This window comes from Legionella brunensis, assembly GCF_001467025.1.
Lineage (GTDB): Bacteria > Pseudomonadota > Gammaproteobacteria > Legionellales > Legionellaceae > Tatlockia > Tatlockia brunensis.
Genome location: NZ_LNXV01000003.1, coordinates 1 through 57,671 on the forward strand (window position 1 = coordinate 1; position 57,671 = coordinate 57,671).

A 57,671-nucleotide genomic window follows, 5' to 3' on the forward strand; every position below is an offset into this window, starting at 1 on the left:
TCTTTTTATTCTTACTCATGGGCACCTCTTTTAAGTGTTGAAATTATAACAAGTTAAAAGAGATGACACAGTTATTTAAACACTACCTACTGGTTGCATACTTTTTCTTAACCTGCCCATGGTTTACGACAGTATTGACCTATATTACCCAAAACAATGGGTTCAAATTAACCAGCATGAAACTTGCCTAATTGTAATAAAGCAGAGAAAAAAGTTCTACCTCATTCCAAACATCTGTCACAGAATAATAGGTTTTTTATCTTTGAAACAACTAACAAATGGAACCCTTATCGCTTAAACTTGTTTTAGCCATTGATTTAAAGAACAATGATTGATAGTACACCCTGGTAAAAGTACAGGCTTATTGTTCAAAGTTACCTTGATTAAAAGCTCATCTGAATCTGATTGATAAACAGAAAAATTTAAATCAGAGGCGTAGGGCGGTGCGGAATCTAAAGGTACATGCAAGGCACTCATTACTCCAAGCAGGGTTACATCATGAGCAGACAACAAGACAAATTTTGTCTTAGCATTTTGATCCGCTACGCGTTGTAAATGCTCTTTAATTTCATTTAATGCCCCTTTACCCGCAATATCACCAACTTGTTGCGGCTTAAATAAGGTCGCTAAAATCCAGTTGCCCGCGGCAATAATGGTCTTTGCCTCTTCTCTGCTTAAGCCGTCAGGTAATGCAATATCATGAGCAAGATACGTATTTAAGGTATCACCAACACTAATAACATCAACCATATTGTCAATAGTAGCGCCGGTTAATTGGCTCCAGCGAGCATATTGTGGTGACCATTCTGCTGATTTTCGCTGCCAATCAGCACGTGTAAATACGTGGTTAGTGAGCAACTCAGAAAATTCATTGGTACGAAGATCAATTAACAATGCGTTATCTTGGGCTGCGGGTATCACATGAATGGGGATGGGTTGTATCTGGGCGGGTAAAGCTGGTGTCGCATCCGCTAATACAGGGCCAGTTCCCGGGGAATACAAACCTATAAGTAAGGATTGAGCGCTCATCATGGTACGATCTACTTCTGTTGAGCGTACATAAATTGTATTTGCTTGATAATTTGCAGGTAATAAATGATTATCAATTATGTAGCGTTGATGTAATTTTATCCCTAGCTGATACTCCTGTTGCATGCCTAAAGCTGTTAGTTGCCCGTCACCTTCACTCCAAGTATGGGGTGCATTAGGCAAAGTAACAAAAGGAGTTCGATCACCATGACGAATTAAATCTAAGGCAAAAACCAAGCGCTCATTTGCAGCGATTGCCCATACGGGAATACTTGCAGTCAAAAAAACAGCAATTAAAGAACGAATGAAAGCATGCATTGTAAAAACCTCTTTAAAAATTCAACTGCAAGTTTAATGAGATTCTCACTCAAGTAAAAGAAATTTATATTTAGTAAAGTTCAATTTAAGTGTACAGGCACTTTCAATAGCGACTAAAACTTAGCTATTCAAATACCAACGCTGTGTTTGGTTGTCAGGTCGGTCGATAGGAGGGGACTACTCCCCCCTCAACTCAATTACAGGGCGAAAAAGCATTCTCTTTTTGTGCAACGCTTGCCAGTAAAAGTTCAAATTTAATGCTATCTAAAGGTTCTCCTGAGGAGTCTTTTAAATATCCTGTCTCAGACATCAATAATTCCCCCCTTTCCAAGGCTTTCAATCCAATATCACTAAACAATTTTGGATAGAAAGAGGGATGGAGATTAACCAATTGACTCATGGATTTAATGTAGTTATGTTCAAATAGCTTTAAACCATTGGTCGATATGACGTGTTCCAGCGAGCTCTTATTGAAATAGATGATTGCAAACCAGCCTGAAATGTAGTTTTTCCTCATCATTTTTAAGCCAAGCGGTGACAAGAGTAGGTCGACTAGTGGTGCAAGTTTTGTATTGTCAGATAGTTTTGCGTCAATTTCTACGGCATTGGATGAATCTAGTTTTCCATTATTGACCAGCTCAATTAGTCTGGGGTTTTTTAGTCGGGAGCGAGCATACTCCGCACTAAAAAACAAATTACTCCCAATGGGTTTAAATTGACATAATTCTAATTTTTTGGCGGCTATCATCTCAGGAGGTAAATACATGATGCCATGCATGTAACATTGTAATGAATCAACTTCCGTTAATTTTTCACCGGAAATTTTAGCTTTGGCAATTCTCTCGGCAAAGTCATCATTCCATGCACTATAACTACCGTACTCCAACACTTCTTCAAAAGACAGTGATGTTAAACCTTTTTTCCGGCCCACTGCCTCCGCATCCTTTTTTAAGGTCTGATAAAAACAATCTTCCTCAATTTCACGTTTTATAAAGGGTGATTTCGCAACCTGATAGTCGGATATTTTTTTGTACAACCAGATGGCCCCGATCCCTTTTTTCCTTAATCCCATATGAAAATAGGCGGCTGGCGAATTAGCAATAGCGTCTAGCTCTAGCCGACCCTCTTTACCAGCTTGGATGCTTTTGTGAAAGGCATATTCAAATAATAGAGTACCCACATGTTTAAATGGAGCATCAGAATGAATCGAATAATTATCCATACGGTGAATATAAAGACAATTTTCCTGGATAGAATACTTCATATAACCAACCTGTTTATCATTTACAAAAACCTTCACCTCCGTGCGTGGGCCAAGTAAAGTTTCTCCTGAGTATTTATGAATCTTGTGATTAACTGGCTGGTTAGTCGCGGTTAGAATTTTAGTCGTTAAGCGCATTTTCATCCTCTCACTGTAATGGATGATTGAAATTGGGCGATATAATAACGGATTAAAACTAAATCACAATGCCTAAGGGTTAGGCTTAAGACGATGTAAAGAGAAGTAGTGATCAATGCTTGAATGTATGCGCGGTGAACATCCATAAAAATTTAGCCATCCTTAAAAAAGATGGCTAAGAGTTGGTAATCATTAACGACAAAAACGCTCTAGTCTATCCATGGCGTCACGTAAGATTTCCATGCTGGTAGCAAAGGAAAGACGGATGCAACCCTCACTACCAAAGGCTGAGCCAGGAACAAGGGCTAATCCCTCTTCTTGCAATAATTTATCGGCAAACTCAAGATCGTTTGCGAAACCACGTTTTTCAATAATTGCCTGAACGCTTGGAAAGCTATAAAACGTTCCATCGGCAGGGATGACATCAATGCCGGGAATATCATGTAGACGTTGCACGATGTAATCATGACGTTGCCGAAATGCCGCGACCATTTCTTTAACAGTTTCGTATCCGCCATTTAATGCAGCCACGGATGCTTTTTGCGCAATTGAGCAAGGATTAGAGGTGGATTGTGATTGAATGGTGGTCATCGCCGCCATTAGCGGAGCTGGACCTCCGGCATAACCTATTCGCCAGCCAGTCATGGAGTAGGCTTTGGATACGCCATTTAAAACAATAGTGCGTGGGTATAATGCGGGGCAAGCATTGAGGATGTTGGCAAAAGGTTGCGTCCAGAGGATATGTTCATACATGTCATCAGTGGCAATAAATATATGGGGGTGTTTAATTAAGACATCAGCTAATGCTTTGAGTTCTTCCAAGGAATAAGCAACACCCGACGGATTGGATGGACTATTTAAAATAAGCAATTTTGTTTTGGCAGTAATGGCTTTTTCCAACTGAGCCGCATTTATCTTGAAGCGCTCAGCTGGTGTTGTTGGGATAATGACAGGTTTACCGCCGGCTAATAAAACGATATCAGGATAAGATACCCAATAAGGCGCAGGAATAATCACCTCATCACCTTCATTGATTAACGCTTGGCATAGGTTATAGACGCTTTGTTTACCGCCCACGGATACCAGGATTTGATTGGGCTGATAGTCCAAACCATTATCACGTTTGAATTTATTGATGATGGCTTGCTTTAACTCAGGAATGCCATCAACCGCAGTGTATTTTGTAAAACCAGCTTCAATGGCTGCCACAGCAGCATTTTTAATGTACTGTGGGGTGTCAAAGTCGGGCTCGCCTGTGCCTAAACTAATGATATTCAGGCCTTCGGCTCGCATTTTTGCCGCCTTGGCTGCAACTGCAAGGGTGGGGGATGGTTTTACTGATTGCACGCGTTCTGCCAATGCGATATCCATCGTTAAACTCCTATGGTATATTTCTGACCAAACGATTTGCAACCCTCACAAATTCGGATTGATCGGTTATAGTTTATATTATGAAAAATGTATTCAAAATTTACGCAAATTACCAGCCTGCTGGTGATCAACCAACAGCAATTGCTTCACTAATCGATGGCGTCGAGTCCGGATTAGCGCGGCAAATTCTTTTAGGTGTCACAGGCTCTGGGAAAACCTATACGATTGCTCATGTTATTCAGGCAATGAAGCGGCCCACACTTATCATGGCGCCGAATAAAACATTAGCAGCGCAACTTTATGGTGAGTTCAAAACGTTCTTTCCTGATAATGCTGTGGAATATTTCGTGTCTTACTATGATTATTACCAGCCTGAAGCCTATGTACCTGCCTCAGATACCTTCATAGAAAAAGACGCTTCAATTAATGAACACATTGAGCAAATGCGTCTATCAGCTACCAAAGCATTAATTGAGCGTAAGGACGCCATTATTGTTGCGACGGTTTCAGCCATTTACGGGTTAGGTGATCCCGACTCCTATTTGCGTATGTTATTACATCTTTCTAGAGGAGAACAATGCGATCAGCGGAAAATTTTAAAGCGACTTGCGGAAATGCAGTACATTCGCAGCCAACAGTCATTAGAAAGAGGTCAATTTCGCGTTCATGGCGATGTGATTGATATCTTTCCTGCTGATTCTGAAAAGGAAGCTATTCGCATTGAACTTTTTGACGACGAGGTAGAAAACATCGCCCGTTTTGACCCTTTGACAGGTGAAATTTTGCAACGTTTACCGCGAGTCACTATTTTCCCTAAAACACACTATGTAACACCACGCGAACGCATCCTACAAACCATTGATTGGGTAAAAGAAGAGTTGCAAGAGCGTTTAGAGGAATTTAACAAGCAAAATAAGTTACTGGAAGCGCAGCGTTTGCAACAACGAACTTGCTTCGATATCGAAATGATGTTGGAGCTGGGGTATTGTTCGGGCATTGAAAATTATTCGCGCTATTTATCGGGTCGCAATGCCGGTGAGCCACCGCCGACTTTATTTGATTATTTACCTCCAGACGCCTTATTGGTTATCGATGAGTCTCACGTGACAGTCCCACAAATTGGTGGCATGTATCGTGGGGATAGGGCGCGTAAAGAAACTTTGGTCGAGTATGGCTTTCGGCTACCCTCAGCACTTGATAATCGTCCTCTGCGTTTTGAAGAGTTTGAAGGTCGTGCTCCGCAAACTATTTATGTATCGGCAACCCCTGGCCCTTATGAGCGCGAGCATACTGATAATATTGCTGAACAAGTTGTGCGCCCTACAGGTTTGGTTGATCCCCAAGTTCTTGTACGTCCAGTAAAAAATCAGATCGACGATTTGCTATCGGAAATCCATCAAGTGGTGGCGCAAAGAGAACGGGTCTTGGTGACAACATTAACAAAACGGATGGCAGAAGATTTAACTGATTACTTGCATGAACATGGTATTCGAGTTCGTTATCTTCATGCGGATATTGACACGGTTGAGCGTGTGGAAATTATTCGTGACTTGCGTTTGGGTGAGTTTGATGTGTTGGTTGGTATAAACCTTTTACGCGAAGGATTGGATATGCCTGAGGTGGCTTTGGTTGCCATTCTTGATGCAGATAAGGAGGGCTTTTTGCGTTCTGATCGCTCGTTAATTCAGACAATTGGTCGTGCTGCGCGTAATGTGAATGGACGAGCCATCCTCTATGCCGATCGTGTAACTGGTTCTATGCAGCGTGCTCTTGATGAGACAGAGCGTCGTCGCAACAAACAAATGGAATTTAATCAAAAACACGGAATTACTCCTCAGGGCATTCGTAAATCCGTAGAAGATATTATGGAAGGTGCTTACAGCACAAAACGCAAAACACAGGTGCAAGAGCGCAAAGCCTTTTATCTTCCCCTTTCACCCGAGGATTTGGCGAAGGAAATTAAGGCCTTGGAAAAACAAATGCATGTGCATGCTAAAAATATGGAGTTTGAACAAGCAGCAAAAGTTCGCGATCATTTATTGGCTTTGAAAGAGCAGTTAAAAACTGCTTAGTCAAGTTTAATATAAAAAATATTTTGCACTCACGGAAATTACTGCTAAGTTAGAGTGTCTTGATTTATTCTAAAACTTTTATATCAAAAGTTGATCGATAAGTAGAGAAATTTTCAGGGAGTATGAAATGAAAGTTAAAGAATTAACAGAAGCAATTAATGAACTAGATGATGCTATTGAGACCAATGATAGTCTCTGTGTTCAAGACCTACGCAACTTAGTCAAAGAGCTTGATCCTGAATCTGTGGTTGTTATGCACACGCTGCAGGGAGTTGCTCGTATCTTAAACGAATTTTGGGCGACCGTTTATCAATCTATGGAGGATACATTCTTAACGACACCTTGGATTAATTTTCAAAACAACTTAAAGAAGTTGGGATTTGAAAATGTAGATCATCCACAGCAATATCAGCTATTAGCAGCAGAGTTTGCTACCAGCAATAATGGTGTTGAGTTAGTGAAGTTGATGCCATTGTTGACTCGTATCGCTCGTCTTTTAGGTTATGCAGAACAAAAAAGTCTTAATGAGTACCCCTTTGGTAAATTAAGCAAGGAAATTGTTGATAGGAAGAGTATCGCTCATGAACAAAAAAAATATAGAACACTCGTAACCATGCTTGGTACTCTTTTTATTGTGCTGCACTCTCACTGCACTGCCGAGCAACTTAAATTACTACCCAGGTTATGTGACGTTCGCTTTATGACAACCGATGAGGAACGACGTTCAGAAAAAGCTATTTTGGGTTGTTTAATCGAATGGGTTTTATTGTCTAGGAGTTTTTTTGATGGCCATGAGGAATATATCGATGCTCGAGAACTGAAGCTTACTCAAGAAATTAAGGACTTAGAGCCTTTATTACCTAATAAGAGAAATCTTTTTGTTCAAAATTTACTCGCCACTCCTTGGGAAAAGATTTTAGTTAAACAAATGGAGAATGACACCCAAGAGGTAATGGCGCAAAGGCTTCTTGATGATTTCAGCGCTTTGGCCGATCATTCTCATGAGGCGGCTGCTATTCTTTCTTCAGCTATTAAAAGACAGATAGCTACTCTACCGAAAGAGCAAGTAACTTATATCCACACTGTGTTATATAATTTTTCTTTAAATGCTTATAGCAACGATCGCGATAAAAAATTGTATCCTTCCGGCTTCTTTACATTTTCAAAGGATACCAAGTGTAGTGCTGCAACAAAAAAAGCAAAGTCTTTGATGGGCCAAGAGAGTAGTTTAGGTTTATTTGAATTTTTTGCATTAAAACAAGGTCGCCTAGGAAGACTAGTTGAGACTTTTGAAGAAGAAAACAGTGTCTTGATGAATTAAAAGAAAGAGCCCGACAGTCTAAGATTTTGAACCCTGGGGTTCAAGTGGGGGGCAGATGAGGCGGTTCAGGCTTCCCACTCAGGGTGGGCTTGCTCAACACCGGCTACAGGACGCTCCCCTGGATGCGAGTATTGGTTCATAAATCACTCGCTGTCGGGTTAATTGCATTATAACATCAAGCGTTAGAAGAACACTAGTTACCTGTAGGATTTACAGTTTTTTTTCATTCTTGGAAGATTGAAGCAATAATTAACAATGTTATTGGTTGATTTGTAATCACCCAATAACATTAATTTTTAAACTGGAAGAATACTTATTTAGCTTTATTATTGCCGTAATCTTTCATTATTGTTTGCGCGTGTTTAGTTGCTTGGTCACTTTTTTCTTTGACTTCTTTTGAAATAGACAATAAGTGCTCTTCGAAGATAGCAAAGGTTTGTTGCATGTAATCCAATGCTTTATGGCCATTTTCCACAAAAATTTTCATCTGTTTGTCTAATAAGTCTTCTGGTTTTCGTATCTGTGATAATTCTTCTGGCTTTAAATAGCTGATATTTTGCAGAGCACGCGTATTAAGCTCCATCATTTCTTGGATTGGCTTTTGCATGCGACCCATGATGGAAGACCAGTTGGATAAGTAATTTGGTTGCATAATAAATCTCCCTTTTATGTTGCGCCGCACAATAACAATAAGCTCCTCTTTCAATCTTGTCAAGGTACAACGTAGAACCAACCTGGTTCTAGATTTAAGTATAGTAAAATAAAAAATTGGGGGTAAGAAAATATTGCTTCACAAGCTCTTCATCCTTGCTTAGTCCTTTCTACAGTTCCTGATGAGTGCGTCTATATGTTTTGCTGAATTAATGATACAAAGCAATACCAATAAAAGTCATAAGCTTGTAATACTAATACAGGCCTGGAAATTCCAAAGGAATTTGTATGCAACGGAAATACAGGACCTATCAGCGCCCAGAAAGACGTTTATATAGAGAGCACAAATATGTCACTTCTGTGATGAATGAATTGGATAATAAAATTGCAAAAACGGACTTTCGCGATATCAACCAGATAAAGGAAATCGCTAATGGGTTAAGTAATGTAATCAATCTGCTGACTTTTCACGCAAAACATGAAGATGAAAAAATTCATACATTATTAAAAAAGCATAATAGCTATGTTGTTGAGGAAATTGAATCGGGGCACCAAAAGCATGAAGCTATTTTTGATCACCTTAAAGAGAAACTTGCATTAATTAGTAAAGCAGAATCGGAGAGGGAAAAAGTTGATGAAGGATATCTTTTCTACTTGAGTTATAGGAGGTTTATTGCTGAGAATTTAGAGCATATATATAAAGAAGAAACGTTATTAATGCCAGAGCTGGCTCGCTTATGCACAAAAGAGGAGCTTGAGTCGATTGATTATCCTGTTTATCAATCGATGACCTCTGAACAAATGGTTGGTATGTTAAAAACATTATTTACTGTATTAAATTTCGATGATAAAAAATATTTTATTACCGATTTAGTGGATGCGGTACCTGATAAGGTTGTAGAAAGTTGGAGCAGCATAGCGGCGCTTTTAACTGCTTCTGAAATTGCTGATATGGCAAATAGAATTGTACTCATCAAGCAGTTGGCAGAAAAGCAATTAGGCTATTGTCATGGGAGTTAGACACGGACGCGGTGATTATAAGTTTAGCTATTTATCTATTTTAGGCTACCATTTTAATGGTAGACGCCATTTTTACGACAAAGGGAGTTTGAACATGAAAAACATGAATAAAGTGGTTAGTGCTGCGATCCGAGGGGCATTGGCAATTGCTGCGGTGAGCGCTACTGCTATCCCTGCTACCGCTGTTGCTGCTCCAGACTTGGAAAAATGCTATGGAGTCGCTGCTGCCGGTAAGAACGATTGCCAAACTTCAACCCATTCTTGTGCGGGTACTGCAACAAAAGATAGACAGAAAGATGCATTTATTCTAGTGCCTAAGGGGGTTTGCTCTAAAATAGCGGGTGGCAGTACAACCATGGGACAATCGTAAAGAATATTGCCGTGTCCCTCTTTTCACACCAAGGAAGTCCAATCCCGGCAGAGGCCGGGATTGGACTTCGTGCCGAACATTATCAAGAAATTATAACCACACAACCGCCTATTGGTTGGTTGGAGGTACATAGCGAAAATTATTTCGGCGAAGGAGGATTGCCCGGATACTATTTAAAGCGGATTCGCGACAATTATTCTTTAAGCCTCCATGGCGTCGGACTTTCCTTAGGCTCAACCGATAATTTAAATGTAGAGCATTTGGGAAAGTTAAAAAAATTAATTACTGAGTTTGAACCAGGCCTTGTATCAGAACATCTCTGTTGGTCCTCTATAGGCGGCCATTACCTGAATGATCTATTGCCAATTCCCTACACTGAGGAAGCATTGCGGCTCATGATAGAACATATAAATCAAGCACAAGAGTTCCTAAATCATCAACTTTTGATTGAAAATATTTCCACCTATATACAATTTACTCATTCCACCATTCCCGAATACGAATTTATGGGCGAATTGGTGAAGCATACTGGCTGTGGGATTCTGCTTGATATCAACAATCTCTATGTGAATAGTGTCAATCATGGCTGGGATGCCGGCGATTATTTGGCAAAGATTGCTCCTCAATCCGTATTGGAAATTCACCTTGCAGGATTTGTACAGAATGAATTTGAAGGGGGGACTATATTAATAGATAGTCATAATCAGCGAGTGGCAGTGGCTGTCTGGAAGCTTTATCAGCAGGCTGTGGAGTGCATCGGGCAGAGGCCAACATTAATTGAGTGGGATAAAGATATTCCCGCGCTAGCTATACTTTTAGATGAAGCACAGAAAGCGAATGAAATTTTGGGGGTCAGGGATGTTATTCTCACTCAATAAATTGCAGTCCTGTTTTAAAGATGCAATCTTGGATGAGGATACAAGTGACATTTATGCTCTCATCGATGAAAATCGCTTAAGTGCTCAGTGTCGATTACAAATTTATCAGAACAATTTTAATGAACTTGTTAAAGAAACGCTTAAAGGCATCTACCCTACTGTACATTCTTTAGTAGGGGCAGACTTTTTTGGTAGTGTTACTCAACATTACAGCAAAAATTACCCTTCTCACTCAGGGGATTTAGCCCAATTCGGAAAGCAATTTCCAAACTTTTTAGCAGATTTTATACCAACGAAAGGGTTAATTTATTTACCAGAGGTTGCCCGTTTGGATTGGGCGTATCATGAAGTATTTCATGCAGCTGAACCCCCTGTGTTTGCGATAGAAAAATTACAAGCAATCCCGGAAGAACAATACGGCAGAATTAAATTTGCTTTGCACCCAGCGAGTCGTATATTGATGTGTCAATTCCCAATCTTAAAAATCTGGGAAATTTGTCAGAATGAAAATAATGAGGAATCCGTTAATTTGGATATTGGCGGTGACGATATCCTAGTAATAAGAAGACAATTAAAAATTGAATTTGAAAAATTAAGCAAAGGCGAAGCAACGCTATTAACAGCTTTAGGCAAAGGTCTTACTTTTACGCAAGCATGTGTCTTAGCCTTGGAAGTTGAGCCAGAATATAACATTAATAGTCACTTACAGCATTGTCTATTTAGCGGGATCATCGTAAATTTTACCTTATAAAGGGAGTTATTAATGAAAAAATTAATTCATTTTTTTGAAAAGAGCATAGAGGCGGTGAATTTTTTATCCCCTCTTGTTGATTTCGGTATTCGTTTATACGTTGGAATGGTATTTTGGCGTTCGGGCATGGTAAAAATTGCCAATATGGATTCCACAATTTGGCTTTTTGCCAATGAATATCATGTACCTATTTTATCGCCTGAGTTTGCAGCTTATTTGAGCACATGGACAGAATTAATTTTTTCAGCCCTATTAATCGTTGGATTTTTTGGAAGATTTAGTGCCTTGGTCTTATTTGTCGTAAACTTAATTGCCATGTTTTCTTATCCTGACTTGCGGGACGCTGGTGTCGAATGGCATGTTGTTTGGGGGCTATTGCTTTTGGTTACGGTGCTTCATGGGCCAGGAAAAATATCGATTGATCACTTTGTGTGGAAACAAATTAAGAAAAGATTCCCATAATAGGCCGTCAGATTAGAGGCTTGTGAGCAAAGAAATACATCCCCGCCAATGCGGGGATGACGTAAATTCTTTAGTCGGTTTGTGGGTCTTGATTAAGATTACCGTGTACCACCTGATGAATTTTATTTTCCAAAGAGCTAATAAATTGCGTAACCTGAAGACGCTGTTGCTCTTGTTGTCTCTGGCAAGCGATGAGTTCATGGCTTACATTCAGTGCTGCAAGTAATAACGTTTGGAATTCATCGAGCTGCTTGAATTTCTTTTTATTGTGTAATAATTGCTCATTTAACTTTTCAGCTGCCTGCTGGAGATTTTCCATCTCACTGTCAGGACATTTAATCTCATAAGTTTTATTCATTAATTTAATTGAGCACGATTTTGAAATAGTCATTTTTCCTAGCCTATGCTGTGTGACAGTGCTTCTTGAATGGTAACAATTTTGGCTTGCTCGGGCAAATCAGTTATCATTAATTATTTGTTACAATGAGTTGATTATGCCTATCGAAACTACTGCTTTACATCTTCCAGCGTATCAAACGTTTATGGATACGATTGCCGTTCTAGCTTTGCCAATTTCTGGAAGTGAATTGCATGGAGTGATGTGTGGCTATCTTTGCGCCGGTGTGCCTACGGAGGGAGAAGCTTATTTACGAGCTTTAATGGTAAAAAATAAAAAAGATGATGTAACCCGTGCCGCAGCATTGGCGATGTTTGATGTTTTCTCAATTAGTCAGCAACAGCTGGCGAATTTTGATTTTGAATTCCAACTTCTGTTACCTGATGAACAAGAATCGTTAGTCGTTCGGGCGCAGGCTTTCAGCGAGTGGTGCGAGGGTTTTACGCAGGGCATGACCATGGCTGGAGTAAGCTATGAACAATTACAGGAAGAGGAAGCGCAAGAAGCACTGCAACACATTCTTGAATTTGCCCAATTGGATTATGAAACCTTAGAAGTTGATGAAGAGGACGAAAAAGCACTAGTTGAAGTAAGTGAATATGCGCGAATGGCTGTTCTTAGGATCTATGGCGATTTATTGGACGATACTAAGCGCGGTAACTCTTCGCAAACAGCACATTAACAGGCGCTGCATCCAGAGAAGAGGGGCAATCAGCTATAACTGGGAAGGATATGAAATGATTACAAAGCAAGAGTATCAATCTAGACGGCGGCAGTTGGCATCTAAATTACCTCAAGGAGCCATCGCTGTTATTCCAGCTGCCCAGGAAGTGCTACGTAATGGTGATGCTCATTATCGGTTTCGTCAGGATAGTGATTTTTACTACCTAACTGGTTTTAATGAACCTGATGCATTGTTAGTTATTGTGGCGGGTGACAAGGATGAAAGCTATTTATTCAACCGTCCTCGCAATCCTTCTCAAGAACAGTGGACCGGGAAACGTTTAGGCCAAGAGCAGGCTTGCAATGTTTTAGGTGTCAGTGGCGCCTATTCCATTGAGGAGTTAGATGCGCAGTTGCCTGAAATGTTAAAAGGTAAGACACTAATTTATTATGCAATTGGACGTTATCCTTTTTATGAGAAGCGAATTTTGCAAGCATTGCAAACCATTAAAGGGCAAATAAGGCGTGGAATCAAAGCTCCAGAAGGCTTGTATGATCTGGAATCTATTCTTAGTGAGCAGCGTTTATTTAAAAGTGAAGCAGAGATTGCTTTAATGCGTAAAGCGGCAGAGATTTCTGTCGCTGCACATGAACGAGCCATGAAATTTTGCCGCCAAGCTGAAAACGAATATGAGTTAGAGGCCGAGCTTCTTCACCAGTTTGTACAAGGGGGCTGTCGTAGCGTTGCCTATGAATCTATTGTTGGCAGTGGTGTCAACACTTGTATTTTACATTATACAGACAACAATCAAGCCTTACGCGATGGTGATCTAATTTTAATCGATGCGGGTGGGGAATATCAGAATTATGCTGCGGATATTACGAGAACTTTTCCTGTGAATGGATATTTTTCACAGGAGCAAAGGGCTATTTATGAGTTGGTTCTCAAAGCACAAAAAGCAGGAATTGCGACGATTAAGCCAGGGGTAGCTTGGAATGAAATTCAGCAAGTGATCGTTCGTATATTGACCGAGGGGTTATGTGAACTTGGTTTGTTAGTAGGTGATGTTAATACGCTTATTGAAAAAGAAGCCTACAAGCCTTTTTATATGCATAATTCTGGGCATTGGCTTGGTCTTGATGTCCATGATGCTGGGCGCTACAAGATTAATGGCGAATGGCGCTTACTTGAGCCGGGAATGGTTCTAACTGTGGAGCCTGGCTTATATATTACTCCAGAAATAGGAGGAGTGGATAAGCGTTGGTGGAATATAGGGGTTCGCATAGAGGATGATATTTTAGTCACCAAAGAAGGGCATGAAAATCTCACCGGTGCGTTACCCGTAGAAATAGCAGAAATTGAGGCGTTGATGCGTGGCTGATAAACAGGTAGATATACTTATTGTGGGAGGCGGTCTTACTGGTGCAGCATTAATGCTTGCTCTAGCAGACAAAGGTTATACGTCCTTGCTAATTGATGCTAACAAGCTCAGTGATAAAAGTCATGCTGATTTTGATGCACGCAGCTTGGCCTTATCGCCTGCAAGTGTGCGGATTTTAGAAATGCTTAATCTGTGGCCCTTACTACAGTGTGATGCTACTGCGATTAATACTATTCATGTTTCGGATCAACATCGTTTCGGTACTACCCGTTTATCAGGACAATCTGATAAACCATTAGGGTATGTGGTTGAAATGCAATACATTAATCAAGCGCTTCAACACCTATTGCCTTCTCATAATGTTTTAGCACCAGCCCAATTACAATTGTTGGATCCACAAAAAGGGTTGGCAAAGGTTAGCACCTCAAGCGGCGAACTTAACATCCAGGCCCGTTTAATTGTGGCGGCAGATGGCACTGACTCTGCGGTACGTCGTTTACTAAATCTTTCTGCCATACAAAAGGATTATGGGCAACAAGCGATTGTTGCTAATATTGGTTTGGCTCGCTCACATCGTCATTGTGCCTATGAGCGTTTTACCGCTTCAGGTCCATTGGCGCTGTTACCGATGACGGATAATCGTGCCTCTTTAGTCTGGGCCCTCAAACCTGAAGAAGCCAAACATTTGTTTAATGTGAGTGAAAAAGAATTTTTAAATGCCTTGCAACGAGCGTTTGGCTATCGTTTGGGGCGTCTGGTGCGTGTAGGAAAACGTGCTATTTTTCCGTTACGCCAAGTAGTTATGACTACGCAGACGGCATGGCCTGTTGTTTTTGTAGGCAACGCTGCTCACACATTGCATCCGGTTGCAGGCCAAGGTTTCAATTTAGGATTACGGGATGTTGCTACTTTGGCGCAGTGCATCGTTCAAAAAGGACTTAATCAAACCATGTTACAGCAATATGAAGAAATGCGCAGACATGATCAACGCAGTATGGTCAGTTTAACTGATGGCCTGGTTAAAATTTTCACTAGTCGATTACCAGGTTTCTCTTTGGTGCGCAATGTAGGGCTTGTTGCAGTGGATAATTTGCCTTTACTAAAAAACAGTTTGGCTTATTATGCTCGGGGCTTTGCAGGGGTTACACCTGATTTGGTGTGTGGCATTGCGCTAGATTCCAAGGAAGTAACATGAAAAAGACATTTGATATTTTAATTGTGGGTGGTGGGGTTGTTGGTTTGACAGCAGCCTTAGCCATGGCTCAACGCGACTTTAGGGTGGCTGTTATTGATGCAACTTCCTTGACGGTGGGGACAACAGAATTTGATCCTCGAGTCTATGCCATCAATCTTGCCTCCCAGGATTTACTTACGCAACTGGGAATGTGGCAAGCGCTGGATAAAAGGCGCCTATCTCCTTATAAACAAATGCATGTTTGGGATGCTGCAAACAAAGCGGTCATCGATTTTGACGCCCGATTGGTTATCGCAAAAGAGCTTGGTCATATTGTAGAAGAGTCAATTCTCAAAGATGCACTGTTAAAAAAAATCAGAGAACAATCTGCAATAACCCTTTTCCCTTTGAACAAGATAACAATCATTGAGCAAGAAAAAGAAACCATTACGATAGCCAATGAAACAAAGAAATGGAAAGGAAGATTGCTTATGATTGCCGATGGGGCTAACTCCCCCTGTCGGCAATTACTGCATGTATCTCTTGCCAGCTGGTCTTATCATCAGGAGGCCATTGTTGCTCTAGTAAACACAGAAAAATCGCATGAACAAACAGCCTATCAAGTGTTTAATAAAGATGGCCCATTGGCTTTTTTACCCCTTATCGAAGAGCGACTTTGTTCCATCGTTTGGTCAACGACACCCGCCCGTGCAAAGCGATTAATGGCACTTTCAGAGGAAGATTTCAATCAAGAGTTAACAACAGCCTTTGCAGAAAAATTAGGTAAGGTTAGGTTAAGTGGTAAGCGCTATTGCTTTCCTTTAACCATGCGCCATGTTAAGCAATATACAGGCAAAAACTGGCTATTACTGGGCGATGCTGCGCACACTATTCATCCTTTAGCAGGTTTAGGCCTTAATGTGGGGTTAGCCGATATAAACAGTTGGTTAGATTGTCTGGACAAGACAGACAATCATTTAAATAAAAGGGCTTTCGATGCCTATCAACGACAGAGAAAAGCTGCGGTATGGCAAATTATTGCCTTAATGGAGGGATTAAAGACTTTATTTGCTAATCCTTTAATGCCGATAGTAACTCTTCGCGGATTTGGTATACAACTTTGCAATCGGTTTGTACCCTTAAAGAAATTATTTATAAGGCATGCTGCGGGCAAAACGATAGAGACTTAATCGCAGAAAGCGAATAGATAAATTTTGTTAAAAAAGATATAACCATTTGTTGTCAAGATTTTCGTGTTAATTTAACCAGGATGTAACAATGAGCAAAATGAAATTGCAAATAGCTGCCCTGTGCTTTTTTTCGTCGTCTGTTTTAGCAGGTACTATGGGTTTGGAAGAGAACACGATATGGCCCTTGGTGTTTACCTTAAGTGGGGGCCCCGCTTGGATTACCGGTCAAAATGATCAAACAATCACAGTGGAACCTGATGTTGTCAAGACTTACACTGCAGATAGTGATGATGAAACTGTAGGGATCGCAGAATTATTTATTGGCTGGAATACGGCTTCCAGTTCTAGCATTCAGGGACAATTGGGTTTGGCTGTCGTTGGCACCTCACAAGCAACCTTAAATGGTAGTATTTGGGAAGATGCGGACCCTAATTTTGATAATTATTATTACAGTTATAAAGTGCGACATTTTCATGTTGCGGCCAAAGCAAAGTTGCTAGGCAATTTGGGTTATAGTTTCATGCCTTATCTTAGTGGCAGTTTGGGTTATGGTTATAATCGCGCTACAAATTTCTCCATTACGCCTAAAATCTTTCAAGAAGTACCTGCGCCTGCATTTACTGATGCCAATACTTCCTCCTTTACCTACACTGCAGGTGCCGGAATAGAGTGGGCATTTTCTTCCAATTGGCGAGTGGGAATAGGCTATGAATTTGCTGATTGGGGAAAAGTTGAATTCGGGTTAGCCCCAGGTCAAATTCCTGGCTCCAGTTACGGGCTTAATCATCTTTACAGCCAGCAATTTCAGTTAAGTTTAAGTTATTTTTCTTAGGATAAATTTTATGCAAAGGATTCTCACTCATTTGATATTAACTGTCGCCTTGCTGTTTTTGACAGTTGCAGGGCAAGCGGGCTCACAGCCAAAGTTTCTTGTTGAAGTAAAGGATAGGGCCCCAGAGGAGTTAGTCAACAATGGAATTGGATTCGCGCGATACAAAATAACCAACAGCACAGGAACACAGAGGCGGCTAACAATGGTGCCTATCTCTGGCGTTCAGGTAATGTCGAGTGGGTGTTCGTCAGTGTTTACTTTGGACCCTGGACATTCTTGCTATTTATATCTGCGGCTAATTGGCAGGGCTATGGGGGCTGGCGTGCATACGGGGCCTGTTATCTGTAAGACAAAAGGCGACACGAATGTGCCCGATCGATTTTTATGCTCACAGGCACCCGAAGGCGAGTTACTCAATGTAACGATTATTCCAACCCCCCGAGCCATCATTTCAGTAAGCCCAACCACAGTCACGTTTACTAAAAATGGAACGGCTTCGATAACAATAACAAACAGTGCATCATCAGCCAGGTCAGCCGAGAATGTTATGGCTCATATTCCCTCTAACAGCCCTGTTCGAGTGCGAAGTACCACCTGTCGTGCAAGTTTAGCGCCCGGAGCCCGTTGTCAAATTACTTTTACCTCTGCAGCGGCTACTAGTACTACCGTTATAATTCAGGGTACCAATACCAACGCTGTTAACGTAGCAGTATTGGTTATGGAATCGTTCATTAGTCTCTCATCAACCTCACTTACGTTTATGGTTAACGACTCAGGTACTGTTAGGGTGACTAATACCTCAAATGCGGCAGCGGAAAGAGTGGCTGCCCGTATTCCTGCCACAAGCTCTCTATCGGTAGTCAGTTCAACTTGTCCTGCCAGGTTGGCGCCAAGAGCAACTTGCACCATTGAGTTTACAGGGACTGCGCCAGAAACTACGCAAGTAACGATTCGAGGAACAAATACTAATACCGCAGTACTTTCCATTACCGTTGCTCCCCAACCAGTATTGACAGTTTCTCCGTTAAGAGCTGTGATTACTGCCGATGGGTCAAGTACTCAAACTTTGGTGACGGTCACTAATACCTCAACACGATTTACTGCAAGACAAGTTTCAGCAGACTTACCTCCTGACTGGGGGGCTTTCGTGGTTCAGGACAGTTCTGATTGTGTGACAATCGCCCCGGGTGCTTCCTGTACCCTAGCTTTTAGCTCGGCATTTCGGGTCTTTAACGCAGAAATAGGTATCCCTGTGAGTGGTGATAATACTGCCACCACTACCTTCGGTATCGCATTCTTTACCGATGGAGGATTGGTTTATGATGTGGATAGCGATGGTAATATCTGGATTGTGACTGCAAATGATATTTCTTTTAATGTTTGGGCAAATAGTACTGTTGCTACGGGCGCTACCGACTCTGCGGACGGCGATGGTAATACGAGTCTAATTGTTGCTACGCCGGGGATAACCGCAGGTGCTGCAGTAGACTGCGATGGCTTAGTCTTAAACGGCTTTAGTGATTGGTATTTACCTGCTATTGATCAATTAACCGCTATCTATACTAATTTGCATCTACTAGATTTTGGCAGCTTTTCGGCGACTGGTTACTGGAGCTCTACGGAAAATAGTGGTGTTACTAGCACGGCTGCTGCTTTAAATTTTGCAAATGGAGTACAAAACCCCTCTACCCCCAAAGGAACTTCTCTGGAAGTTCGCTGCGCACGTCTAACCGGAACATCTTAATATTTTTTCAGGTAGCATCATTTAGCAATGGGATGCTACCTAATGTTTACCTAGGTTTATTTCTGATAAACTCAGCAAAGCTCTTCTGTCTTGAGTGAATATGTGGTTTAATTTTAAACATGAACGTTTACAAGGTTTAGGGTTTGCTGTCACCTCGAATGAATTGGCGAGTTAAACTGCTGCTCGCTGCTCTTTTAAGCACGCCATGGGTGTTTGCTGCAACTTCTGAGCCTAGCAAGACAGAATCGGCAACTTCCCCCTATGCTTTAGTAGGTAATCCGAGTGACGAAGCTTCAAAAGTGGCTGAGGCGCAAGTGCGTTTGCAACAAGCAATTACAAACCCTGAATATATGCTTGATCATTGGGTGGATTTGCCTAATGCCCCTGATTCGCGGCATAAAAAACCACAACATTTGACGCTGCGCGAAGCCATTCTCTTAGCCCTACGCTATAACCCTAATATTCAAAATGCAGAGCTAGATCGTATTATTCAACGATATCAATTACGTCTTGCACATAATGAATTTGAATTACAGTATGCTCTGGCAGGTTCTGCAGTAGCAGAGAGAACCCGCTTTAGTAACATAGGCAGTACGAACAATAATAGTGCTTTAGCAACCCCGGAATTTAATTTAAAAACAAAATTAGGGGGCCAAGTCTCATTAAATTTAGACAATAATGTGTCCAATTATAATAGCTACACGCCAGTGCTTAATTTTTCATTCACACAACCTTTGCTACGTGGTTTCGGTAAAGATGCCAATGAATCAGGTCTTTTAAATGCTATTGATAATGAGTGGCTCAATAAACTTAATTTGCAGCAGTCAGTCAGTGACCAGGTGACTCAAGTCATCATGGCTTATCGCGCATTAATCCTAAGCGGCAATAATCTGGAAAATCAGCGGTTGCAATTAAAGGAAGCGCGTAAAACTTATGAGATGAATGAAAAGAAAATTGAAGCAGGCCAATTAGAGCCGACAGGAAATATTCAACAATCTTATCAAATTGAATCGTTAAGTTTAATGGTAGAGCAAGCTGAAAATGATTTTAATACGGCGGCCCAAGACTTGTTACAAACGATTGGCCTTGATCCCAGAATGCGGTTGTCAGTTCCTAGCGATGTCGCATTAGATGAGATCATTATTCCTGATTTAAAGGAGTCTATTGATATCGCATTGAATCATAATATACAGTTTTTAGCGCAAAAAATGCTGTTAAGAGCCGATGAGAGAGCTTATAAAGTGGCAAAAAATCAACAACTCTGGCAGCTTGATGTGGGGGCGAATGTTCAAACTGGTCGTGTGAGTGATGTGGATGGTAACAATGGTATACGAAATATTTATAATGGTCAGAATGTAACGGAGTCAGCACGGGTAACGCTAACTATCCCCATCAATGACATCAGTCGACGCAGCCAGTTGATCAATGCCAAAGTAGCGCTAGAAAAAGATAGACTAAATTTAATTGCGGCAAAACGGGCTTTAGAAACCAATATTACCAATATTATTAACAACATTAAAAGCTTGGCTAAACGTTATCAATTAGCACAAAAGCAAGTTAAATTGGCAGCACAATCCTATGCTTTGGAAAAGAAAAAATTAGCCGCAGGTATTGCGACGGCTTTAGATGTGAATAATACGCAAAACCAATTGATCCAAGCACAAGCAGGTTTAATCAGCGCAAAAATAGCTTATTTGAATCAGCTATCGGCTCTTCAGCGTCTTTTAGGTACAACTCTTGATCATTGGCAAATTCAACTTAGGTATGGCAAATGAAAAATAAATTTACTTTTCTATGCAGTCTGGCATTAGCAAGTCTTCTTGTTGCTTGTGGTCATGAAGAAGTACAGAAAAAAGAAAAACAAACTTATGTAGTGAAACCGGAACCTGTACATAAAACGCTATTTTTTACGGGTACGATTTCGCCTTTACATGAAAGTGCCATTACCAGTCCCATGGATGCCGTGGTTGAAACCATGCATTACCACTACGGCCAATTGGTAAAGAAAGGCGATATTGTGATGACTTTGAATTCGAATGAATTACAAAGGCAATACAACGAGACGCTTACCGATTATTTAAAGTCAAAGGATAATTACACCATTGCCAAAGCTAAATTTACAGGAACTCAAGAGCTTTGGGACGCAGGTTTATTATCCAAAAATAATTATCTTAGCGAAAAATCCAGTTTAGCAACGGCACAAATGACATTGATGCAAGCGACCCGTAAGCTTACGGAAATGCTAGAAAAAATGGATGATGGTTCAACGCAAAATTTATCTTCATTAAGCATTGCTGAATTTGATAAAGTCAGGCAAGCATTGACGACGAATCATCACCTAATTCGTCTTAAAGCACCTGCCACGGGAGTGTTGCTCTACCCACCCAAATCAAGTGATGACAAATCTGGCAAACTCAATGTTGGTGCTGCTGTGAAATCAAATCAAGTCATTGCTCTTGTTGGCGATTTGACTGGAGTTAGTGTAGAAATTGATATCCCGGAGGTAGATATAGATAAAGTTCATACGGGAATGCGAGCCGTGGTTACTGGTGTTGCCCTTGGCAAGCAAGAGCTTCAAGGTGAAGTAGTGGCCGTTAATGCACAGGCTTCTAATGCAGGTGGCGGGGCATTGCCTTCGTTTAGTGCTATTGTTGAAGTTAAAAATTTAACTGAAGCTCAACGAGCCTGGATCAAAGTCGGGATGAGTGCTTCTATTGCTATTAATATTGACTCACAAAATCAGTTGCTGGTGCCTATTGCTGCGGTCAAGCAGGACAAAGGCAATAGCGTAGTTGCTGTACAGGCGAGTAATGGCTCTATCAATACGAGGATTGTCTCGACCGGCGCGGCTCTTGCAGATAAAGTCATCATCGCTTCAGGTTTAAAACCGGGAGAAGTGGTTGCTTATGACTGACAAGTCATTGATTAATTTGAGTAACATTGCCAAAACCTATCAAATTGGTGGTCTTACGTCTAAGGTTTTAAAAGAGGTATCCCTTTGTGTCAGCGAAGGAGAGCTTCTTGCTATTGTTGGCGCTTCGGGTTCGGGTAAATCGACTCTAATGAATATCATTGGCTTACTGGATAAACCCGATAGCGGTGATTATTTCTTAAAAGGACGCAATATTGCTGGACTTAGCGAAGACGAATTAGCTCAGTTGCGTAACCAAAGTATTGGTTTTGTGTTTCAACAATTTAACCTTTTACCGCGTTTTAGCGCCGAACAAAATGTCGCTTTACCACTGACTTATCGCAATATGGCGCCTACTGAGATTAAAGAGCGGGTAATGTTCGCCTTAGGACGTGTAGGCATGGCTGCTTTTGCCAAACATCGGCCCACACAGTTATCGGGTGGTCAACAACAACGCGTTGCTATTGCTCGTGCTTTGGTGGGTGAGCCACGAGTTATCTTGGCGGATGAACCAACAGGAGCCCTTGATTCGCGCACGGGTTCGGAAGTGATGAATTTATTTCTTAGCCTGCATCGTGAGGGTTGTACTATTATCATGGTCACTCATGATGAACAGGTTGCCTTGCAATGTGCTCGACGCATCACCTTAGCAGATGGTGAAATTATTGCGGAGAGTTGTTCATGACACTGTTTCATCATTTCCAACAAGCCTTAGTGAACTTAACAGCCTCCAAGTTGCGCTCGTTATTAGCAGTTTTAGGAATACTTGTTGGTACTGCGGCAGTAGTTGCTTTGATTAGCTGTGGGCAGTTAGCAACGGAAAAAGCATTAGAAGAATTTAAGGCGTTGGGCACTGATTTATTGGCCGTTTCGGTTTTTCAACAAGTTCCAGGCAAAACCAGCAGCGGTGAAGATCAATTGCCTCTTGAGGTATGGCGAAAAATTCCTGACAGAATTCCTGCCGTGAAACAAATTGCGCCCTATGCAACTGCTTACCAGCCAATGAGTTTTGCTGGGAAGAATTTACAAGGTGCAGTCATTGGTGCTGATGAGTCGTTAGCAGATATCATTAATATCAAACTTCAGCGCGGGCATTTTGTTTCTTTTGTTGAGTCATTTGAACATTTTTGTGTAATTGGTAACGGTCTTGCTCAGCAATTACAAGAGATTAGCCTTGATGATCCTATTGGTAAACAATTACGCATAGGTCAGGCTTTATATACCATTATTGGTATCGCTCAGCCATGGAAAGAAAATGGGTTTTTTAATGAAGATATTAATCGGGCAGCCATCATTCCTATTGCTGGGGTTCGTTTGGTTAGCAAGGACAGTAAAATTAATAATGCCGTTTTGCAATTACAACAAGACAGTCCTATTGATGACATTATCGAACAAATAAAGCAAATCGTGCATGCTCAGGCTCCCAAATTAAGCGTATTTTCACGCAGTGCCAAACAAATTATTGCTAGCATGGAAAGTCAGGGACGTATCTTTACATTGCTCCTCGCAGTCATCGGTAGTATTTCTTTGCTAGTGGGAGGCATAGGCATCATGAATGTCATGCTTGTTTCTGTCAGCGAGCGGAAAAAAGAAATTGGTATTCGTAAAGCCGTGGGGGCTAAGAATAGTGAAATTCAAACTCTTTTTTTGGTTGAGTCGGTGTTACTTTCATGTTTAGGTGGGGTATTGGGTGTCTTACTGGGCTTAATTTTTACCTGGATAGTCGCTTATTTTAGCCGCTGGCCTTTTATGCTGCTATGGATGCCGCCACTCGCAGGTTTTGCTGTCTCAGTTGCTACTGGCATCTTTTTTGGGTTTTATCCGGCAAAGCGGGCGGCTAAATTGGAGCCTATGATTTCTTTACGCAGCGAATAATGTTCGTTTTCTATAAAATCTTAAAACAATAAACATAACAAAAAGACCTATTTCAGAGGTTGATTGTTAGTTTTGTTTCCTTTTTTTCATAGACTTAACTTTGACGATAGATAGGGTAATAGCTATAGTTAAAGCAGTCTGTAAGACCATAGCAAAGTGCAGTAATAATTATGTAAATGGAGATTTATATGGCTCTACAATATGACGCTATTATACTGGGCGGTGGTAAAGGCGGTAAAACTCTGGCGATGGATCTTGCCAAAAGTGGCCAACGAGTCGCTATGATTGAGGACAATCAGATTGGTGGAACCTGCATCAATGTCGCTTGTATACCCACGAAAACACTCGTTCAATCTGCAAAAATAGCCCATTACTGTCATGAGGCAAAAAAATATGGCTTACAAGCACATTTAGATGAAATCGACTTTAAAGCAGTTCGGGCAAGAAAGGATAGTGTTGTTCAGGGTATGCGTGAAGCAAATTTAAAGCAATTTCTAGATTCGGGTATGGATTTATTATTAGGCCGGGGACGTTTTATTGGCCATAAAACACTGGAAGTAAATCTATCTACGCCACGCGAGGGACAAACCCGATTAGAGGTAACGGCAGATAAAATTATTATTAATACCGGTGCACTTCCTTTTGTTCCTCCTATCCCTGGGGTTGAGCAAATCAAGTATTACACGAACGATAGCTTAATGAATATTGATGAGGTACCGCAACATTTACTCATTGTTGGTGGGGGATACATCGGTCTGGAATTTGCACAAATTTTTCGTCGCTTTGGGGCAGAAGTCACCGTAATCGAGGCAAGTAGTGAATTTATTAATCGCGAAGACAGAGATATTGCTGAGCAAGTACTGCAAGTATTAACTCAGGAGGGTATTAACTTTGCCTTGGATACCAAGATTAACCGCCTTTTTGAAGAGAAAGATGGGGTGGCAGTTGAGGTTAGTCGACAAGGTAAAACGGAGATTCTCCGAGGCAGTCACCTGTTAATGGCCGTTGGCCGCATAGCAAATACTAAGGAGCTCGATTTAGCTAAAACCGATGTTAGTTTGGATGAAAGAGGATTTGTTAAAGTCAATGAATTCTTGGAAACCTCAGCCCCCGGGATTTGGGCTTTAGGGGACGTGAAGGGAGGCGCGCAGTTTACTCATTTATCGTTGGATGATTATCGCTTGTTAAAGCATAATTTAAAAAATCCTACCAATAAGCAATCTTCACAAGGCCGTTTGATCCCATATACCGTGTTTCTCGATCCTGAATTAGCGAGAATAGGATTAACTGAAGACCAAGCTTTAGCTCAGGGTTATTCAATTAAAATTGCTAAAATTCCAGCTGCGGTGATTCCACGAGCAAAAACTCAAGGTGAAACGGCGGGTCTCTTAAAGGCCGTGATTGATGCTAAAACCGGTCAAATTCTGGGTGTTGCTATTTTTTGCGCTGAAGCGGGCGAAATCTTAGGGGTTATCCAACTTGCTATGGAACTGGGAATGCCTTATCAGAAACTTCGCGACGTAATGTTTGCTCATCCTACCTTGGTAGAAAGCATTAACTTGTGGTTTACACAAGTCTAATACATGGAGTTTAGGAACAATTACGAAAGGGGCGATGTCATGAGCAAGATGCTGAAGTCAGTGATTATTTTGCATCTATTGTTTTGGGGCGGCTTTAGCAATGCACAACAGCTTATTTGCCCGCCAGTCAATGAACAAGGACAATTAAGGATTGATTCTCAAGCTATTAATATTCTTGAGCAATGTATTAAACAAGCCCCGTCAACAAAATCTCTTTTTTTTAATAATAAGACGCAGCAATATGCTGCAGCACGGCAGCAATTACATAATAAAATTATTGATGAAATTGTAAAAACATCACCTTGCCAAGTGCAAAAGCCAATGGCCATTTTCACCGGTGGTTTTCCTGGCTCAGGGAAGTCAACTTATTTGCAAGAAAAGCTTCCCTGGGTTAATTCACAAAATTTTATTATGATTGACCCAGATGCTATTCGAGCCAAGCTTCCTGAATATAAAGGATGGAATGTTGAGAGTACTCAGGCTGAAGTCAGAGATATTGTCCTCGCTATTTTGAACCGTCTAGGTAGCCCATGTAGATATAATTTAGTTTATGATTCAAGTATGACTGCTACGGATTTTTATGAAGAATTTTTTGCGAAATTAAAGTCCATGCATTATCAAATTTATATCGTCTATGTAAAAACGCCTTTAAGTGTTGCCGTTGCGCGGGCAAAAGAGCGCTATTTGGAAACAGGGAGATATGTGTCTCAAGCTTATTTAAAGCACATTGAAAAAAATGGTAGAGCGACATTTAATACAATTAAAAACGATGCGACAGGTTATATCGTCGTCGATGGTGAAAATTTCCAGACCTTGGAACAAGTGGGCAAAAAATTCCCTACACATCCCAATGTGCAAAACTAAAGGCAAAAAGCATTAGGGTGATAGTAACTGCGCTTGCCAACCATTGGCCTGACTGTATTCGAACACATCGGACAATTCATCTGTGCGATAGGCATAAAACACGATACGGTGGGGCTGTAAACGAAAACCACAGTAAAACTCACTCATAGGCAAGGATTTATCAGCATAATCCTGTGTGATTTGTCTTCTTCTATCTTCCAGTAACTCTTTCCTAAAGATGGGTTGCGACGATGTGGGTGCATAGCTATAGAAGCGAATTTGTGCTTCTCGCGGATAACTTTGCCAATAATGTTGATTCTCTGATGCTGTTAAAGCAACCGTAACGCCTTCAATAATGACTTCACGCTGCAATAATTCAAACCAGAAAACAAGGCTTGCATGACTGTTTTGCGTTAATTCCGTAACTTTACGAGTTCCTTGTTGCGTAAAAAATAATAATCCTTCCTCATTAATTTCACGAATGGCAACCACACGTCCATGAGGTAAAGCTTGTTTGGTTGCTGTACAAAGAACGGCTTGTTGCGGATTCAAGGTTCCAGCTGCCCGCTCTTCCTGCAACCATTGATTTAAAAATTGAATGGGGGTTCTCATTATTTTTACTTAGCCTTTGATGTTTTCACTAAAATAGCCTGATAGAGGGTAATACATTTTTTACAACACCGAGAAATTGCATGATGTAAATAACTATCATAACTAATAGCAAGCAATTAAGACCCCAATTAATGAGTGGATGCATCGTAATTTCATTGACTACCCAGAGTAGGAAACCACAAATAGCTACCATGATTAACTGACCTAAATCGAGCATAAAAATTTCCAGCCATCTATTGTACTTAGAGTCTAGTTAGCTTGAAAACGATTTGCAAAAGTAGAGCAGTAAGGCTTAAGATGCAAAAAATGAATTATCCTGTGAAAAAATTGCTGAAGAACTAGATATTTTGAAAACAACTTTGGCACAATAATTGTGGCTTTAGCCTTGAGAACTGAAGTATGCTATCTTTGGTTATGCCAGAATCTGCTTTTATGGTTTTGGGGCTCATATTGGAATGAAGTATGTAGCGGCTTACGCCGCCGGGCTTTTCATCGACATGCGGTTAACGCGGTACAATCTGAGCAATTTGGTGACAATTATTCAAAGTCACCTGCTCTTCAAGTTGTGATTTAAGATTGATAAAATCCTGCATTCTTACTTCACATAATACTGTCATGGCATCTACATCGGTTTGTAGCGCCCGCCATCCGCCATCCTCGCCCCAGCCACGCCAGTCCCACCAAGCCTGGGCTTCTTCCACTTTAACTATTGCAAAATCAATAGCTAACTGAGAATCAGGCCCAAACCAATTTTCATACTTCCCAGTCATCCAATTAAAAAATTGTCTCGATGATTTTGGCTGTGAGGTAAATTGTGGTCCAGTATAAAAAGGTTCACTGGAGCAGTATTCATCAACCACATGCATCGGCAATAGCTTTTGTGCACCACCAACACCTTCTAGCCACTGCGTGTAACTGATGGTATTCCAATAGGAAGCCATTATAAAATTCGTTTGCGTTTGCAGCTCTTTAATAATGGTATTCTTAAAATCAAAATGCTTTTCAGTGATTGTTTTTCCATGAAGTCTATAAGTTACGCCGTCTGTGTTCACTCTGTTGTATTGAGAAAGCAGTTGTACAAATATTTTGTTACCTTGTTCATTTTTAGGTAGACAATCGAGCATCATCGTCCACATATGTTTATCGAGGGCCCAAAGCGCATATTCAAAACCACTTATAAACGGAAACGTACGATCGGAGCAATCGGTTACTTGGTCCCTTTTAACCATTAAATTGATGTCTTTCTTTAACATCTCTTTCACTGCATTATGCTCTCCACGCACAAGATGATGTATGAATTTTTGTAACACTTTGCGTTCTTCTAATACTGGCTTAAAAAAAGCCCTATGTCCCTTTGATGTCATAGAAAGTCTTATTAAATCAGGAGTGGCTAAATGGGCGGCTGTTTCAATCCCCATCTCTTGAGGTAATTGGCCAAGGAATCTAAATTTGTCTTGCATCATCTTCACCTTGCTGTTAGATACTAAAAAATAAAGTGATGAAGTGAGTGAAAACAATTTGAAAGCAAAAACAGATTTGTAGTTACTAAACAAAGTTATCATCAGAAACCATTCTGATGACTCACCTCATCTAGCAACAAACCCGTTCATTCATTAAATCTAGAAACCTATTCAGTTCTCCTAATTTTCCTTAGGGAGAAGACTTGTTGCAGCACTGGTAATATTTAGCCAGAAGCAGGGTGATACTTTAACTAATTGCCTATTATTTGTCAACAATGATATAAAATAATTCATCTTACTAAAGAAGAATGATAAGGAAAAACGGCAAAACAGATTGCCCAAGTGCTTAAAATAAGCCCTTATACGGTGGAGAGGTATTTAAAAAATATTCGTGAAGCGTTTAACTGCAGTACGCTGCTTGAGGCGGTTGTGGAGGGTATTCATCGTGGTATGGTGAATTTAATAAAAATCTGGAGTAATTGATGCAGGCTTCGCAAGAACAATTATTACTACGCCTACTTAAGCAAATGTAAACCAGTTATGATTAGAGCCTAAAATTCCAACGGAAAACTTTTACAATCGGCTTCGAAAAGGAGATAAATCTGGTTGTCGCTTTGTGTTTCGATTTGCAATGGCAAAGCAGTAAGGCTTAAGAAGTGGTTTATGATCCAAGTGGATGGTATAAAATAGTTTTCTTGCTCAACTTAAAAAGACTATGCTTAATCGAATTCATCATACGGCAATTATCTGTTCTGATTATGAGAAATCAAAAAATTTCTATACAAAAATTTTAGGGTTAGAAATCATTCGTGAAACGTATCGGGCAGAGCGACAATCTTATAAATTGGATCTTGCTCTTCATGGGCAATATATTATTGAACTTTTTTCTTTTCCTACGCCGCCACAGCGATTATCAAGACCCGAAGCTACTGGTTTAAGACACTTGGCTTTTGAAGTCGATAACTTACATGGGGTTGTTAAGAATTTATTGATGATGAGCGTGCCAGCAGAAGCAATAAGACGAGACGAAATAACCGCAAAAAACTTCACCTTTATTTTTGATCCGGACAATTTACCTATTGAGTTGTATGAAAAATAGCCGGGAGTGTAGAAAGTTATTTTTTGAAAAGGTAATCTAATATTCCTCCAATCAGTCATACAAGGAAAGTATATGGCAAAGATCCTTTGTGTTCTCTATGAAGATCCCGTTGATGGTTACCCAAAGTCTTATGCACGCGATAGTATTCCTAGGCTTGAGTGTTATCCCAATGGCCAAACGTTACCAACGCCGAAGCAGATTGATTTTAAGCCAGGGCAATTGTTGGGCTCCGTCTCAGGTGAGCTTGGTCTGCGTAAATTTCTTGAAGAGCAAGGTCATAATTTTATTGTAACGGCCGACAAAGAGGGTATTAATTCTCGTTTTGAAAAAGAATTAGAAGACGCGGAGATTGTTATTTCACAACCTTTTTGGCCCGCGTATCTTACGGCTGAGCGCATTGCTAAGGCGAAAAATTTAAAATTGGCAATTACGGCGGGTATTGGCTCTGATCATGTTGATCTTCAAGCAGCGATGACCAGGGGGATTACTGTCGCTGAAGTTACTTATTGCAACAGTAACAGTGTAGCTGAGCACAATGTCATGGTGATATTAACCCTGGCACGAAACTATCTGCCTTCGCACCAATGGGTTATTGATAAAGGATGGAATATTGCCGACTGTGTTGCCAGGGCTTATGACATTGAAGGAATGGCTGTTGGCATTGTGGGTGCTGGACACATCGGTTTAGGGACTATGCAACGATTAAAGCCTTTTGGTGTAAAGCTGCATTATACGGATCGCCATCGTTTGTCAGAAAAAATCGAAAGCGAGCTAGGGGTATCGTATCATGCCCAGATTGAATCTATGGTTTCTGTATGTGACATAATGGCACTCTGTTGTCCTTTGCACCCTGAGACAGAGCATCTTTTTAATGCGCAACTGATTAGCAAAATGAAGCGTGGGGCATACCTCGTAAATACCGCGCGGGGCAAAATCTGCGATCGTGATGCCGTTGTCAACGCACTTAAAGAAGGGCATCTTGCAGGTTATGCAGGTGATGTTTGGTTCCCACAGCCGGCACCTAAAGATCATCCCTGGCGTACGATGCCTCATCATGGGATGACTCCCCATGTGGCAGGAACAACTCTCTCCGCCCAAGCGCGCTATGCTGCTGGCGTACGTGAAATTATTGAATGTTATTTTGATAAACGCCCCATTCGTGATGAATATTTAATTGTTGATAAAGGTAAACTTGCTGGCAGTGGCGCGCACTCTTATAGCGCAGGAAATGTAACTCAAGGAGCAGAAGCTGCCGCAAGGTATTCTCTGTAATAGTTTTATTGCCATTGTCTTTGCAAATGATAAGACAATGGTGATTCATTAGGTCTGTATTTTATTAAGATTGACAGGATAAAAAATAACTTTTAATTTCATTAGAACAGCAAGGAAGTCAAGTTACTCAGATAGCTCTTCATTCAAAATAGAGTTTGCTGAGAGAGTCGTTTGGTATTTTAAATAAATGCAATGCAACTCAACATACAAGGATGGTTCTATGAAATTTGCGGTCACTTACTGTGTACTTGATCAACAAGTGGGTAGTAATCCTTTTTGGCACAGCTGTCTTTTATTATCCCGCCTCGATGAGCCAGAAGGAAAAATGGAAATTACTGATCAGTGGGGTTTTTATGGTGTCCCTACGACGGGCTCCCGCGACTCATTCCTAGGCAAATTAAAAATTAAAGTGGGCTTAGATCTCGATCTACAGGGAAACCATGGCATGCTTCGTCATGAGGAGGTGCGATTTCTCGATGCAGGATGTGGTTTGCATGGACAAACTTTTGAGTTAACTGAAGATAAATTTAAATTGCTACAACAAAAATGTGCCGATATGGCTACAAATCAAGAAAAGGCAATTAGGGAAATTGTTGAGCCTTTAGCCCTTAAAGGAAAACCGCCTGAAGAAACAAGAATCTATCCCCATGAACAATTCTCTACACATATATTCACTTTGGAAAAGATTAGAGCGCAACAAGAAGGACGTTTACCACGACTAAAGCCTTTTGAACTAAATCTTTCTATGTCATTTTGGGGCCCTAATCTTAACCAATCTCACACGTGTAAATCGCAAGTATTGTCGCTCTTGGATGGTATTTTAACTGAGGAGCAAATTAATCGCTTAACGGAAAATGGGAAACATAAAGCTGTTCCTAGATACAGTGGTAGCATGGAATCTATTTTTCTACATAGTAGTGGGCCATTAAGTACTCATAAAAAACATTCTGGGCAAGAGGTTTATTATCGCGATGGCAATAATCCTGATGTCAAATTATATTGGACCCTTCCTCCACAAGAAGTTGAGTTTTTATCAGAGGACACCCGCAATTTATTAAAGCTTCCTGAGGAATATTGTGCTGAAGTAAAATCAGTAGTGAGCAAATTGCAGCGCCTGGAGTGGTTGTTTATCAATGCAGAATTATCACCATGCTACGAAGATTATCGCAAAAATTTAATTGCACGTATTCGTGAGCATTATGAAGCATTCGCAAACGTTACTCCCAAAAAAGCTCAGTCAAAAATAAGCGGTTGGCTAGGTTACGCATGGTCACTATTGTCGATACCAAGAGACCTTGATGAAGAGTCCCTGCTGCAAAAAGTTAGGAAAGCAAAAATATTATTAAATAGCCTTTATATGGCAGTCGTTGATAATTTTGAGATTGATCTCAATCTAACCTCAGAACTGCAAGATAATGGGTCAGCCACCGAAGAGACTTATTACAATCCTTTGGAAGCTGTTGCCGCATATTTAAAAACGGAGGACAAACAGCAACTTTGTTCTCTCTTAGGGCGAAGTTATTTAGAGCCGGAAACCACTACAGAAAACAACCTTGGGTCAATGACAACGATGTAGTGATGGATAGGTAATATTATCCAGGGGGAATATTCGGACTAAAATCAGAGGTAAGAAATTCCCCTTGCTCAATTTCAGCTTCATGCTCTTGTCGTGCTTTGACGAAACTGTCAGTTATTACATCAAGAATAATGTCGGCAAGCGGTGTTTTTTGATATTTCTGCAAGGCATCAATATTGGCTATGAGACGCGCATTCTCTTGTTTGCCATGAAACGTATGTACATTGATGCTTTTTCTAAGTTCTTTGTATTGATTAATTCGCTCGGTAACACTTTGTTGATTAGCTTCATAAGCTTGATTCATAGTTGTTTGTAGTTGTTTTACTACTTCTTCTACGGGATGATTATGATAATTAATTAGATTGGCGCAAGCTTTTGCTAACTGATTGATTGTTGCCAAATACTGTTCCTCTTGGCGCAGCATTAAAAATTTCATTGCATCACGAGCATAGGTTTCTAGTAGTAGTGTGTATTGTTGCTTCGAGGGTAGGGGTTTTTCGGCTCTTTTCCTCATTATGAAGTTCCGTTTTTGCACATTTAAGTTAGTATAGCAGCAAAATAAGCAACAATTGATCCAGGGATTGCATGCGCTTGAATGATAGTTGGAGCAGAGCAACACCCAGCAAAAGCGCCATCTTTAGTTTATGCGCAAAAAGCTTATTGGACTTATTGATTACTAGCATAATTCTAATGTTCTAGGCTAATGAAGTAATTGATGTTATCTCATTACTTCATACCAAAAATCTCGTTTTCAGTTGGGAGCGACGAGGGGTCGGCAACAAGACTTGTGGATTGCTGTTCAACAAAAAAACTATTTCTTTTCTGCATGGCTTGAATGTAACCCTTAACATAATAATCATAATGGCCATTTTGCTTAACGTAAGCTAAATAGGTTTCGTCCCCAAATAGCATTTTTAATCCCTTTACTTCAATATCACTTGGTTGTTTAAGCGCATCATTATTTCGGGAGAGGATTTCTAAATATAATGTGACTGCCATCTTAAATGATTGATGTTCTGCTGTTTCAATGTAGGTGGCATAGGCATCTGCCGTTAAAAAATTTGAATACTTCAGTTTACTGCTTACTAAGGCAGGATTATTTGCATTACATAACTCGAAGATAAACGTCTGTAGGGTTTTCTCTAAGGATAAATTATTTTTAATATGAATTTCCTTTTTATCTGCTAACCATTGTCCCTGAAATTTTAAGTTATCTCGTGTGAAATCAATTTTTACATTGGGTGTGTTAGAGAGTACTGAGAGCGCTTTCTCACAAGCAGGAGATGATTGGAAAAGACTAAATAATGTAATTATATTATCCAGATCTTTATCGTCACAAATAACAGCTATAGGGTGGATTATTCCATGATTGGTAAGGAAAAGTTGAGTTTTCAAGTGATGCCCCTTTAACGAAATTGCCTATATTTTGTACATTTTACAGACATTCCATTAAGTGAACATTAAGGATATTAATTGCGCAAAATAATTGTAGTCATTCTATTGCGTATTAAGTGAAGGGCACTGGCGATGAGTTGATTATAAAAATTAGTAATTCGCGATAACATAAAAGCGTAATTTGCTTATGGTGTAGGTAAGAACTCTTCTTGGGTGATGCTGCTGAAGCTTGTTTTTATACAGGAAGTGTGTGGGGTGTTGCTTTGCAACTAGTCAATCTGATTCTGCATGAAAGTAGTCAAATCTTTCATGAGATCGTAAATATCTTTTGTTGTACTAATGTGATTAATATTGGCGGTAATGATTATATTGCGACCTTTTAACCATACCATGAGAGCGCTATAGCCTAAGGTACCACCACTATGCCACCAAGCCTCCTCTTTAAAAGTGTCATAATCGTGCATAATACCCAAGCCATAGTAAATTCGTTTGGTCGAATTCAGTAACGTGGCATCCACGACCGTCATTTAACTTTGCCATTTGGGGGGGGGGACAAGACAGCGCCATTCATCTTCCAGTTGCAGGATAATTGCGGCAATGAAGGACTTGGTTTCACTACCAATCTGAAATAAGTGTTCAGGGTTTATGGGCGTTTCTGCGTCTATTGTGGTTGACCCGCTCACAAAATCATGAGGAGATTTCTCATCAGGGCAGCTGATGCTAACTTCAATGTCGGGAATTTTGTATTTTATCCTATCGCTTTCAATAATCTTTTGAATGCCTGTATCAATATGGGGGATTACAGTTTGGATAAACATTGCCTGTAATTAAAAAAATAATTCCTGGTAAAAAACAGCTGAATTTATTTAGTTTGTTGATTAGTATAATTTTAACTGACCTGAACATAAATAAAGAGAATGAGCAGAAAAGCGAAATATACTTTAAAAGAAAAGTCATACGAAGGCTATTTAAAAATTACTAAATATGATTTGGAAATACCAAGTTTCAATTCATCCATAGCATTTATTAAAGCGACTAATCGCGAATTAGTTCATAGTGCAGACTCTATCCTTGTGCTCATTTATGTTCCGGAAAATGATAGCTTCCTTCTCTGTCAGGAATTTCGTATTGGGGTATATTTCAATGACAGCCAAGATGACCCTTTTATTCTTGAATGTGTCTCAGGCACTATTGATAAGAACAGTGGGCCTGAGGAGACTGCACGAAAAGAGGTGTTTGAAGAGACTGGACTTAGCGTAAAGCGGCTTATTCCCATTGCAATTACTTATAAAAGTCCCGGATTAATGACGGAAAAATGTTACATCTATTATACCGAGGTGGCAGGGATTCCTAAAACAGGAATTTATGGCGTCCAGGGAGAGGAGGAAATAAAAACTCAACTTGTAATGCGTGCAAAAGTTTATCAGCTAATGGATGAGATGGCTATTAAGGATAGTGCTACGTTAATTGCTTTAAATTGGTTTCGTGCAGCAAAAGGCTAGATTTAAGTCTGGTTTATTTGTTTGCAGAAAAGCTCACGGCAATGTGTTAGGATGAGCAATTTTTGATTTATTTGATTTTGCCATGACTATAAAAAACTTAGAATCCATTAAAACCCTGCTAAATGAAGCACAACGATTAGTAGATAGTTATGCAGACACGCCTCTGGATTGTTCTAATCTTAAATTACACGTATTTTTGTATGAGCTAACAGAAGAAATTGCGATATTAAATCGTCTTTTGGAGCTTGATGCTGATAATTTTGCTGAACACTTTAAAAATCGTTGTTTTGAGCGTGCACGCGTTAACGAGGATTCGCAGTTAAGTTTTTACGAAGACCTTTATGGAGCTTGTAATAACCTTTATTGGGAAATGGCAGAAGTATTATTTGGCGAGCAAGAGCTGGGGGAGAGGCTTTCCATATTACTTCCTGAAAAGATGATCGTCATTGAGCCAGAGTTCTATCTGCCAGAGCCAGTAAAACCGAATAGCCAACGACTCAAAGTTAAATTCCATGAAAAAAAAGTGACGGACCTTAATGCGTTGGCTAAAAGGGAAGAACTGGCAAACTTTGTTATTTATCGATCTTTTCTTATTGATCTTAGAGAAATTGCCAGTTTAGATTTTCATCTGCATAAAACATTCTATCGGGAGCTTAAAAGAAATTACCCAACTTTGGTTGCTAATCTTTATCAACATAATACGTCTTTTAGCATGCTATTAATCCAGTTACAGATTGCAGATGGTGTGGCACAGAGTCCTAAAGAAGCTATTTCTTCTTTAGTCGAGGGCTTAATTACAAATGGTAAGTCTATAACAGGTCAAACTTATGCAACAATTGGTGCTGAGCGGGCATTTACTGATTTTCTTAATTATCTGAAAGCGTTACCTGAGGAGTTCAAGGAGGAGGTTTTGGCATTGACCGGTACGGACGATGAGGTGCTAAGTGAGGTCATTGATGATTTGACTCAGGGAAGATGTGTTGAAATTGCTTCAGGGCGATTAATAAGTATATTGGAAAACTCTAACAATAAGGCAGTTCTGAATGCTTACCCCCATCTCACTTCAGAGCAACGAGAGGCTCTCTATCGTCAATATCGAAAGAACAGTTTACCGACTATGCATGGTGAAACATGGTTGAACGCCGCTTTGCCGGTATATTATGTAAAACAACTGTTGCCTTTTATTGAGATTAATCACTCAAGTGATTATATAAATCTCCTAAGAACTGTACCTCCTTCGCTTTATGCGGCACTGCTGCAAGAGACAATAATTAATAAATACCCATTACCTTCTAAACTCGCGAGAGAAATAAAAAATGGTCTCTTGGATGATGAACAAAAGCATGCGTTTTATCAGGCAGTTTGGGCAAATAAGGAAAAATTGGGGTCGGTCGATGATTTATTGAGGTTTGCTGTTTTGAGTGATAGTGAAGAGTTATTTTCCGAGGTTTTAAAAAGTGTAGAGCCTGAGAATCGCCTTAAAGTACTAACTTGCGAGAATGCTTTTTATGAAGCAGTCAGTTCTCCACGATTAATACAAGTAGCACTGCAGCTATTGCCCAAATCGGAGTATTTGCTTGCAATGGCAACTCCTCATGAGTGGAGCGCTTTGTACAGGGCCGTTGATTATCCTGATTCTTTGGAAATTATGGTGCAAAACTTGCCTGAAAAAGACCGTTTTGAAGTTATTACAACGACTTTTGATGAAATTTCATTACTTCATTTAGCAGCAAACCAGTTTTCTTCACGGTCTTTAGAAATTCTCTTGCAGGCACTCCCAGAAGAAAAGCGTCTCCCCGCTATCAGAGAAAAAAAAACACAGGGGGGAAATCTTCTATCGCGGGTTAGCGATAATGCGAGTGCTTTGCAGGTTGTTTTACAGGCATTGCCTGAGCAGCTAAAGGATGAAGGAAGAGTAAAGTTATTCCTTAGCATTGAAAGAATTATTAGTAATATTGAAAATAAAAGTGCTGGGCGCTGGATTTCAGGGATTGGTTCTAAAAAAACTAAATTATTGCGAACAATACAGGATCAACTGTTGGAAAATGACGGTAAATCTCACGATATGTCGTTCTTTTTAAAAGAAACAATGGCAATTTGTCAAATAAAGCGTAATCCACTCCATTTTTGGTCAACTCCTAAAAGTGTTGATGAGTTTTCCATACTGGCTAAAGAACATGGATGGCAATTGGAAGAAGACGAGGTTCAGTTAGGAATAAGTCGGTAATGCTCTAGGTTTTTTGATTTTTTAAGAAACAGGAGGAGTTGTAATTGCCTTAATAATTGTGTTATATTTGATCTAGTTAATCAATTATTGATGTGTATGCGCTTTTTTAAACGAAATTCTGATGATGATGAAGCCGCTTTCCGTGCTTTATTAATGCAAAAAGATAAAGATAGTAAAAAGAAAAGCTTACAGTCATGGTGGCAAGAAGTCCGTGACAAAAATGGCTTAAGTTTCTTATCGGGTCACCAAACGCGACAATTGGATGCGAGTATCGCAGCATTATCAGAAATAATTGATAATTTTGAGTTGCAAAACGCCAAGGCAAGATATGAAGCATTACAAAAACTTTCTCTGCAAGTACAAAATTGGCAATATATGCATGCCATCATGAGACGAGATAGTAGCCGTTCATCTCAAGTTAAAGTACTCGGAGAATGGCTGAAAGAGCAAAAGGCCGAAACCGAAAAATTCCTAAAAGAAAACCAACAATTGCCTGAAATTTCCAAAGAAAATGTTTCTTCCAAATCAAATCCCTATGCGGGTGTAGAAATTTCTGATCAACAGTTATATCGCTGGTGGAAAGAAATGAGTAATCTTGGCTGGCATTCCATGCGTTCGGCGGCAACCAAGGAGTTAGATAGCGCTATTCAGTGGTATTCGCAGTCGGTTATCCTTGATAGAATTGGGGCTCTAGAAGCATTAATGGTGTCTATTGAAGTCTGGAGAGAGGAAAGGAAAGATGTGAGTAGTCGCCTTCCTATGGTAGAAGCACTACAGCAACATATTGGCGAGAGGATAGCTCAATTGCAACAAGACCAAGCTAATGAAGCGGAATGGGATCAAGAGCTTGGCAATGATGGCACTGACTTTTTCCCTTCTCCCTGAGCACACGGATTAACAATAAAAACATTCTGGATGTCATAGATGGTAAATCCTATAACTTTCTTTCTAATATTTGCTCATATTGGCATTATTGGCTTATCAAATACGTTGGTGCAGTATCCTTTTACTTTTTTGGGCTTCCAAACAACTTGGGGTGCTTTTAGTTATCCTTTAATTTTTATTTTTACGGATTTAACTACGAGACTTTTGGGACAACAAGTTGCAAGAAGAGTCGTTTATGCAGCAATGTTGCCAGGACTCTTTTGCTCTTATTTTATTTCCAATGCCTATGCTCATAATGACTTGTGGGCCTATAATCCAGTGGCTTTGCGAATAGCCTTGGCTAGTGTGAGTGCTTATGTAGTGGGACAGCTTCTAGATATCATCGTATTTCAAAAATTAAGAAGACAACAAAAATGGTGGGTAGCCCCAAGTGTCTCTAATATTTTTGGCAATTTTTTCGATACCTATTGTTTCTTTTTCATCGCTTTCTATCATAGTTCAAATATTTTTCTAAGTAATAATTGGGTAGAAATTGCCACCGTTGATCTTATTTTTAAATTGGGAATAAGTTTAATTTCCTTTGTACCGCTTTATGGTTTAATTTTGCGGTTAATATTGCAAGGCAACTCTGTTAAAATGGCGAGTGTATCAAATTAGGACAGAATGAGTCGCCAAATTGCTTATCGCTTTGAGGGTAAGCATAATATCTCTCAAGTAGCTAGGAGGTCTTGCATGAAGGAAAGCTTTTTTGGCTCTGGCAAAGTCATACCCAAACGAGTTTGTATTTATATTCTGAGTCTTACTTCCCTCGATGATTTAAACCGGTTTCGCTTGGTTAATAAAACCTGGAAAGACGTTGCTGAAAAAACAAAAGTGAATATGTCTCTAATGCCAGCGATACAGCGTGTTCCGCTATTAGCCCCTTATACCCTTGCGCAATTAGGGATCTCCCCAATGTCCGGAGGCATGACTAATTGCACTTTTAAAATAAAGTTAAAAAAGCAGACCAAATGGGTATTACGTGTGCCTGGAGAAGGGTCATCGGCATTTATTAATAGAGATGATGAGGCTTATAATGCCAAGCAGGCTGCTGAGCTAGAACTTAACGTGGCAATTGATTTTTTTGATCCGAAGGATGGTTTGCAGTTAACACGCTATTTAGAAAATAATAAGCCGCTTAACAAAGTATTGGCAAAGGAACCTGTAATTCTGCAGACGGTGGCTACTTTATTGAAAGCGTTGCATCGCTCCCCTCTTTTTCGCAATGAAATCAATATCTTTTCGCGTAATAGCAAATTGTTAGAAATTCTAAAAAAGAAAGCGCCTAGTATTCTGCCAGATGATGTTGATGTGATTGAGCAAATGATGATAAAGATAGGGCAGGTAGTCAGTTGTTATAAAATCCCACTGAGTCCTTGCCACAATGATACAACATTAAGTAATTTCTTAGTCTCTAAAAAATCACAGAAAGAGGCGATGAATTTACTCGATTGGGAATATTCAGCCAACAATGATAAATTAATAGATTTGGTTTATTTCCTTAGAGAGTTCAATCCTTCTGAAGAGTTAACTCAACTGTTCATTAAAAGTTATTTTGGCACTTACAGCGAAGCTATCCGTGCATGGTTTGAGTTATATAAGCCTGTTGTTGGTTGGTGGTATGCCATCTGGTCATGGACGCAGATAAGTAACAATGCGAATAGTTGTGAAATGAGTGCATACAAGGAACTGGCTTCTATAAGTTACAAAGACACCAAAGAATGCTTGGAGACAGAAGCATTTAAAGACGCCCTAAGCCTCATTGAAAGCGAGACTCATCACTCCGAGTTTACAAAAACAAGAAGCTTTGAGTTCAGCTACTGAGTGAGGAATTACTCAGAAGAGTCTTTCTTTCGGCAGCAACAGCTAAACAAATTATAAAGCCACGCAATAAGGAAGCCACCTATAAATGAATCAATAAAGGCAATTAGACCACCAAGTAGGCTTCCTAAAACTGTAGGCTCATAACCTATGTATAAAGCGCCCATTGAGGCAACGAAAGGTTTTCCGTAAGAATAATAAGTGGCAATCAATCCGAGGATTAGCACAGAAAGACCCCACAAAACACCTAAGCTTAAACCCAACGCGACGGGGCTCAATTTGCATTTGTTCATAGTCATCATCCAATGAATTCTGGTACTTTTATTATAGACCAGTCTTTTTATATTTTTAGGTCTAATCGATTGTTGTTATTCAATTTTTTTGCACAAGATACGAGCTGATTTTTATTCTGATATTTTATTAAATAAACAGTTAGTACTCTAAATGGTTGTGTCGCAAATTTCATTTCCCTATAATTCGAATTCTCTTTTACTGTTACTGTTAAGGAAGGCTCGCACATGAAGAAAGTAGTGTTATGTTTATTGGGTGGTTTAGCGCTTACGAATGCTCAAGCAAGTCAGGGTTTATGTGGTTATCGGGACTATTTCCATCTCGACGATAGTGCGCATCCTGGTATTTTTATTGTCAGTGCACATAGTAGTTCAGATATTTATTTAAATGTTATCGGTCCGAGAAGTTTTGAAATAAGAGATACAGTACAGTGCAAGTCAGGTTATGCTCATGTGACTGTTGCCTATGATGCTTATAATTGGTGTGTCCTAGATATTAAAGATGGCCCTTATATGATGCATCCCTCCGTGAGAGCCTCTTGTCATGGCATGAGTTATAATGGCATAGACTACGATGGTTTTAATTCCTATTCCTATTCCATTAAGCTTGATTAAATAATATAAGTGCGACGTAAATGGCATAACATTGCTCTTTATGTCGCTAAACAAGCGGTATCCATAAAATATCATTATATAGCATCGATTTAAAAGATTAAATGAGGAACAATTTCCTGGTTTAATGACTTCCTATTTTTGGAAAACATAAGTTCCTGGTGCAGGTGGAAGTGATGCATCCAGCTTGCGTGGGGCGACGCGTTTTTTTGATGAATATTGCACAAGCCATTCATGCCAGGCTAACCACCAAGAACCATTTCTTTTTTCGGCTAATCTGACCCAATGATCGGCATCAATAAAGGTAGAGTCTTTCTTGCGCTCTCGTATGCGGTAAGAGCGCCCGTTAAGTCCTGGTTGACTCACAATCCCCGCATTATGCCCTCCTGAGGCGAGAATAAAGGTAATATTGTTATTCATCATTAAGTGAATTTTATAGACAGAACGCCAAGGCGAGACGTGATCTTTCTCGGTGCTAACAACAAAGGTTGGTAAATGAATATTTTCTGCAACAATGGGTTTACCTTCGATTGCGAAACGTCCTGCAGCAAAGTCATTATCGAGAAAGAGTTTCTCAAGATATTCACTATGCATTTTATAAGGCATGCGCGTCGCATCGGAATTCCAAGCCAGTAAATCAATCATCCCGCGTTGCTGACCGCTCATGTAGTCATGGACCATTTTTGACCATATTAAGTCATAAGAGCGAAGCATTTGGAAAGAGCCAGCCATTTGCTTGGTATCCAGGTAACCTTTTTCCCTCATCATGTTTTTAAGAAAAGCGACTTCGCTTTCAGTAATAAATAACATTAACTCACCCGCTTCACTAAAATCACCTTGGGCTGCCAAGAGGGATAAACTATTAAGACGATCATCACCGTCTCTAGCCATAACAGATGCTGAAATCATGGCTAACGTGCCACCTAAGCAATAGCCCATTAAGTTAATTTTTGTTTTAGGGATAATCCTAGATATGGCATTAATCGCAGCCATAGCTCCTTGCCGATGATAATCATCGAGTCCTAAATTGCGATCTTTACTATGGGGATTACGCCAAGAAACAATAAATACTGTATGACCCTGGGAAACTAGCCATTTCACCAATGAGTTGTGAGGGGATAAATCAAGAATATAGTATTTCATAATCCAGGCGGGAAGTATCAAAATAGGCTCTTTATAAACGGCTTTGGTTTTGGGCTTATATTGCAATAATTCTATCAAATGATTACGAAACACCACTTTGCCTGGGGTTACAGCAACATGTTCTCCTGGAATAAAGTTTTCAACCCCGGCCGGAGGAATACCAAATATTCGTTCAAGTCTGTCTTGAATAGCCAGTTTGGTTCCATGGAATAAATTAAGACCTGCAGTGAGTATTGTTTCTTGAAAAAGATCAGGGTTAGTAAGAACGAAATTAGATGGTGATAAGGCATCAATAATTTGCCTGGTGCAGAAGGAAACTGTGCGTTCAACGTGAGCAGGAACCCCCGGAATATTCGTTGTGGCTCGTCGCCACCAATCTTCAAAGTGAAGAAAATTTTCAGCGTAAATTTCCCAAGGCCAAGATTGCCAATTATCTGTATGAAAGCGTACATCTCTGCCATCGCCTGGTCTGATGTGACAAAGAATTTTATTAGTAAAATCTTGGGTATGAAAGGCAGGGTAAAGTGCCAGCTCTAATAATCGTCCTGGACAAAGGGCTAATTGGGAGAGCCAGGCAAAATAAGCAGTTGCAATTGCGGCGGGACTGATACCGGCACTTAATTTGGCAATGGCTGCTTGATAAGCTCCGTCCAATAAATCAAAAAATTCATCCAGCTCTTCTGAGGTGATAGGCGTGTCACAAACGTCGCAGTACAAATTATTGCGCAGGACAGGTCCAAATTGCGACATAATCGCTGCTTCAGTGATAGGTGCCGCCTTTTTGTTGTTTTTCATGGCCGATATCCTTCTCCGTACCATGTTATTTAAAGAGAGATAATTATAAAAATAGTACAAAAAACACTATTTTATTAAAATTTAACAAAATAGAATAATAAATATCCCCATTGAGCAAAAAATAAATTTCTTAGTGAGTACAGCCTAATTCAACTAAAATACAAGGGCCCCCTGCAATCACATTGATTTGATGCTGTAGACAGTTGCTGAGCGCAGCTTCACTTTCAGCTCCTGGCTGCATCCAAATATTTTTTATCCCTTTTATAATGGCTTGCTCTACAATTTTTTCAGTGATTGGTGGGGGGGTAATTACCGAGATGCTAGTCACTGACGGAGGTAAATCGGCAATTTCTTTTACTGAGTCAAGACCCTCTATGGTTGCTTCCCGATGATTGACAGGATAAACGGTTTTATGATGTTGCAGATAGCAGCGTAAGACCTTATTCCCAAATTTTTGACGATTCGTGGAGGCCCCAATGACAGCAAACGCTTCTGCAGCAAGAAATTGTTTGATTTTAGCGGACAAATTCTTTTCCATAATCGATTAACTCCTTTTTAAATCAATTTAGTAATTTAGCACAAGTCTTTAATAAAATAAGGTGGTTATTTTTTGCAGTGAATTTCATGTTATGAATTGAAAATAATAAGAATAGCAGTGATGATAAGGAGCAGGTCTGGCGTTAAGAAAACTAATACAGAGATTAGATGCTAAGAGGAAAAAAATGAAACAGATGGGTAATCAATTTTTTCTAGGAATTCTATTGTTATTTATTGCAGTAACTAGTTTTGCAAATGACTCTTCGGCTGAATTAGCAGCCGGTGGTTTGGTTTTTGTGAAAAATCCACAGATTGAAATGCGCTCTGAAGAGTTATACCTTTCCTTAAAAAAAGTGCGCATCCGCTATGTTTTTTTTAATAAATCAGATCAAGATATAAAAGTACTTGTTGCTTTCCCTTTGCCAGATATTGAAAGTTATAATTACACGAAAAGTTTTTCAATTTTCCCAGTTGACGATCCATTCAACCCATTTGGTTTTGTCACCCGGGTCAATAATCAACAGGTTAAGATGAATGTTGACCAAAAGGCTATAGCCAAAGGGAAAGATCAGAGCCTTTTGTTAAAAAAATATAATATTCCCTTATCACCCCAATACAGCAAGACTGCGCCTTTATTAAATAAAATCCCAAAGGAGCATTGGCCAGAACTTGAGAAATTAGGATTAATCTGGCTTGAGGAATTTGATGATGGCAAAGGAATGAGAAAAGAAGCACAACCAGCATGGACTCTAAAGTCAGCCTATTATTGGCAGCAGACTTTTCCTGCAGGCAAAGAGCTGGTTATCGAGCATCAATATCGCCCGGTTGTTGGCTATACTCCCGTAACCAGTATTGGCGCCTCTTATGCGACTCATGAGGCCTGGTATCCGGCTTATATCCGCAAATTTTGTATTGATGAAGCACTACAGAAAAGCATCACCCAGAAAATAAAAAATGGCATTGCACCTTATAGTGAAAATCGTCTGGGCTACATTTTAAAAACGGGTGCGAATTGGGCGGGCCCTATACAAAATTTCAGCCTAATCGTTGATAAAGAGCAAACTAATAATTTAGTAAGCTTTTGCGGTTCCGGAGTGACGAAAGTAAGCCCTACGCAGTTTAAAATGAACAAAAAAAATTTCACTCCTACCAAAAATTTAGATGTTTTATTTCTTGTTCCCAATGGATTGAAGGGGTGACAATTAATTTAGTATTGTGAATTGGTTACCTAAATTAGGGTTACCGTAAAAAAGAGCTTTGTGCCAAGTAAAATTTTAGAGTTCTATGCAGATTGTTAGTCTTTCATAAATTTTCAAGTTATGATGAAGGCATGTTTTCTGCTTGTAATTTGCTTTACAACATCAGTGCGCAACTTTTTGTCGAGTCAATGCAACGATAAATTCAATGCATTGTTAAGAATAGCCAAAAGGGGTTAGTCATGAAAAAATGGGTTTTTAATATAGTTATTGGAGCAATGGTGCTATTGCCACAGTTGGTTATAGCAAATCAACAAAGCTGGAATAGCTGGGTGGCAGAGGTAAGGCAGGAAGCTCTACAACAAGGCATTTCTCCTAATGTTTTTGATGAGGCTTTTGCTGGTATTCACGAGCCGAGCCGTCAAGTCAAAGGACTTGCTCGCTCGCAACCTGAGCATCGCTTGACGTTTAATAAATATCTACGCTCTCGAGCTGATAATTACAGAATTATGATGGGGCGTAAGCATTTTGCTAAGAACAAAGAGTTATTAGAGAATGTTGGTCAGCATTTTGGTGTTGATCCTTGTTTTATTGTGTCATTCTGGGGTATGGAAAGTAGCTATGGATCTTACATGGGTAATTTTCCAGTGATTAAATCTTTAGCAACACTTGCCTATGATTCCAATCGTCGCGATTTTTTCCGTAAGCAATTGTTTTTGGCTCTACGTATTCTGAATGATGGGCACGTTACTTTAGACCATTTCAAAGGCGAATGGGCTGGTGCTTCAGGACAACCTCAATTCTTGCCTTCCAGTTGGGTAGAATTTGCAGTGGATTATGATGGTGATGGTCGCAAAGATATTTGGGAATCGAAGGCTGATGTTTTTGCTTCAATTGCCAATTACATGAAGAAAAATGGTTGGCAAACCAATCAGCCCTGGGCTATTCAAGTGAAGTTGCCTCCTAAATTTGATATGAGTTTAGAAGGCAAGGCGACTATAAAACCGGTCAGTGAGTGGGCTGCTTTAGGAGTCCGCACGGAAAAAGGTGAGCCGTTACCCTACCCAGAATTACAAGCGAGCATTGTACAGCCTAATGGTGGTCCAGTATTTCTAGCCTACCCTAACTACAAGATGATTTTGCGCTACAATAATTCTATATACTATGCGGGTGCGATTGGTTATATGGCGGACAAAATTTGTAATCGAGTCAAATAGTTTCTAATGATGCGCTTTGATGGCGCGCAAAGCGCCATCAAATTCCTGGTGGTACCTTCATCTACTAAGAAAAATCACAGCATATCGTTATTGGGGGGTATTATGGACAATTTTTTAGATAAAACTGCGAGCCTAACACCTACTGCAAGACGGATTATCTGTGATAAAGCAACCGAATACCCTTTTACTGGTGAGTATAATGTCGTAGCTAAAATAGGCAGTTATCTCTGTCGGCGCTGTGGTTTAGCGTTATTTCGTGCAAAAAACCAATTCCATTCTGGTTGTGGATGGCCAAGTTTTGATGACGATATTGTGCAAGCAGTTATGCAGGTGCCTGATAAAGATGGTCAACGAACAGAGATTTTATGTGAGCGTTGTCATGCACATTTAGGGCACGTTTTTGTGGGTGAAAATTTCACTCATGCAAATCTCCGTCATTGTGTTAATTCAGCGTCAATTGATTTTGTACCGGATAGTGAGGTTTTAGATACGGAAGAAGCAATTGTGGCTGGAGGGTGTTTTTGGGGAGTAGATCATTTTTTACGTCAGCTGCCGGGGGTTCTTAAGGTAGAGGTGGGGTATTCAGGAGGTATGATTCGCGAACCTACCTATGAGCAAGTTTGTCGGGGTGACACGGGGCATTATGAGGTAGCAAGAGTTGTCTATGATGTGGCAAAAACAGATTACCACACTGTCCTTAAACGCTTTTTTGAAATTCATGACCCTACCCAACGCTCTGGACAAGGGCCTGATATTGGACACCAATATCAAAGTGCCGTTTTTTATTACAATGAAGAACAACATCAAGAAGCGCAAGCACTAATCCAAACACTGCGCTCAAGGGGTTATGATGTTGCAACCCGATTGCTTGAGGCACAGATTTTTTGGCCTGCTGAAGGTTACCATCAAAACTACTATGCAAAACACAGTAAAGCACCTTATTGTCATCGTCCAGAGCCCAGGTTTGGTTAGTCATAGCAAGCTTGTCGGAGTTATCCATCATTTTCACTAATTGATTTAATAATCAAGTGGTTAGTGTTCTATTGTGTCATTTGGCACAACCGAAATGCCGATTGCTTGAAAAATGATCATCAGGAACATAAAATGAGGTGCATTTCTCTAGAAAATCCGTATAAAAAATCAAGGAATGTTAAAGTTCACCATTATGAGGATTATAGACTTGAAAATAAAAGAATTAAAAAAGTTAACAGACCAACAGCTTTCTCAATTAAAAACATTAGAAATTACCGAGACCTTAGACAAAAAATACATTAATGATTTGATAGCCCTATTGCCGAAGCTTCGTTCTCTGGAAATATTTTCCTGTAAGGGTAGCAAATTAAAAGGAAAACTGTTTACTAGTCTTGTTCAGCAATTACCGCAATGTCCATTGTTATCTTATTTATTCTTCCCAAATAATCAAATCAATAACGAAGATCTAAAAAGCTTTGCAGCTGTACTACCAAAATTTAAATGCTTAGTTGCTGTTGAGTTAACAGGAAATAAGCTTACCGATTTGATGCAAGACGAGCATAATATTCTGTTAAAAAATATTAGGCGTAATGGAACTTTAGTTTCATTTGATATGAGTAATAACAATGTTAGTGCTAAGTCACGCGACCAAATCAATGAAGTATTAAGCGCCAATAGAGCGCGTGGCGAAGAACTAATCTCTGCAGTGAAGCAACAAGATATAAATGCGGTAAGGCAATTACTTATTGCTGGAGCAAGAGTAAATACACGCCTTGTCATGGGTAATCGAATAATTTCTCGACTTGAAAGTCCTCTTCATGTTGCAGCGGAATTGGGTGATTGCGGAATGGTACGTCTTTTAAAGGGTCGTGGTGCAAAAATGCTGCCTGATGGCCTAGGAAAAACGCCATTAGAGCGAGCGCAAAGTACCCTGAAAGACTTACCTCTCCATCGGGCAATTTGGCGTGCAGGGCTTGAGAAAGTCATTAAACTGCTCTCACAAGATGGCGTTAAAAAAGAATATGATGCGACAGGGTATACGAGTGTTAGTGGGACCGGCTTGTTTGCACCAAAATTGAAATATCACAGTAAAGAACGAAAAGTGTTAACTTTACCTACCTGCTCTTAAATACCTGCTAAACGATGATCTCCGATGGTGGCCAGGTTAGCCACTGCGGAGCATTCATTCCCCAATTTAATTATTGACTACACAGCTCTCGATATTTTACCTACTAGAGGCATCAATTGCATTTTCTAAGATTTGCAAAAGGGTTGTCTAATAAACTTGCTGAAGGAACACAAATTTTGCCAAACATGATGGAAGGGGGTTAATATTGCTAAAGAGCAAATGGATTTTATAGTGAGGATATGGTGACAACAACCAAGCGGATCTGGTATCAAAGTTTTGTTGACCCTATGGAACAGATTAATTACATCAAGACCCTGCAGAAATATTTAAATGAATATGCTGATAAAGGATTTAAATTTGAAGTGCATGGTTTAACACCAGCCGATAAGAATCTGCATCCTCTCACGGAATTTCGTTGTGCGATGCAAACCATTAAAAATGCTATTTATGCTGAAAGGCAGGGTTATGATGCTTTTGTCATTGGTCATTTTCAAGAGCCAGGTATTAATGAAATAAAAGCATGTATTGATATTCCAGTGATTGGTTTAGGTGAATCGACAATGCTGCATGCTTGCAGCCTTGGTCGTAAAATAGGATTGGTTACCATTAACCCTGTATTTATTCCCTGGCATGAAAATCAGATTAATTATTACGGGCTGCAACAGAGGATAGTGGCTGTGAGTGCGGTGGTGGCTCAAGTCCACGATTTTGAGGAGGCATTTACAAGCCCGACCACATATCAAAAATTACTGGATGCATTTACAGAACAAGTGAAGCCAGTCGTTGCTCAAGGTGTGGAAGTAATTATTTTGGCTGGTGGCTTACCGATGTTGCTACTTGCTCGTCAACAACATTTCACCATCGATGACGCTGTGGTGTTAAACGGCATTGCTGTTTGTGTAAAAGCTACCGAAATGGCGCTAAAGCTTAAAGCGCTTACCGGCAGTGGTATTAGTCGTCGAGCCGTTTACAGGAAAGCCAGTGATGAAACCATTGCTGAATTTCTTCATTTGCTAAACACTAAAACAATCGATTAGAACTCCACGGAACTGTGATTATGCCTATCCCTACTGAGACATTAAAGCGTTTACGCGAAAATGATCCTTCGTTAGTAGAGCTACATTTTCAAAAGCTAAGTAACGATGATCTTTCTAATCTAATTAAAGTCCTAGAAAAAAACACGGCAGTTAAGAGACTTCGCTTAAATAACAATGGCATTGATAATGTGGGTATAAAAACAATTGCCATCTGGCTTGCGACGAATCAATCACTCGAGGTCCTTAACTTAAGCTCCAACCACTTCACTGGTATCGGTGTGAATGACCTTGTTGAGGCACTTAAGCGAAATACTACACTTAAAGAGTTACACCTATTTGGTAATGAAATTTACGATACGGAGATGGGGAAATTTTTAAAAGTACTTGAGGTTAATACTTCGTTAAACAGGCTGGATTTAAATGGTAATCCCGCCTCACTGGAATCTCATCTGGCAATTATCAATAAACTAAAGGATAATCAGCGCAAAAGAGCGCCCGCTTATCAATTTATTCGCACATTAGCTGATGTTGCAAAAGCCAGATCACATAAACATAAGCACCCTGAGTTATCGATATTTTGCTCATTGCCTGATGAAATACTTGCGTATATTTTTTCCTTAAATGTCTTCTTCCTTAAAAATACGGATCAGTATGAACAACAAAGTTTGGCTTCTTTCATTTTAAGAAATTGGCGATTCCTATTAGTAAAAGAAGTTCAGCTGACAAAAGAAGCCTCCGTGTCACCATATAAATCCCGTTACATTTTCTTTTTTGATCATCGCGATAAACGGATTCAGCAAGTTTTATCGATTTGTATGCAAAAGCATGCTATGGAAAATCTCGATAAAAATGATATTTATCATTTTTTGGGAAGAGCATTGTTAACGAAGGATGCATGCGAACAAAAAAAATTGCTTGAAGATGTATTGCGTATAAATTCCCATGCTCTTGATTTATTTATAACGGCAGCCAAAGAGAAAAATATTTTCCCTGACAATGTTTCTGCTTTAGAAGAGACAGGCGCTGTTTGTAGAAAAAGCGAGGTAATGCAAACGACTTGTAATTAAGGACTAAATTGATTAGGTGCTGAGGCGTTGTGTTGATAAAAAAATGCGTAATTTAAAGAAAAAATAGCCTGTATGGTTATTTTTTGATATAATGGGGCCATTTTGATCATCCACAGAGTTGCTATTATGTATGCTAAGTTATTGAAAGGCTTAACGATAAAGCCATATCCCACTGTAACTTCAAAATCCTATAATGATTTATTCTGCTTTAAAAGGCCCTATTACTCCACCTCTAAAGCACTGAGTTTCGATGCAAATGCAGTAGGAAATGGCACTTTTCTTCATTCATTTATGCGCGATTTTGGCCATCTGAAAGAATTCCATGAACTTGTACAAAAGACTCCTGGAGAAACACTTGTCACAATGGCGAGAACTACAAATGATGAGGGTGATACACCCTTGGATCTCATTGCGAGGAATTTAAATTGCACATACTATGATAAGCGTGAACTGTATTCCCAATTTAATGAGCTTATTAAAAAGCATCAAAAAATCAAACCTCTCACAGGATTGGTATCTATGGATCATACTTCAAAAGAATACGATCCCCATCTGGATAAAGAATTAAAGGAAAATCTAGAATTGGCCTGTTCAGTGATGAATAGTCTACGGAGTGTAGTTAAATACTCAGATACCCATCCAGATTTGAATCATTTGAGCGAAAAAGAGAAGAAAAGGGTAACCAATCGGATTTCGGATCTAAGAGTCGCATGCACAGATGAAAAGCCCGAATTGGCTCTTTCATTGTGTACAAAATTTGCAGCAGGTAATTGCCATGACCTAAGTCTTGCTGCGATAAGACTTTTACAAATTAAAGCACGCAGAAGATTATTCGCCAACATTCTAGAAATAGAAAATGGTGACCATGTGTTTGTAGTGTTTGGTTCTTCTCCCTTGCCTAGACCAAATCAATACTCTCAAAAACAAACAAAGTTTGTATTTTTAGATGTTTGGTTAGGTACTTTTGGCAAGTTTTATCAAGATGATTTAATAAAAAATCTGGGTAATCGGAAACAATATCCTCTCAGTGTGGGTATTGCAATGAATGTTATAACCTCGTTCAATCCAAATTATCATCGACTTAAGATTATTGAGACCTATGAAATTTCTAACACCCAAGAATCTGAATTGCATGATGAATCAGAGACAAATATGACCTCTTCTTTTTATAAGTCATAATTTTTATTGAGTGGTGTGCTTTTATCCTAAATAGCAATAATGCAATGGCTAAGAATAAAAATGTAACTATGCTTCTCAAAGTAGATCAAAAAATTTACTTAATGGTGTAATTATTAGCAATTATGTGATATTATGAACAGCCTATCTATTCAGTAATTTTTGAGAAAATAAGCATGGGTAAAATAAATTATAATGCTCGGATGGTAATTCATACTTTTGCAGCGCGATTACGTGCTAGTCCGCCATCAGAGGTTCAACAATTTTTAGGAAAAATACCGAATTTTTCAAAAGATGCTGCGGCAATGGAGATATATTCCATTTACATCCGGTTATATGAATTTTCTAATGAAGACACAAGGTCTGTCCTGCAAGAAATATTTATGAAATATTTTAGAGAAATAGCTTCTCCAGGCTCTACTTATATTTTTGAGTTCGAAAATGATGATTTTACAATCCATGAGGCAATTGTCGCTAATTTTTTTGTATCCATCATGAAAGAAAATTATCTGAAATATAGCGATGACAGGGCGTTTGAGTTTAATAGCATTGTTAATGTATTAGGCGAGAAGATTAATCGAATAATTGCTTTAGATGGTAATACCCCTCTTATTTGGTCAATTGCCAATTCTAATTTCCCCAATATTGCTAAGTTTCTTACAGCATTACAAGCAAATGGATTAATAGATAAAATTAACTTTGATATTCATTGTAAACATTATGCTAAAGGTTCCGCATTATTTTTAGCTTGCGCAAAAGGTGAGAATCATCAAGACACAAACTCATTATTTAAATCATCAATGTATGAGGATAGGATGGAGTTTGTCATAAGAGACTTGTTAACTTATGGTGCATCTCCTACGGACAGAAGTGGTTCTAATGAACAATATTCTCCACTAGATATTATGGTTATACGAAGAAGTCCTTTAATGCTAAGATTATTAATTAAACATCTTAAAGCGCCATTAAATAAAGATGAAATTACCTCTCTTAATTCATTAGCTAAAATTAGTTACACACAAGTGGAAGGAATAATTTCTAACCTTTCCCCGGTGTATACACTCCCCTCAGAGGATGAATGGAATAAGAAGGGTGAAGAAATAAAAAATATCGTTGCCGAACTAACAGCCAATTCAAATCTTACATCTCAATATGGTTTCTTCTAACTTGAAATTAGTTGCAGGGGGTTCTAATAGCAAGAATTGCATGCATTCTTTATCTAACACTATTTTTCGGGGGGTACCGCAGCAATCCATCTGCTGTGCTCCAAATGAAAATGCCCCCCTCTAACGTGGACTGCTTTTTAAGTTGACGAAACAAAAAAGGGACATTTTCATTTTAGTTTGGCATACCTATTTTAAAAAGATTGTTATTATTCAACGATAAAGCTAGACTTGCTCCGATAATTTAAGAGCATAGCTGAATAGTGCATCCATTTCTAAATGGAATAAACTCCATGTGTAAAAATTTATAGAGAACAAATTAATTGTGCACTTAAACAGCAACGAAAACAAAAAATTCGCAAACTAATTAGAGTCCCTATACCCATCTTCAACGATGTTCATGGAGTGAAACAAATGAAAAAAAAGGAAGAGTTATCTATTATCTTTCTAGACAAATATTTTCTTCCTCAGGAATTATTTTATCTTATTCTCGAGTTACTAAAAAAAGATGAAGAAAGCTATTTTAATTTAATGCGGACTAGTAAGACATTATACAATCTTATTGTGCAATACCCTGATTTTCAAGTTAATGCCCCAACTCTTTATAATAGCTATCTTTTCCATAAAGGTAAAAAGGAATTAGCTTCATATAAGCAATTGATCTTAGAAGAAATAGCGAATTATCGATCTCGTTTGGAACGGATTAAAAACGAACTAGCAACTATTGAGCTTCAGATAAGGGGAGAGCAACCCATTCCCCCTCCCTTTCACACTGTTAAATCCTTACTAGATAAACTGCCGAACGGGATTGATTTAACACCGAAAAACTACGTGAAATCGAATCGAAAATTGAATCTCATTTTAATCATTTTTCTCTTTATTATTTTAATTAATTTAGGTTTGGCTACTCATAACTTAGTAACAGTCGTTAAAAACTGTGAAGAAATTGCCAATGAAATGAGTGCTTTTAAGCCTGATTTTGGAGATAAAATTAATTGTATGGAGGAAATTTATGCTGGGTGGGGTGAAATACTCGATGAGCTCTGTGCATTATGTGGTCATCAATTTGATGGCGCTTTAGGATGGTTTATTCCATTTTCATTATTGTTATTTATTTTGCCATGTATCACTTTGGCATGTAATAAATCTTTATTTAATCATAATTATCAAGAACAACCTGTGGAATTTTTACAGCCTAATTTGCAAGGTGAGCTCCAAGTGATTAAACGTGACTTTGAAATTAATGTCGTTTCAACATCTATGGTAAGTGAATTAGAAAATAATTTAAAAAATATTTACGAGGGTTGTCCTATTAATCATCCGTTATATTTAGAATGTGCAGAATTACAGAAAGAGATAGATAACGCTAAAAATTTTTATTCACCCGCAGAAATTTATCCCGGACGATCAAAGCATGCATTTTTTCTTCAAATAGATGCTTTCAAAAGAAAGTTCCAAGAGTCACAATTGTCATCCCAAGTAAGTTCTATAGAGCTTAAGTAACAAGAAGAGATATTTGTGTCGATAAAACCTAAGTAACTGACAGATTGTTATATCTTGGTTTGCTTGCGGTTAACTTGCATGATGTGGAGTTACTTATCGTCATTTTCGTCTATAGTTTTAAATTGTGATGCCTTGTATTTTGTTAAAGGTGGGTAAAATGACACTGTGCACTCGAGAGAACATTATTGTCTTAGATACAACCTTAAGAGATGGTGAGCAAGCTCCTGGGGCTAGCATGAGGGGCAATCAGAAAGTTGAAATCGCCGAAGTACTTGATAGCATGGGTGTTAATATAATTGAGGCAGGATTTGCCGCTGCTTCGCCAGGTGATTTTCAATGTATTGAACAAATTGCAAAGCTTGTGAAGAACGCCATTGTTTGTAGTCTTGCGCGAGCGAAAACGGTGGACATTGAAGCAGCTGGGTTAGCGATTAAATCGGCCAAGAGACCAAGAATTCATACCTTCATTTCTACTTCCGAGGTGCATTTGAAATATCAATTCAAAATGACCTATGAGGAAGTATTGTCAGCGATTCAATCCTCTATTCGTCTGGCACGTGATTATTGCGAGGATGTTCAGTGGTCTGCGATGGATGCCACGCGTTCAAATATTGACTTTCTTGCTCGTGCCATTGAAACGGCGATTACTGCTGGAGCAAAAACAATCAATATTCCTGATACGGTTGGTTATTCAACCCCTGATGAATATGGTCAATTAATAAAAACCCTAAAAGAAAAGGTTAACAATATCGATAAAGTAATTATCTCTGTGCATTGTCATAATGACTTGGGTCTGGCAGTAGCCAACTCTCTTACAGGACTTAAGGCTGGTGCAAGGCAGGTTGAATGTACCGTTAATGGTATTGGTGAGCGTGCAGGCAATGCGGCATTGGAAGAAATTGTCATGGCTGTTAAAACCAGGCCAGACCAATTTCCTTTTTCTGTAAATGTTGACTCCACCCAGATTGCTAAAGTTTCCCAATTAGTTTCTGTTGCGAGCGGGTTTGTCGTGCAAAAAAACAAGGCTATTGTGGGAGCTAATGCCTTTGCACATGAATCAGGAATTCATCAAGATGGCATACTTAAGCATCGTGAAACTTATGAAATTATAAAACCCGAATCTGTGGGAGTTGCAGAAACCAAATTAGTCATCGGCAAACATTCAGGTCGGGCAGCTTTTCGTAATAAGCTTGCCTCCTTGCAAATTAATATTGATGAAGAGGCTTTTAAAGTTTTATTCAAAAAATTTAAACAACTGGGTGATACTCAAAAGGAAGTTAGTGATGCGGAAATCATTGCTCTGGCAGCAGATTTAGCAACTTGCCAATAGCAAAGGAGGATCATTCTCGTGCGTACTCTAACAAATAGCTAATCTCTTGTTTGAGCTATAATGCTTTTAAATAAAGTCTTCTAGGGATATTAGGCTCTATGGCTAATAAAGTACGGAAAAGTATCCTTCCTCACAAGGAACCAGTGCTTATTGATCTAGCGTTACAGGGTGGCGGTGCTCATGGTGCTTATACCTGGGGAGTGCTCGATCGATTGCTTGAAGAGCCAAAACTACGTATTGAAGGAATTTCAGGAACGTCAGCGGGTTCGATGAATGCAGCGGTCTTAACCAGTGGCTATGTTAAGGATGGGGTCCAGGGTGCTAGAGCCGCATTAGAAGAGTTTTGGTTGCGTGTGTCGCAGGCTGCGACCTTTAGCCTTTTTCAGCGTGGGCCTCTGGATATTTTGTCGGGTAGATGGACTTTAGATAATTCACCGCTATTTATTGCTTTTGATCTTGCTTCAAGGGTTTTCTCGCCCTACGATTTGAATCCTGCGGCATTTAATCCTTTGCGTTCTATTCTTATGCAAAGCATTCACTTTGATGAGCTTGCAAAAGCACCAATCAAACTATTTATTACAGCTACTAATGTGCGTACTGGGCAAGGAAGGGTATTTAGGAATGACCAAATAACCCCCGATGTATTGCTGGCCTCTGCTTGTTTACCGACAATGTTTCAAGCTGTTGAAATTGAGGGAGAAGCTTATTGGGATGGTGGTTATACAGGTAATCCAACGATTACCCCTTTGATCAAGGAATGCCAGTCAAGTGATACCTTGTTGGTACAGATAAACCCTATCGAGAGAACAGGCACTCCCAGAAGTGCACGGGAAATTCTTAATCGTCTCAATGAGGTGGCTTTCAATGCCACTTTAATGAAAGAATTACGGATGATTGCCGTACTTAGACAAGTTGTTAACGCTACAAAAGGAGAGGGAAGGCGTTGGGCAAAAATGCGCATTCATCGTATTGTCACTGATATGATGGTTGATCTTGGCTATTCTTCAAAACTTAATGCGGAATGGCCGTTTCTATGCATGTTGCGTGATGAGGGTAGACGGACAGCAGAAATTTTTTTAATGAAGCATGGCAATGATTTAAATCGACGCTCCAGTTTTGACTTAGATTCGCTGCTTTAAACACGCAATGATTAAAATTTTGCGACACCGTTCTTGAATGTGTAGAATCGGATTGTAAATTGAGATGAGGATGCATTATTCAATTTATTATGTCGGAAAAGTCAGCACCTAATAAAATAAGGGAAGATTTTATGAGCTTGGCAACAGAATCTGTATCTAATAAGCCACGCGGTAACAATCCGCTAGCAGGTCGCTTTAATAATTTACCTGCGAAAAGTAGAGATCGTTTTCCGCGAGTTGCCTATGTTTTGCAGGGAGGTGGGTCACTCGGGGCTTATCAATTTGGTGTTGTTAAAGGATTGCTAGAGGCAGGGTATGAGCCTGATTGGATTGCGGCAACTTCAATAGGCGCAATACAAGCTGCAATTATTGTAGGTAATCCTCCTGAAAAACGCATTGAAAGACTAGAGCAATTTTGGCAAAGCATCGCACCCAATAATATCTTTGATTTTCTTGGGGAATCGGATTCAACCTTAGACATCTATAATAAGATGAGTGCCTCATTTGCTTTACTATTTGGTCAACCTGGGTTTTTCTCTCCCCGCTGGTCTACAGGAACAGTCCCTTTGTGGGGTGATGCAACTTCCCTTAGCTACTATGATACAGCACCACTTAGACAAACACTTCTTGAGCTCATTGATTTCGAATTACTTAATTCTTGTCCTGTTCGCCTAAGTCTTGGTGCTGTACAGATAAGCAGCGGTCATTTGATTTATTTCAACAATATTAATTATCGCATTGAAGTGGAACATGTGATGGCCAGTGCAGCCTTACCGCCAGGTTTTCCTGCAATTGAGATTGACGGTGAGTTTTATTGGGATGGTGGTGTGCATTCGAACATGCCTTTGGAGGTTATTCTCGAAGCTATTCCCGCTGATGATACTTTATGTTTCCTCATTGATTGTTTTGGAGGACCATCATTTATGCCGCAAACAATGAATGAAATCGAAGAGCGCATGAAAGATATCTCCTATAGTACGCATGCACAACGTTCTATTCTTAATTATCTGCAACGTCAAAAAATGCGTAACGCTATGGTGCAGTTGAGTAAAGTATTAACCGCTGAACAAAAAAAGGAATATGCACATCTATTGGATATTGGTAGCCCCCATCATTGTACTTTGGTTCATTTAATCTATAGCGCTAGAATCGTTAAGGCAGCATCAAAAGATTACAATTTTGGCCCGATGATTCTTAAGAAACGAATGGAGGCAGGTTATTTTGATGCTAAAACCATACTCGCT

The 57,671-nt window shown here is 39.6% G+C and carries 54 protein-coding genes, 1 other RNA gene and 1 pseudogene (1 of these 56 running past the window's edge); 41 read left to right on the forward strand and 15 right to left on the reverse strand.

Annotation, left to right across the window (positions count from 1 at the left end; translation table 11 throughout):
- Positions 1-294: 294 nt before the first annotated feature.
- From Lbru_RS00370 to Lbru_RS00380, 3 genes are all read right to left on the reverse strand, one after another.
- The gene (locus Lbru_RS00370; protein WP_058440199.1) at positions 295-1,347 is read right to left on the reverse strand and encodes a histidine phosphatase family protein; all 1,053 of its coding nucleotides are present in this window, start codon (positions 1,345-1,347) and stop codon (positions 295-297) included.
- Positions 1,348-1,540: 193 nt separating this feature from the next.
- Entirely contained in the window at positions 1,541-2,746 is a 1,206-nt protein-coding gene (locus Lbru_RS00375) for a hypothetical protein (RefSeq protein ID WP_058440200.1), read from the reverse strand.
- Positions 2,747-2,938: 192 nt separating this feature from the next.
- Positions 2,939-4,117 carry a pyridoxal phosphate-dependent aminotransferase gene (locus Lbru_RS00380; RefSeq protein WP_058440201.1) on the reverse strand — a complete coding sequence of 393 codons (1,179 nt, stop codon included), beginning with the start codon at positions 4,115-4,117 and terminating at the stop codon, positions 2,939-2,941.
- Between the two features lie 80 nt (positions 4,118-4,197).
- Between Lbru_RS00380 and uvrB the strand changes: the two genes are divergently transcribed.
- Both uvrB and Lbru_RS00390 read left to right on the forward strand, forming a co-directional pair.
- Positions 4,198-6,189 carry an excinuclease ABC subunit UvrB gene (gene uvrB, locus Lbru_RS00385; protein WP_058440202.1) on the forward strand — a complete coding sequence of 664 codons (1,992 nt, stop codon included), beginning with the start codon at positions 4,198-4,200 and terminating at the stop codon, positions 6,187-6,189.
- 127 nt (positions 6,190-6,316) lie between these two features.
- Positions 6,317-7,510, forward strand: a complete 1,194-nt coding sequence (locus tag Lbru_RS00390) for a hypothetical protein (protein WP_058440203.1) — start codon at positions 6,317-6,319, stop codon at positions 7,508-7,510.
- A gap of 3 nt (positions 7,511-7,513) precedes the next feature.
- Here the strand turns inward: Lbru_RS00390 and ssrS are convergent.
- Both ssrS and Lbru_RS00395 read right to left on the reverse strand, forming a co-directional pair.
- Positions 7,514-7,673: non-coding RNA, 6S RNA (gene ssrS / locus Lbru_RS16545), on the reverse strand.
- A 150-nt stretch (positions 7,674-7,823) separates the two neighbouring features.
- A complete protein-coding gene (locus tag Lbru_RS00395; RefSeq protein WP_058440204.1) occupies positions 7,824-8,162 on the reverse strand; it encodes a hypothetical protein in 339 nt (112 codons plus the stop codon).
- A gap of 287 nt (positions 8,163-8,449) precedes the next feature.
- On the opposite strand from Lbru_RS00395, the gene Lbru_RS00400 reads away from it, so the two are divergent.
- The 5 genes from Lbru_RS00400 (at position 8,450) to Lbru_RS00420 (ending at position 11,642) form a co-directional block, all read left to right on the forward strand.
- Positions 8,450-9,181 carry a hemerythrin domain-containing protein gene (locus tag Lbru_RS00400; protein ID WP_058440205.1) on the forward strand — a complete coding sequence of 244 codons (732 nt, stop codon included), beginning with the start codon at positions 8,450-8,452 and terminating at the stop codon, positions 9,179-9,181.
- A 94-nt stretch (positions 9,182-9,275) separates the two neighbouring features.
- The gene (locus Lbru_RS00405; RefSeq protein WP_058440428.1) at positions 9,276-9,551 is read left to right on the forward strand and encodes a BufA1 family periplasmic bufferin-type metallophore; all 276 of its coding nucleotides are present in this window, start codon (positions 9,276-9,278) and stop codon (positions 9,549-9,551) included.
- A gap of 11 nt (positions 9,552-9,562) precedes the next feature.
- A complete protein-coding gene (bufB, locus tag Lbru_RS00410) occupies positions 9,563-10,429 on the forward strand; it encodes an MNIO family bufferin maturase (RefSeq protein WP_058440206.1) in 867 nt (288 codons plus the stop codon).
- The gene (locus Lbru_RS00415) at positions 10,410-11,180 is read left to right on the forward strand and encodes an HvfC/BufC N-terminal domain-containing protein (protein ID WP_058440207.1); all 771 of its coding nucleotides are present in this window, start codon (positions 10,410-10,412) and stop codon (positions 11,178-11,180) included. Before bufB ends, Lbru_RS00415 begins: the two co-directional genes overlap by 20 nt.
- Before the next feature lie 12 nt (positions 11,181-11,192).
- On the forward strand, positions 11,193-11,642 hold the full coding sequence (locus Lbru_RS00420) for a DoxX family protein (RefSeq protein ID WP_058440208.1): 450 nt from the start codon (positions 11,193-11,195) through the stop codon (positions 11,640-11,642).
- Positions 11,643-11,712: 70 nt separating this feature from the next.
- Here the strand turns inward: Lbru_RS00420 and Lbru_RS00425 are convergent, their stop codons facing one another.
- Positions 11,713-12,033, reverse strand: coding sequence for a cell division protein ZapA (locus Lbru_RS00425; protein ID WP_058440209.1), 321 nt, complete (start codon positions 12,031-12,033; stop codon positions 11,713-11,715).
- Positions 12,034-12,136: 103 nt separating this feature from the next.
- Here Lbru_RS00425 and Lbru_RS00430 point away from each other — a divergent pair, with 103 nt between their 5' ends.
- From Lbru_RS00430 to Lbru_RS00485, 12 genes are all read left to right on the forward strand, one after another.
- The gene (locus Lbru_RS00430) at positions 12,137-12,721 is read left to right on the forward strand and encodes a UPF0149 family protein (protein WP_058440210.1); all 585 of its coding nucleotides are present in this window, start codon (positions 12,137-12,139) and stop codon (positions 12,719-12,721) included.
- Positions 12,722-12,776: 55 nt separating this feature from the next.
- Entirely contained in the window at positions 12,777-14,084 is a 1,308-nt protein-coding gene (gene pepP, locus Lbru_RS00435; protein ID WP_058440211.1) for a Xaa-Pro aminopeptidase, read from the forward strand.
- Positions 14,077-15,279 carry a 2-octaprenyl-6-methoxyphenyl hydroxylase gene (ubiH, locus tag Lbru_RS00440; RefSeq protein ID WP_058440212.1) on the forward strand — a complete coding sequence of 401 codons (1,203 nt, stop codon included), beginning with the start codon at positions 14,077-14,079 and terminating at the stop codon, positions 15,277-15,279. Before pepP ends, ubiH begins: the two co-directional genes overlap by 8 nt.
- Positions 15,276-16,448: an FAD-dependent oxidoreductase gene (locus tag Lbru_RS00445; protein ID WP_058440213.1), complete on the forward strand. Its 1,173-nt coding sequence runs from the start codon at positions 15,276-15,278 to the stop codon at positions 16,446-16,448. Before ubiH ends, Lbru_RS00445 begins: the two co-directional genes overlap by 4 nt.
- 88 nt (positions 16,449-16,536) lie before the next feature.
- On the forward strand, positions 16,537-17,280 hold the full coding sequence (locus Lbru_RS00450; protein WP_058440214.1) for an outer membrane protein: 744 nt from the start codon (positions 16,537-16,539) through the stop codon (positions 17,278-17,280).
- Between the two features lie 10 nt (positions 17,281-17,290).
- Positions 17,291-19,024, forward strand: a complete 1,734-nt coding sequence (locus tag Lbru_RS00455; protein WP_058440215.1) for an Lcl C-terminal domain-containing protein — start codon at positions 17,291-17,293, stop codon at positions 19,022-19,024.
- Between the two features lie 158 nt (positions 19,025-19,182).
- On the forward strand, positions 19,183-20,799 hold the full coding sequence (locus Lbru_RS00460; protein ID WP_058440216.1) for a TolC family protein: 1,617 nt from the start codon (positions 19,183-19,185) through the stop codon (positions 20,797-20,799).
- The gene (locus Lbru_RS00465; RefSeq protein ID WP_058440217.1) at positions 20,796-21,938 is read left to right on the forward strand and encodes an efflux RND transporter periplasmic adaptor subunit; all 1,143 of its coding nucleotides are present in this window, start codon (positions 20,796-20,798) and stop codon (positions 21,936-21,938) included. Before Lbru_RS00460 ends, Lbru_RS00465 begins: the two co-directional genes overlap by 4 nt.
- Positions 21,931-22,620, forward strand: coding sequence for an ABC transporter ATP-binding protein (locus Lbru_RS00470; protein ID WP_058440218.1), 690 nt, complete (start codon positions 21,931-21,933; stop codon positions 22,618-22,620). The genes Lbru_RS00465 and Lbru_RS00470 overlap by 8 nt, the downstream gene beginning before the upstream one ends.
- Positions 22,617-23,810 carry an ABC transporter permease gene (locus tag Lbru_RS00475; protein WP_058440219.1) on the forward strand — a complete coding sequence of 398 codons (1,194 nt, stop codon included), beginning with the start codon at positions 22,617-22,619 and terminating at the stop codon, positions 23,808-23,810. Before Lbru_RS00470 ends, Lbru_RS00475 begins: the two co-directional genes overlap by 4 nt.
- A gap of 188 nt (positions 23,811-23,998) precedes the next feature.
- Positions 23,999-25,390 (forward strand): mercuric reductase, encoded by a 1,392-nt coding sequence (locus Lbru_RS00480; protein ID WP_058440220.1) that lies wholly within the window; start codon positions 23,999-24,001, stop codon positions 25,388-25,390.
- A gap of 39 nt (positions 25,391-25,429) precedes the next feature.
- Entirely contained in the window at positions 25,430-26,254 is an 825-nt protein-coding gene (locus tag Lbru_RS00485) for a zeta toxin family protein (RefSeq protein WP_058440221.1), read from the forward strand.
- A gap of 12 nt (positions 26,255-26,266) precedes the next feature.
- On the opposite strand, the gene Lbru_RS00490 is transcribed toward Lbru_RS00485, so the two are convergent.
- Both Lbru_RS00490 and Lbru_RS00500 read right to left on the reverse strand, forming a co-directional pair.
- On the reverse strand, positions 26,267-26,845 hold the full coding sequence (locus Lbru_RS00490; protein WP_058440222.1) for a pyridoxine/pyridoxamine 5'-phosphate oxidase: 579 nt from the start codon (positions 26,843-26,845) through the stop codon (positions 26,267-26,269).
- Positions 26,846-27,348: 503 nt separating this feature from the next.
- Complete coding sequence (locus tag Lbru_RS00500) at positions 27,349-28,305, reverse strand: hypothetical protein (RefSeq protein WP_058440224.1); 957 nt, start codon at positions 28,303-28,305, stop codon at positions 27,349-27,351.
- 327 nt (positions 28,306-28,632) lie between these two features.
- Between Lbru_RS00500 and Lbru_RS16675 the strand changes: the two are divergent.
- The 4 genes and pseudogenes from Lbru_RS16675 to Lbru_RS00515 all read left to right on the forward strand — a co-directional run.
- Positions 28,633-28,788: pseudogene (locus Lbru_RS16675) on the forward strand (LuxR C-terminal-related transcriptional regulator); the annotation flags it as partial.
- A gap of 232 nt (positions 28,789-29,020) precedes the next feature.
- Positions 29,021-29,404 carry an SMU1112c/YaeR family gloxylase I-like metalloprotein gene (gloA2, locus tag Lbru_RS00505; protein WP_058440225.1) on the forward strand — a complete coding sequence of 128 codons (384 nt, stop codon included), beginning with the start codon at positions 29,021-29,023 and terminating at the stop codon, positions 29,402-29,404.
- A gap of 72 nt (positions 29,405-29,476) precedes the next feature.
- A complete protein-coding gene (locus Lbru_RS00510; RefSeq protein ID WP_058440226.1) occupies positions 29,477-30,676 on the forward strand; it encodes an NAD-dependent formate dehydrogenase in 1,200 nt (399 codons plus the stop codon).
- A 220-nt stretch (positions 30,677-30,896) separates the two neighbouring features.
- Positions 30,897-32,252 (forward strand): hypothetical protein, encoded by a 1,356-nt coding sequence (locus Lbru_RS00515; protein ID WP_058440227.1) that lies wholly within the window; start codon positions 30,897-30,899, stop codon positions 32,250-32,252.
- 16 nt (positions 32,253-32,268) lie between these two features.
- Here the strand turns inward: Lbru_RS00515 and Lbru_RS00520 are convergent, their stop codons facing one another.
- The 4 genes from Lbru_RS00520 to Lbru_RS00535 form a co-directional block, all read right to left on the reverse strand.
- Complete coding sequence (locus Lbru_RS00520; protein ID WP_058440228.1) at positions 32,269-32,766, reverse strand: hypothetical protein; 498 nt, start codon at positions 32,764-32,766, stop codon at positions 32,269-32,271.
- A gap of 212 nt (positions 32,767-32,978) precedes the next feature.
- Positions 32,979-33,647, reverse strand: coding sequence for a hypothetical protein (locus Lbru_RS00525; RefSeq protein WP_058440229.1), 669 nt, complete (start codon positions 33,645-33,647; stop codon positions 32,979-32,981).
- Positions 33,648-33,916: 269 nt separating this feature from the next.
- Positions 33,917-34,174 (reverse strand): hypothetical protein, encoded by a 258-nt coding sequence (locus Lbru_RS00530; RefSeq protein WP_058440230.1) that lies wholly within the window; start codon positions 34,172-34,174, stop codon positions 33,917-33,919.
- Complete coding sequence (locus Lbru_RS00535; RefSeq protein ID WP_058440231.1) at positions 34,175-34,465, reverse strand: serine hydrolase; 291 nt, start codon at positions 34,463-34,465, stop codon at positions 34,175-34,177. It lies immediately after the preceding gene.
- 99 nt (positions 34,466-34,564) lie between these two features.
- Between Lbru_RS00535 and Lbru_RS00540 the strand changes: the two genes are divergently transcribed.
- The 5 genes from Lbru_RS00540 to Lbru_RS00560 all read left to right on the forward strand — a co-directional run bounded on the left by Lbru_RS00540 (position 34,565) and on the right by Lbru_RS00560 (position 40,124).
- Entirely contained in the window at positions 34,565-35,149 is a 585-nt protein-coding gene (locus tag Lbru_RS00540; protein ID WP_058440232.1) for an NUDIX domain-containing protein, read from the forward strand.
- 82 nt (positions 35,150-35,231) lie between these two features.
- The gene (locus tag Lbru_RS00545) at positions 35,232-37,376 is read left to right on the forward strand and encodes a hypothetical protein (RefSeq protein WP_058440233.1); all 2,145 of its coding nucleotides are present in this window, start codon (positions 35,232-35,234) and stop codon (positions 37,374-37,376) included.
- 96 nt (positions 37,377-37,472) lie between these two features.
- Positions 37,473-38,261: a hypothetical protein gene (locus Lbru_RS00550; RefSeq protein ID WP_058440234.1), complete on the forward strand. Its 789-nt coding sequence runs from the start codon at positions 37,473-37,475 to the stop codon at positions 38,259-38,261.
- A 39-nt stretch (positions 38,262-38,300) separates the two neighbouring features.
- Positions 38,301-38,918, forward strand: a complete 618-nt coding sequence (locus tag Lbru_RS00555; RefSeq protein WP_058440235.1) for a 7-cyano-7-deazaguanine/7-aminomethyl-7-deazaguanine transporter — start codon at positions 38,301-38,303, stop codon at positions 38,916-38,918.
- Positions 38,919-38,993: 75 nt separating this feature from the next.
- Positions 38,994-40,124, forward strand: coding sequence for a choline/ethanolamine kinase family protein (locus Lbru_RS00560; protein WP_058440236.1), 1,131 nt, complete (start codon positions 38,994-38,996; stop codon positions 40,122-40,124).
- An 8-nt stretch (positions 40,125-40,132) separates the two neighbouring features.
- Here the strand turns inward: Lbru_RS00560 and Lbru_RS00565 are convergent, their stop codons facing one another.
- Complete coding sequence (locus tag Lbru_RS00565) at positions 40,133-40,414, reverse strand: bacteriophage holin (protein ID WP_058440237.1); 282 nt, start codon at positions 40,412-40,414, stop codon at positions 40,133-40,135.
- Between the two features lie 225 nt (positions 40,415-40,639).
- Here Lbru_RS00565 and Lbru_RS00570 point away from each other — a divergent pair, with 225 nt between their 5' ends.
- Positions 40,640-41,026 carry a hypothetical protein gene (locus tag Lbru_RS00570; RefSeq protein WP_058440238.1) on the forward strand — a complete coding sequence of 129 codons (387 nt, stop codon included), beginning with the start codon at positions 40,640-40,642 and terminating at the stop codon, positions 41,024-41,026.
- Positions 41,027-41,158: 132 nt separating this feature from the next.
- Here the strand turns inward: Lbru_RS00570 and Lbru_RS00575 are convergent, their stop codons facing one another.
- Together Lbru_RS00575 and Lbru_RS00580 are read right to left on the reverse strand one after the other, a co-directional pair.
- Positions 41,159-42,916: a PHA/PHB synthase family protein gene (locus Lbru_RS00575; protein ID WP_083500786.1), complete on the reverse strand. Its 1,758-nt coding sequence runs from the start codon at positions 42,914-42,916 to the stop codon at positions 41,159-41,161.
- Positions 42,917-43,091: 175 nt separating this feature from the next.
- Positions 43,092-43,499, reverse strand: coding sequence for a CoA-binding protein (locus Lbru_RS00580; RefSeq protein ID WP_058440239.1), 408 nt, complete (start codon positions 43,497-43,499; stop codon positions 43,092-43,094).
- Positions 43,500-43,683: 184 nt separating this feature from the next.
- Here Lbru_RS00580 and Lbru_RS00585 point away from each other — a divergent pair, with 184 nt between their 5' ends.
- The 12 genes from Lbru_RS00585 to Lbru_RS00640 form a co-directional block, all read left to right on the forward strand.
- Positions 43,684-44,697, forward strand: coding sequence for a DUF4424 domain-containing protein (locus Lbru_RS00585; RefSeq protein WP_058440240.1), 1,014 nt, complete (start codon positions 43,684-43,686; stop codon positions 44,695-44,697).
- Positions 44,698-44,936: 239 nt separating this feature from the next.
- Positions 44,937-45,911, forward strand: a complete 975-nt coding sequence (locus tag Lbru_RS00590) for a lytic murein transglycosylase (RefSeq protein ID WP_058440241.1) — start codon at positions 44,937-44,939, stop codon at positions 45,909-45,911.
- A 102-nt stretch (positions 45,912-46,013) separates the two neighbouring features.
- A complete protein-coding gene (locus Lbru_RS00595) occupies positions 46,014-46,883 on the forward strand; it encodes a bifunctional methionine sulfoxide reductase B/A protein (protein WP_058440242.1) in 870 nt (289 codons plus the stop codon).
- Positions 46,884-47,091: 208 nt separating this feature from the next.
- Entirely contained in the window at positions 47,092-48,012 is a 921-nt protein-coding gene (locus Lbru_RS00600; protein ID WP_131793431.1) for a hypothetical protein, read from the forward strand.
- Positions 48,013-48,251: 239 nt separating this feature from the next.
- Complete coding sequence (locus Lbru_RS00605; RefSeq protein WP_058440244.1) at positions 48,252-49,049, forward strand: aspartate/glutamate racemase family protein; 798 nt, start codon at positions 48,252-48,254, stop codon at positions 49,047-49,049.
- Positions 49,050-49,069: 20 nt separating this feature from the next.
- Entirely contained in the window at positions 49,070-50,116 is a 1,047-nt protein-coding gene (locus tag Lbru_RS00610) for a leucine-rich repeat domain-containing protein (RefSeq protein WP_058440245.1), read from the forward strand.
- Positions 50,117-50,242: 126 nt separating this feature from the next.
- Positions 50,243-51,295 carry a hypothetical protein gene (locus Lbru_RS00615; RefSeq protein WP_058440246.1) on the forward strand — a complete coding sequence of 351 codons (1,053 nt, stop codon included), beginning with the start codon at positions 50,243-50,245 and terminating at the stop codon, positions 51,293-51,295.
- A gap of 173 nt (positions 51,296-51,468) precedes the next feature.
- Complete coding sequence (locus Lbru_RS00620; protein WP_058440247.1) at positions 51,469-52,458, forward strand: ankyrin repeat domain-containing protein; 990 nt, start codon at positions 51,469-51,471, stop codon at positions 52,456-52,458.
- Between the two features lie 411 nt (positions 52,459-52,869).
- Positions 52,870-53,958, forward strand: coding sequence for a hypothetical protein (locus Lbru_RS00625; RefSeq protein WP_058440248.1), 1,089 nt, complete (start codon positions 52,870-52,872; stop codon positions 53,956-53,958).
- Positions 53,959-54,115: 157 nt separating this feature from the next.
- Positions 54,116-55,288, forward strand: a complete 1,173-nt coding sequence (locus Lbru_RS00630) for a 2-isopropylmalate synthase (protein WP_058440249.1) — start codon at positions 54,116-54,118, stop codon at positions 55,286-55,288.
- Between the two features lie 98 nt (positions 55,289-55,386).
- Positions 55,387-56,427 carry a patatin-like phospholipase family protein gene (locus Lbru_RS00635; protein WP_058440250.1) on the forward strand — a complete coding sequence of 347 codons (1,041 nt, stop codon included), beginning with the start codon at positions 55,387-55,389 and terminating at the stop codon, positions 56,425-56,427.
- 131 nt (positions 56,428-56,558) lie between these two features.
- A protein-coding gene (locus tag Lbru_RS00640; protein ID WP_058440251.1) for a patatin-like phospholipase family protein crosses the window boundary here: on the forward strand, positions 56,559-57,671 show its 5' portion. It continues 111 nt past the right edge of the window; 1,113 of the gene's 1,224 nt are visible here — the first part of the coding sequence; it begins with the start codon at positions 56,559-56,561; the stop codon falls past the right edge of the window.

Bases quoted from the DNA above. Each gene is read 5' to 3' on its own strand.
- Lbru_RS00455 (WP_058440215.1), top strand. From the start codon at position 17,291: ATGCAAAGGATTCTCACTCATTTGATATTAACTGTCGCCTTGCTGTTT.
- Lbru_RS00500 (WP_058440224.1), bottom strand. From the start codon at position 28,305: ATGCAAGACAAATTTAGATTCCTTGGCCAATTACCTCAAGAGATGGGG.
- Lbru_RS00515 (WP_058440227.1), top strand. From the start codon at position 30,897: ATGAAATTTGCGGTCACTTACTGTGTACTTGATCAACAAGTGGGTAGT.
- Lbru_RS00510 (WP_058440226.1), top strand. From the start codon at position 29,477: ATGGCAAAGATCCTTTGTGTTCTCTATGAAGATCCCGTTGATGGTTAC.
- Lbru_RS00475 (WP_058440219.1), top strand. From the start codon at position 22,617: ATGACACTGTTTCATCATTTCCAACAAGCCTTAGTGAACTTAACAGCC.
- Lbru_RS00635 (WP_058440250.1), top strand. From the start codon at position 55,387: ATGGCTAATAAAGTACGGAAAAGTATCCTTCCTCACAAGGAACCAGTG.
- Lbru_RS00430 (WP_058440210.1), top strand. From the start codon at position 12,137: ATGCCTATCGAAACTACTGCTTTACATCTTCCAGCGTATCAAACGTTT.
- Lbru_RS00545 (WP_058440233.1), top strand. From the start codon at position 35,232: ATGACTATAAAAAACTTAGAATCCATTAAAACCCTGCTAAATGAAGCA.
- Lbru_RS00620 (WP_058440247.1), top strand. From the start codon at position 51,469: ATGGGTAAAATAAATTATAATGCTCGGATGGTAATTCATACTTTTGCA.
- Lbru_RS00575 (WP_083500786.1), bottom strand. From the start codon at position 42,916: ATGTCGCAATTTGGACCTGTCCTGCGCAATAATTTGTACTGCGACGTT.
- Lbru_RS00405 (WP_058440428.1), top strand. From the start codon at position 9,276: ATGAAAAACATGAATAAAGTGGTTAGTGCTGCGATCCGAGGGGCATTG.
- Lbru_RS00380 (WP_058440201.1), bottom strand. From the start codon at position 4,117: ATGGATATCGCATTGGCAGAACGCGTGCAATCAGTAAAACCATCCCCC.
- Lbru_RS00470 (WP_058440218.1), top strand. From the start codon at position 21,931: ATGACTGACAAGTCATTGATTAATTTGAGTAACATTGCCAAAACCTAT.
- Lbru_RS00450 (WP_058440214.1), top strand. From the start codon at position 16,537: ATGAGCAAAATGAAATTGCAAATAGCTGCCCTGTGCTTTTTTTCGTCG.
- pepP (WP_058440211.1), top strand. From the start codon at position 12,777: ATGATTACAAAGCAAGAGTATCAATCTAGACGGCGGCAGTTGGCATCT.
- Lbru_RS00610 (WP_058440245.1), top strand. From the start codon at position 49,070: ATGCCTATCCCTACTGAGACATTAAAGCGTTTACGCGAAAATGATCCT.
- Lbru_RS00615 (WP_058440246.1), top strand. From the start codon at position 50,243: ATGTATGCTAAGTTATTGAAAGGCTTAACGATAAAGCCATATCCCACT.
- Lbru_RS00395 (WP_058440204.1), bottom strand. From the start codon at position 8,162: ATGCAACCAAATTACTTATCCAACTGGTCTTCCATCATGGGTCGCATG.
- Lbru_RS00375 (WP_058440200.1), bottom strand. From the start codon at position 2,746: ATGCGCTTAACGACTAAAATTCTAACCGCGACTAACCAGCCAGTTAAT.
- Lbru_RS00570 (WP_058440238.1), top strand. From the start codon at position 40,640: ATGAAGAAAGTAGTGTTATGTTTATTGGGTGGTTTAGCGCTTACGAAT.
- Lbru_RS00460 (WP_058440216.1), top strand. From the start codon at position 19,183: ATGAATTGGCGAGTTAAACTGCTGCTCGCTGCTCTTTTAAGCACGCCA.
- Lbru_RS00480 (WP_058440220.1), top strand. From the start codon at position 23,999: ATGGCTCTACAATATGACGCTATTATACTGGGCGGTGGTAAAGGCGGT.
- Lbru_RS00580 (WP_058440239.1), bottom strand. From the start codon at position 43,499: ATGGAAAAGAATTTGTCCGCTAAAATCAAACAATTTCTTGCTGCAGAA.
- Lbru_RS00370 (WP_058440199.1), bottom strand. From the start codon at position 1,347: ATGCATGCTTTCATTCGTTCTTTAATTGCTGTTTTTTTGACTGCAAGT.
- Lbru_RS00595 (WP_058440242.1), top strand. From the start codon at position 46,014: ATGGACAATTTTTTAGATAAAACTGCGAGCCTAACACCTACTGCAAGA.
- Lbru_RS00540 (WP_058440232.1), top strand. From the start codon at position 34,565: ATGAGCAGAAAAGCGAAATATACTTTAAAAGAAAAGTCATACGAAGGC.
- Lbru_RS00490 (WP_058440222.1), bottom strand. From the start codon at position 26,845: ATGAGAACCCCCATTCAATTTTTAAATCAATGGTTGCAGGAAGAGCGG.
- Lbru_RS00390 (WP_058440203.1), top strand. From the start codon at position 6,317: ATGAAAGTTAAAGAATTAACAGAAGCAATTAATGAACTAGATGATGCT.
- Lbru_RS00415 (WP_058440207.1), top strand. From the start codon at position 10,410: ATGTTATTCTCACTCAATAAATTGCAGTCCTGTTTTAAAGATGCAATC.
- Lbru_RS00535 (WP_058440231.1), bottom strand. From the start codon at position 34,465: ATGTTTATCCAAACTGTAATCCCCCATATTGATACAGGCATTCAAAAG.
- Lbru_RS00445 (WP_058440213.1), top strand. From the start codon at position 15,276: ATGAAAAAGACATTTGATATTTTAATTGTGGGTGGTGGGGTTGTTGGT.
- Lbru_RS00565 (WP_058440237.1), bottom strand. From the start codon at position 40,414: ATGAACAAATGCAAATTGAGCCCCGTCGCGTTGGGTTTAAGCTTAGGT.
- Lbru_RS00630 (WP_058440249.1), top strand. From the start codon at position 54,116: ATGACACTGTGCACTCGAGAGAACATTATTGTCTTAGATACAACCTTA.
- Lbru_RS00400 (WP_058440205.1), top strand. From the start codon at position 8,450: ATGCAACGGAAATACAGGACCTATCAGCGCCCAGAAAGACGTTTATAT.
- Lbru_RS00550 (WP_058440234.1), top strand. From the start codon at position 37,473: ATGCGCTTTTTTAAACGAAATTCTGATGATGATGAAGCCGCTTTCCGT.
- Lbru_RS00625 (WP_058440248.1), top strand. From the start codon at position 52,870: ATGAAAAAAAAGGAAGAGTTATCTATTATCTTTCTAGACAAATATTTT.
- Lbru_RS00555 (WP_058440235.1), top strand. From the start codon at position 38,301: ATGGTAAATCCTATAACTTTCTTTCTAATATTTGCTCATATTGGCATT.
- Lbru_RS00520 (WP_058440228.1), bottom strand. From the start codon at position 32,766: ATGAGGAAAAGAGCCGAAAAACCCCTACCCTCGAAGCAACAATACACA.
- Lbru_RS00585 (WP_058440240.1), top strand. From the start codon at position 43,684: ATGAAACAGATGGGTAATCAATTTTTTCTAGGAATTCTATTGTTATTT.
- Lbru_RS00420 (WP_058440208.1), top strand. From the start codon at position 11,193: ATGAAAAAATTAATTCATTTTTTTGAAAAGAGCATAGAGGCGGTGAAT.
- Lbru_RS00590 (WP_058440241.1), top strand. From the start codon at position 44,937: ATGAAAAAATGGGTTTTTAATATAGTTATTGGAGCAATGGTGCTATTG.
- Lbru_RS00425 (WP_058440209.1), bottom strand. From the start codon at position 12,033: ATGACTATTTCAAAATCGTGCTCAATTAAATTAATGAATAAAACTTAT.
- Lbru_RS00465 (WP_058440217.1), top strand. From the start codon at position 20,796: ATGAAAAATAAATTTACTTTTCTATGCAGTCTGGCATTAGCAAGTCTT.
- Lbru_RS00485 (WP_058440221.1), top strand. From the start codon at position 25,430: ATGAGCAAGATGCTGAAGTCAGTGATTATTTTGCATCTATTGTTTTGG.
- Lbru_RS00560 (WP_058440236.1), top strand. From the start codon at position 38,994: ATGAAGGAAAGCTTTTTTGGCTCTGGCAAAGTCATACCCAAACGAGTT.
- Lbru_RS00605 (WP_058440244.1), top strand. From the start codon at position 48,252: ATGGTGACAACAACCAAGCGGATCTGGTATCAAAGTTTTGTTGACCCT.
- gloA2 (WP_058440225.1), top strand. From the start codon at position 29,021: ATGCTTAATCGAATTCATCATACGGCAATTATCTGTTCTGATTATGAG.
- uvrB (WP_058440202.1), top strand. From the start codon at position 4,198: ATGAAAAATGTATTCAAAATTTACGCAAATTACCAGCCTGCTGGTGAT.
- Lbru_RS00530 (WP_058440230.1), bottom strand. From the start codon at position 34,174: ATGACGGTCGTGGATGCCACGTTACTGAATTCGACCAAACGAATTTAC.